46 protein-coding genes and 1 pseudogene are annotated in these 57671 nt (G+C 45.8%); 25 read left to right on the forward strand and 22 right to left on the reverse strand.

Annotation, left to right across the window (positions count from 1 at the left end):
* The first annotated feature begins 637 nt into the window (after positions 1 to 637).
* On the forward strand, positions 638 to 2041 hold the full coding sequence (locus GXP65_RS17810; RefSeq protein ID WP_162093384.1) for a HEPN domain-containing protein: 1404 nt from the start codon (positions 638 to 640) through the stop codon (positions 2039 to 2041).
* Between the two features lie 177 nt (positions 2042 to 2218).
* Here the strand turns inward: GXP65_RS17810 and ahpF are convergent, their stop codons facing one another.
* The 3 genes from ahpF to GXP65_RS17825 all read right to left on the reverse strand — a co-directional run bounded on the left by ahpF (position 2219) and on the right by GXP65_RS17825 (position 5280).
* A complete protein-coding gene (gene ahpF / locus GXP65_RS17815) occupies positions 2219 to 3787 on the reverse strand; it encodes an alkyl hydroperoxide reductase subunit F (protein WP_005374617.1) in 1569 nt (522 codons plus the stop codon).
* Positions 3788 to 3958: 171 nt separating this feature from the next.
* Positions 3959 to 4516: an alkyl hydroperoxide reductase subunit C gene (gene ahpC, locus GXP65_RS17820; RefSeq protein ID WP_005374632.1), complete on the reverse strand. Its 558-nt coding sequence runs from the start codon at positions 4514 to 4516 to the stop codon at positions 3959 to 3961.
* Between the two features lie 305 nt (positions 4517 to 4821).
* Positions 4822 to 5280 carry a MarR family transcriptional regulator gene (locus tag GXP65_RS17825; RefSeq protein ID WP_045484297.1) on the reverse strand — a complete coding sequence of 153 codons (459 nt, stop codon included), beginning with the start codon at positions 5278 to 5280 and terminating at the stop codon, positions 4822 to 4824.
* Positions 5281 to 5417: 137 nt separating this feature from the next.
* Here GXP65_RS17825 and GXP65_RS17830 point away from each other — a divergent pair, with 137 nt between their 5' ends.
* The 3 genes from GXP65_RS17830 to GXP65_RS17840 all read left to right on the forward strand — a co-directional run bounded on the left by GXP65_RS17830 (position 5418) and on the right by GXP65_RS17840 (position 6696).
* Positions 5418 to 5840, forward strand: coding sequence for an organic hydroperoxide resistance protein (locus GXP65_RS17830; protein ID WP_005374640.1), 423 nt, complete (start codon positions 5418 to 5420; stop codon positions 5838 to 5840).
* 264 nt (positions 5841 to 6104) lie between these two features.
* A complete protein-coding gene (locus GXP65_RS17835) occupies positions 6105 to 6347 on the forward strand; it encodes a type II toxin-antitoxin system Phd/YefM family antitoxin (protein ID WP_162093385.1) in 243 nt (80 codons plus the stop codon).
* A 13-nt stretch (positions 6348 to 6360) separates the two neighbouring features.
* A complete protein-coding gene (locus tag GXP65_RS17840) occupies positions 6361 to 6696 on the forward strand; it encodes a type II toxin-antitoxin system RelE/ParE family toxin (RefSeq protein ID WP_020195558.1) in 336 nt (111 codons plus the stop codon).
* A 53-nt stretch (positions 6697 to 6749) separates the two neighbouring features.
* Here GXP65_RS17840 and GXP65_RS17845 read toward each other — a convergent pair whose 3' ends face one another.
* Both GXP65_RS17845 and GXP65_RS17850 read right to left on the reverse strand, forming a co-directional pair.
* A complete protein-coding gene (locus GXP65_RS17845; protein ID WP_162093386.1) occupies positions 6750 to 7847 on the reverse strand; it encodes a YdcF family protein in 1098 nt (365 codons plus the stop codon).
* Between the two features lie 342 nt (positions 7848 to 8189).
* Positions 8190 to 8456, reverse strand: coding sequence for a DUF2999 family protein (locus GXP65_RS17850; RefSeq protein WP_004746427.1), 267 nt, complete (start codon positions 8454 to 8456; stop codon positions 8190 to 8192).
* A 301-nt stretch (positions 8457 to 8757) separates the two neighbouring features.
* On the opposite strand from GXP65_RS17850, the gene GXP65_RS17855 reads away from it, so the two are divergent.
* Entirely contained in the window at positions 8758 to 10113 is a 1356-nt protein-coding gene (locus GXP65_RS17855; RefSeq protein ID WP_205455574.1) for a sphingomyelin phosphodiesterase, read from the forward strand.
* A gap of 62 nt (positions 10114 to 10175) precedes the next feature.
* On the opposite strand, the gene GXP65_RS17860 is transcribed toward GXP65_RS17855, so the two are convergent.
* The 5 genes from GXP65_RS17860 to GXP65_RS17880 form a co-directional block, all read right to left on the reverse strand.
* The gene (locus GXP65_RS17860; RefSeq protein WP_162093387.1) at positions 10176 to 11513 is read right to left on the reverse strand and encodes an MATE family efflux transporter; all 1338 of its coding nucleotides are present in this window, start codon (positions 11511 to 11513) and stop codon (positions 10176 to 10178) included.
* A gap of 86 nt (positions 11514 to 11599) precedes the next feature.
* Entirely contained in the window at positions 11600 to 12451 is an 852-nt protein-coding gene (locus tag GXP65_RS17865) for a helix-turn-helix domain-containing protein (RefSeq protein ID WP_162093388.1), read from the reverse strand.
* 77 nt (positions 12452 to 12528) lie between these two features.
* On the reverse strand, positions 12529 to 13668 hold the full coding sequence (locus tag GXP65_RS17870; protein ID WP_162093389.1) for a lipocalin-like domain-containing protein: 1140 nt from the start codon (positions 13666 to 13668) through the stop codon (positions 12529 to 12531).
* Positions 13669 to 13676: 8 nt separating this feature from the next.
* Positions 13677 to 16178: an ABC transporter permease gene (locus tag GXP65_RS17875; protein ID WP_162093390.1), complete on the reverse strand. Its 2502-nt coding sequence runs from the start codon at positions 16176 to 16178 to the stop codon at positions 13677 to 13679.
* The gene (locus GXP65_RS17880; RefSeq protein WP_162093391.1) at positions 16165 to 16884 is read right to left on the reverse strand and encodes an ABC transporter ATP-binding protein; all 720 of its coding nucleotides are present in this window, start codon (positions 16882 to 16884) and stop codon (positions 16165 to 16167) included. The genes GXP65_RS17875 and GXP65_RS17880 overlap by 14 nt, the downstream gene beginning before the upstream one ends.
* Positions 16885 to 17192: 308 nt before the next feature.
* Here GXP65_RS17880 and GXP65_RS17885 point away from each other — a divergent pair, with 308 nt between their 5' ends.
* Positions 17193 to 17756, forward strand: a complete 564-nt coding sequence (locus GXP65_RS17885; RefSeq protein WP_051118300.1) for a cysteine hydrolase family protein — start codon at positions 17193 to 17195, stop codon at positions 17754 to 17756.
* Positions 17757 to 17865: 109 nt separating this feature from the next.
* On the opposite strand, the gene GXP65_RS17890 is transcribed toward GXP65_RS17885, so the two are convergent.
* Entirely contained in the window at positions 17866 to 18111 is a 246-nt protein-coding gene (locus tag GXP65_RS17890) for a DUF3297 family protein (protein ID WP_005374689.1), read from the reverse strand.
* Between the two features lie 350 nt (positions 18112 to 18461).
* Between GXP65_RS17890 and GXP65_RS17895 the strand changes: the two genes are divergently transcribed.
* The gene (locus GXP65_RS17895) at positions 18462 to 20228 is read left to right on the forward strand and encodes a hypothetical protein (RefSeq protein WP_162093392.1); all 1767 of its coding nucleotides are present in this window, start codon (positions 18462 to 18464) and stop codon (positions 20226 to 20228) included.
* Between the two features lie 30 nt (positions 20229 to 20258).
* A complete protein-coding gene (locus tag GXP65_RS17900; RefSeq protein WP_162093393.1) occupies positions 20259 to 21263 on the forward strand; it encodes a glycosyltransferase family 2 protein in 1005 nt (334 codons plus the stop codon).
* A 26-nt stretch (positions 21264 to 21289) separates the two neighbouring features.
* Here the strand turns inward: GXP65_RS17900 and GXP65_RS17905 are convergent, their stop codons facing one another.
* From GXP65_RS17905 to GXP65_RS17930, 7 genes are all read right to left on the reverse strand, one after another.
* Positions 21290 to 22159 carry a hypothetical protein gene (locus GXP65_RS17905; protein WP_162093394.1) on the reverse strand — a complete coding sequence of 290 codons (870 nt, stop codon included), beginning with the start codon at positions 22157 to 22159 and terminating at the stop codon, positions 21290 to 21292.
* Positions 22152 to 22793, reverse strand: a complete 642-nt coding sequence (locus GXP65_RS17910) for a methyltransferase domain-containing protein (RefSeq protein ID WP_162093395.1) — start codon at positions 22791 to 22793, stop codon at positions 22152 to 22154. Before GXP65_RS17910 ends, GXP65_RS17905 begins: the two co-directional genes overlap by 8 nt.
* A gap of 207 nt (positions 22794 to 23000) precedes the next feature.
* The gene (locus tag GXP65_RS17915; protein ID WP_162093396.1) at positions 23001 to 26120 is read right to left on the reverse strand and encodes a hydrogenase expression protein; all 3120 of its coding nucleotides are present in this window, start codon (positions 26118 to 26120) and stop codon (positions 23001 to 23003) included.
* Between the two features lie 512 nt (positions 26121 to 26632).
* A complete protein-coding gene (locus tag GXP65_RS17920) occupies positions 26633 to 27019 on the reverse strand; it encodes a hypothetical protein (RefSeq protein ID WP_162093397.1) in 387 nt (128 codons plus the stop codon).
* 42 nt (positions 27020 to 27061) lie between these two features.
* The gene (locus GXP65_RS17925) at positions 27062 to 29053 is read right to left on the reverse strand and encodes a peptidase U32 family protein (protein WP_162093398.1); all 1992 of its coding nucleotides are present in this window, start codon (positions 29051 to 29053) and stop codon (positions 27062 to 27064) included.
* A gap of 175 nt (positions 29054 to 29228) precedes the next feature.
* On the reverse strand, positions 29229 to 30167 hold the full coding sequence (locus GXP65_RS25495; RefSeq protein WP_038890415.1) for a hypothetical protein: 939 nt from the start codon (positions 30165 to 30167) through the stop codon (positions 29229 to 29231).
* 234 nt (positions 30168 to 30401) lie between these two features.
* Positions 30402 to 32288, reverse strand: a complete 1887-nt coding sequence (locus GXP65_RS17930; RefSeq protein WP_045371492.1) for a methyl-accepting chemotaxis protein — start codon at positions 32286 to 32288, stop codon at positions 30402 to 30404.
* Positions 32289 to 32606: 318 nt separating this feature from the next.
* Between GXP65_RS17930 and GXP65_RS17935 the strand changes: the two genes are divergently transcribed.
* Positions 32607 to 35357, forward strand: coding sequence for a M16 family metallopeptidase (locus tag GXP65_RS17935; protein WP_162093399.1), 2751 nt, complete (start codon positions 32607 to 32609; stop codon positions 35355 to 35357).
* Between the two features lie 16 nt (positions 35358 to 35373).
* Here the strand turns inward: GXP65_RS17935 and GXP65_RS17940 are convergent, their stop codons facing one another.
* Positions 35374 to 35682: a 2Fe-2S iron-sulfur cluster-binding protein gene (locus GXP65_RS17940; protein ID WP_162093400.1), complete on the reverse strand. Its 309-nt coding sequence runs from the start codon at positions 35680 to 35682 to the stop codon at positions 35374 to 35376.
* A 206-nt stretch (positions 35683 to 35888) separates the two neighbouring features.
* Here GXP65_RS17940 and GXP65_RS17945 point away from each other — a divergent pair, with 206 nt between their 5' ends.
* On the forward strand, positions 35889 to 36317 hold the full coding sequence (locus GXP65_RS17945) for a Spy/CpxP family protein refolding chaperone (protein WP_051118694.1): 429 nt from the start codon (positions 35889 to 35891) through the stop codon (positions 36315 to 36317).
* A 224-nt stretch (positions 36318 to 36541) separates the two neighbouring features.
* On the forward strand, positions 36542 to 37285 hold the full coding sequence (locus GXP65_RS17950) for an oligogalacturonate-specific porin KdgM family protein (RefSeq protein ID WP_005429124.1): 744 nt from the start codon (positions 36542 to 36544) through the stop codon (positions 37283 to 37285).
* Positions 37286 to 37353: 68 nt separating this feature from the next.
* Here GXP65_RS17950 and GXP65_RS17955 read toward each other — a convergent pair whose 3' ends face one another.
* Positions 37354 to 38001, reverse strand: coding sequence for a MurR/RpiR family transcriptional regulator (locus GXP65_RS17955; RefSeq protein ID WP_038890412.1), 648 nt, complete (start codon positions 37999 to 38001; stop codon positions 37354 to 37356).
* Between the two features lie 172 nt (positions 38002 to 38173).
* On the opposite strand from GXP65_RS17955, the gene GXP65_RS17960 reads away from it, so the two are divergent.
* The 12 genes from GXP65_RS17960 to GXP65_RS18015 all read left to right on the forward strand — a co-directional run bounded on the left by GXP65_RS17960 (position 38174) and on the right by GXP65_RS18015 (position 54553).
* Positions 38174 to 39580: a fructose-specific PTS transporter subunit EIIC gene (locus GXP65_RS17960; protein ID WP_045416206.1), complete on the forward strand. Its 1407-nt coding sequence runs from the start codon at positions 38174 to 38176 to the stop codon at positions 39578 to 39580.
* 68 nt (positions 39581 to 39648) lie between these two features.
* Positions 39649 to 42276 (forward strand): glycoside hydrolase family 38 C-terminal domain-containing protein, encoded by a 2628-nt coding sequence (locus GXP65_RS17965; RefSeq protein ID WP_162093401.1) that lies wholly within the window; start codon positions 39649 to 39651, stop codon positions 42274 to 42276.
* Between the two features lie 9 nt (positions 42277 to 42285).
* The gene (locus GXP65_RS17970) at positions 42286 to 43983 is read left to right on the forward strand and encodes an alpha-amylase family glycosyl hydrolase (protein WP_162093402.1); all 1698 of its coding nucleotides are present in this window, start codon (positions 42286 to 42288) and stop codon (positions 43981 to 43983) included.
* Between the two features lie 10 nt (positions 43984 to 43993).
* Positions 43994 to 44593 (forward strand): fructose PTS transporter subunit IIA, encoded by a 600-nt coding sequence (locus tag GXP65_RS17975; protein WP_162093403.1) that lies wholly within the window; start codon positions 43994 to 43996, stop codon positions 44591 to 44593.
* A 153-nt stretch (positions 44594 to 44746) separates the two neighbouring features.
* Positions 44747 to 45940, forward strand: a complete 1194-nt coding sequence (gene manA / locus GXP65_RS17980; RefSeq protein WP_162093404.1) for a mannose-6-phosphate isomerase, class I — start codon at positions 44747 to 44749, stop codon at positions 45938 to 45940.
* A 466-nt stretch (positions 45941 to 46406) separates the two neighbouring features.
* On the forward strand, positions 46407 to 47207 hold the full coding sequence (locus tag GXP65_RS17985; RefSeq protein WP_162093405.1) for a tyrosine-type recombinase/integrase: 801 nt from the start codon (positions 46407 to 46409) through the stop codon (positions 47205 to 47207).
* Between the two features lie 391 nt (positions 47208 to 47598).
* Entirely contained in the window at positions 47599 to 48333 is a 735-nt protein-coding gene (locus GXP65_RS17990) for a helix-turn-helix transcriptional regulator (RefSeq protein WP_045399826.1), read from the forward strand.
* Between the two features lie 332 nt (positions 48334 to 48665).
* The gene (locus GXP65_RS17995) at positions 48666 to 49199 is read left to right on the forward strand and encodes a fimbrial protein (protein ID WP_005429136.1); all 534 of its coding nucleotides are present in this window, start codon (positions 48666 to 48668) and stop codon (positions 49197 to 49199) included.
* 68 nt (positions 49200 to 49267) lie between these two features.
* On the forward strand, positions 49268 to 51733 hold the full coding sequence (locus GXP65_RS18000; protein ID WP_080765431.1) for a fimbria/pilus outer membrane usher protein: 2466 nt from the start codon (positions 49268 to 49270) through the stop codon (positions 51731 to 51733).
* A 17-nt stretch (positions 51734 to 51750) separates the two neighbouring features.
* The gene (locus GXP65_RS18005) at positions 51751 to 52506 is read left to right on the forward strand and encodes a molecular chaperone (RefSeq protein ID WP_005429140.1); all 756 of its coding nucleotides are present in this window, start codon (positions 51751 to 51753) and stop codon (positions 52504 to 52506) included.
* Positions 52506 to 53546: an adhesin gene (locus GXP65_RS18010; RefSeq protein ID WP_047476629.1), complete on the forward strand. Its 1041-nt coding sequence runs from the start codon at positions 52506 to 52508 to the stop codon at positions 53544 to 53546. Before GXP65_RS18005 ends, GXP65_RS18010 begins: the two co-directional genes overlap by 1 nt.
* 11 nt (positions 53547 to 53557) lie before the next feature.
* Positions 53558 to 54553, forward strand: a complete 996-nt coding sequence (locus tag GXP65_RS18015; RefSeq protein WP_045399836.1) for an OmpA family protein — start codon at positions 53558 to 53560, stop codon at positions 54551 to 54553.
* Positions 54554 to 54665: 112 nt separating this feature from the next.
* Here the strand turns inward: GXP65_RS18015 and GXP65_RS18020 are convergent, their stop codons facing one another.
* On the reverse strand, positions 54666 to 55052 hold the full coding sequence (locus tag GXP65_RS18020) for a DUF2541 family protein (RefSeq protein WP_005429145.1): 387 nt from the start codon (positions 55050 to 55052) through the stop codon (positions 54666 to 54668).
* A 125-nt stretch (positions 55053 to 55177) separates the two neighbouring features.
* Between GXP65_RS18020 and GXP65_RS25285 the strand changes: the two are divergent.
* Together GXP65_RS25285 and GXP65_RS18030 are read left to right on the forward strand one after the other, a co-directional pair.
* Positions 55178 to 55330: pseudogene (locus tag GXP65_RS25285) on the forward strand (VOC family protein); the annotation flags it as partial.
* Between the two features lie 163 nt (positions 55331 to 55493).
* A complete protein-coding gene (locus tag GXP65_RS18030; protein WP_005429149.1) occupies positions 55494 to 56210 on the forward strand; it encodes a GntR family transcriptional regulator in 717 nt (238 codons plus the stop codon).
* 52 nt (positions 56211 to 56262) lie between these two features.
* Here GXP65_RS18030 and GXP65_RS18035 read toward each other — a convergent pair whose 3' ends face one another.
* On the reverse strand, positions 56263 to 57462 hold the full coding sequence (locus GXP65_RS18035; RefSeq protein ID WP_005429150.1) for an enolase C-terminal domain-like protein: 1200 nt from the start codon (positions 57460 to 57462) through the stop codon (positions 56263 to 56265).
* Positions 57463 to 57671: the final 209 nt, after the last annotated feature.

Genomic DNA, 57671 nt, shown 5'->3' on the forward strand with positions numbered 1-57671 from the left:
TTCCCACCGTCATTCTGAAGGAGCCTAAGCGAGTATTCAGAATCTACTTTCAGCGCGTTGTGATGTTGCATTGTGAATTGAATTGTCCGCGATTGCAGGACCAGTCCCTCCCCTTTGAAATCGTTGTGTTGAGATCTTCGGAGTTTGATACAAGGGGAGGTTAGGTGGGGTTGGTAGTTTGAGGTTGAATACTGGGTTATGTGCTTGCAACCTTCTTCTACCTTTTGTTTGTTCGCGCTCTTACTAATCATTTTCGACAGAGTTTGTGGTAAGTAGATTCCCAGTCTCACCTAGGTTCGCGGGAATGACGGAAAGAGATAGCTAAACGAACAGCGTCATTCTGAAGGAGCCCAAGCGATTATTCAGAATCTGTTTTCAGTGCGTTGTTGTGCTGACAGTGTGAATTGAATTATCCGTCAGTGCAGAACCAGTCCCCCCCTTTGAGCTCTCTGGATTAAGCATCTTGTTCCCTCCGTATTACCTCAAACCGCAGTATCGCGTTGTTTTTTATGCGAATGACCAATATTTTATAACAATAAATTGACCTGATTTAATTAATTCGTATAACGTATTGGTTGATTTCTAACAGTGCGGTGCACACAAGAGTGCATGATATGTAAATAAAGGATAGGACTGAATGCAATTATCTGATAAGGGGCTGAAATTATTTACAGAACTATTAACTGAACTGGCGCATACACAAAAAATATGGGTAGATGATCCCAAAGAATATTTTAATAAGGTAAAAAAAGACAGTTTAATAAGTTCCAGTATAGATGCGCCTAGCGATTTAAGTCGTGAGATGAGAACAAAATGGCAAAATCAGGAGCCTTGCTTTTATCAGCTGCATCACACAGCGAGATCTCTATCTATCGTCAGAGAATTAGCTGTTCTTGTACAAAAGGTTAATAATATTAATTGCTTGCCATACGAGTTGAACAAAGTCATAGAAGCAATAGTATACGAGTACGTCAACTCTGATCTTTATGGATTTGCTCGGAGTGTTATGCAAAATGGCGAAGAAGTTAATGTTCAGTCTGAAACTTTAAAAACAATTACGATCACTAGACTATCTAATTTTAAAAAAAGCTTTTCTGCTTCAGTTTTTCAATTTCCGGTAACAATGTTCAATCTAAACGAAGAACTGGAAATAAGCCCAAGTATTAGACTTTTTCCGGTAGATCGCTTTGATTTAACAGAAAAACAGTTAATGCAATTTAAAGCAACTAGAGTATTTGACTATAATTATTACCTTGAAGTTCATGTGCAAACGCGATGCAGTAAGAAGTTGGCACAGCAGCTAGCTGAAAAGGCTAGGGATGCTACTTATAACATTTTAAAGCTTCTAGGTACTCGCTTATCAAGAAGGGCAATTCCTTTACTTGCTTCAAATGAGAGAAATAGTCACTTATTCGACTTTTATAGATATGGAATAGACGATAAAAGTATGGGCAATGACTCATCAATTAGATTTGCGTCTTTTCAATTTGACTCAGAAGTGTTTTGGAAAGAATTTTACAAAGGCTATCTTTCTGATGAAAGTACCATACACATCGCATTTGAAATACCAGAGTTGCTCTTGATTCCCAACTTTTCTAATCAAAGAGTCGTTGAGCGGCTAGAGCGCTCGTTACTGTGGTATGGAGATGCATCAACAGAGCCCAACTCGTACCAGCAACTACTGAAATTGGTTAGTTCACTAGAAGCATTGGTTAATTTTCGAGAGGAGAGCGTTACAAAAGTATTTATAAGAAGAATTTCTCACTTAAACATTAACCATAATGGTCTTAGTGATGTAGTTGAAAGTAAGGCTAAGCTCCTATACAAAGCACGATCCAGAATCGTGCATGGGGGATCAATAGATGAAAGATTAGATTTCTGCGCGATTGATTTTTGCTCAGATACTTTACTGAGAGCTATATATTGGTTTCACCGTTTTGGTTTTGAAAAAAGAGGATTTAATAATACATTGCCCGGATTTTTGGATGATTTGCCAAACAGTATTAAAAGCGATAAACCTGACCTATCTCCATCTACCTGAATGTAACTTATTCCCCAAAAACCAAAAAAGCCAGCAGTTAATATCTGCTGGCAAAGTCTTTGGGCTTCTAGGTTTTTTGATTTTATTTCTTGTTACTCATCGCTGTCACGGTGCCCCGATTGGTTTTCCGGGGAAGAAAACACAGCACCGTGCGCTTTGTGTTCAAGAAATTGGAGATTAACCTTGCTTACGGATTAGGTAGTCAAATGCGCCTAAGCTTGCTTTTGCACCTTCACCCATCGCAATGATGATCTGTTTGTAAGGAACGGTTGTTGCGTCACCAGCTGCGAACACACCTTCTAGGCTAGTATCGCCACGGCTACCGACTTCAATTTCGCCGCGCTCAGATAGCGCTACTTCTGAATCTTTTAGCCATTCTGTGTTTGGTACTAGACCGATTTGAACAAAGATACCTGACAGTTCGATCTCTTTGATTTCGTCTGTGTTGCGGTCTTTGTACTTCAAGCTTGTTACGCGAGTACCGTCGCCCACAACTTCAGTAGTTTGCGCCATCGTGATGATGTCTACGTTTGGTAGTGAGTTCGCTTTGTCGATAAGCACTTGGTCTGCACGAAGTACGTCTGCGAATTCAAGAACCGTTACGTGTTCTACGATACCAGCAAGGTCGATAGCGGCTTCGATGCCTGAGTTACCACCACCGATAACCGCAGTTTTCTTGCCTTTGAACAGTGGGCCGTCACAGTGTGGGCAGTACGCGACGCCTTTGTTGCGGTACTCTTGCTCACCCGGAACGTTCATTTCACGCCAGCGTGCACCCGGGCTAAGGATGACACTCTTACTCTTCAGCGTTGCGCCGCTTTCAAGTTGGATGTGAATCAAACCATCTTCTGTGTGTGCTGCGCCCATTAGCTTCTCAGCTTGTTGCTCAGTCACGACGTCTACATCGTATTCTTTTAGGTGTTCTGCTAGGTCAGTTGCTAGTTTTGGACCTTCAGTACGTTTTACCGAAATGAAGTTCTCGATTGCCATGGTGTCCATAACCTGACCACCAAAGCGTTTAGCAACAACGCCAGTACGAATACCTTTACGAGCGGCGTATAGAGCAGCAGCGCTACCACCAGGACCACCGCCGACAACAAGTACGTCGTATGGGTCTTTTTCGCTCAGTGCTTTTGCGGCTTTCTCGCTCGCGCCGTCATCCACTTTGTTTAGGATTTCAGTCAGAGACATACGGCCTTGACCGAATAGCTCACCGTTCACGAATACACTTGGTACGGCCATGATGTCGCGTTGTTTTACTTCATCTTGGAACAAACCACCGTCGATCATGGTTGCTTTTACTTTCGGGTTGATCGCCGCCATCATGTTGAACGCTTGAACCACGTCCGGACAGTTTTGGCACGACAGTGAAATGAAGATTTCTACGTCTAGATCTTTGTCTAGCGCTGCGATTTGCTCAATCACTTCTGGTTCTAGTTTGATTGGATGACCGCCAGAGTGAAGCAGTGCCAATACTAGAGAGGTAAATTCGTGGCCCATTGGCAAGCCTGCAAAGCGTAGTGCCGTGCCTTTAGCTGGGTTAGTTACCGCCATCACTGGTTTACGTGCGCTTGCGTTGTCGTCACGTTCAACGGTGATTAGGTCGCTCATCTCTGCGATTTGGTTCGCTAGAGACAAAATGTCATTCGATGCTTTGCTTTCATCTAGACTAACCACTAAACGAACTTCTTCTTTTACATTAGCCAGATATTGTTTGAGTTGTTGTTGGATCGCTTGGTCTAACATAGTTGTTACTACCTTAATTAAAACTAAAAAGTGGTTACTTTAGATAAAACCTGAGGGGGAGAGAGCAAATCAGGCAGAAGGTCGTCAAGGTATCTAACCTGAAGTGCTCTCTAATTCAGTTCTAATCAGAAAAAGGAAATCGGAACTGATTAGAACTTAAATTTCAGTGGCTTAGATTTTGCCAACTAGGTCTAGTGATGGAGCTAGTGTCTCTTCACCTTCTTTCCATTTAGCTGGGCAAACTTCGCCTGGGTGCGCTGCTACGTATTGAGCTGCTTTCACTTTGCGTAGTAGGTCTTCTGCGTCACGACCGATACCTTCAGCAGTGATTTCCATTGCTTGGATAGTACCTTCTGGGTCGATTAGGAACGTTGCACGGTCTGCAAGACCTTGACCTTCACGCATCACACCGAAGTTGTTTGTGATGTTGCCTGTTTGGTCGCCAAGCATGTAGTACTGAATCTTACCGATTGTGTCTGAGCTGTCGTGCCATGCTTTGTGAGTGAAGTGTGTGTCAGTTGATACTGAGTAAACTTCTACGCCACGTTTTTGTAGCTCTTCGTAGTGGTCTGCTAGGTCGCCCAGTTCTGTTGGACATACAAACGTAAAGTCTGCTGGGTAGAAGAAGAATACTGCCCATTTACCTAGAACGTCTTGTTCTGTTACTTCAACGAATTCGCCGTTTTTGTACGCTGTAGCTGCAAATGGTTTGATTTGAGTATTAATCATAATTTACTTTCCTTTGAATGTTTTAAGCTGAGCTGTTGTTGCTTTCGGAAAGTATATTCTCATCGGAGTGTGTTTAAGGAAAATCGCTTGTAACTATCCTATTGATAGCCATTTCCTATTTCACTTGATAGGGAAATCCGATGTAAGTGAGTTTGCTTTGATAGGTTTTATTGAAGATGAACGCAGATTAGCAATAGAGAATACCGATGATTACTTTGAGTAGTTCTTCTAGCCAAGATCGAAAGAGCCTGCATATCGGCAGGCTCTTTCTAATAGGAAGTGGGGAAGCGGATGCTTCTATCTTGTTAGCTCAGATTGTCGAGCACTTTGCCACACAACTTCTTCAGCATGATCATTTCATCTAGCTCTAATGTGATTTTGCACATCATGGCGTTTGGCACCGACTTAGCTTGCTCTTTAAGGGCACGACCTTGCTCGGTTAGGTTGAGTACGCGAACGCGCTCATCGGTTTCACTGCGACCACGCTCTACATAGCCTTTTGCTTCTAAGCGTTTAAGCAGCGGTGTGAGTGTGCCTGAGTCCAAATGCAGTTGTGACCCCAATTCTTTTACGCTGGCACCGTCTTTCTCCCACAGCACCATCATCACTAAGTATTGCGAATAAGTCAGATCAAGCTCGTCCAGCAGCGGGCGGTAAGCTCGGATCACCGCATTGGCTGCGCTGTAGAGCGGGAAGCAAACTTGGTTTTCGAGTAAGAGTTTATCGTCGTCGGTCATGGTGTTGTCGGTGTAACACTGGCTCATTGGCGTTGCCTACCTGCTCATAGAGAAAGAGAGTTATAAAATAAATTGTGCGCAATATAGTTGCAAACGATCTTTACTTCGATATAAGATTGCAAGCAATTAAATTGTGCGCAACTTAAATTAAAAAGGACACTCGCATGACTACTCTATACAAAACTCAAGCTACTGCTTTGGCTGGTCGTAATGGTCAAGTAAAAACAGATGACGGTCTTCTTGATCTAGAGCTGTCATACCCGAAGGAAATGGGCGGCACAGGCGCAGCAACTAACCCTGAACAGCTTTTTGCAGCGGGCTATTCGGCATGTTTTTCTAACGCGATTTTGCACGTAGCACGTGAAGGTAAAGTAAACCTGAAAAGCGCACCCGTAACAGCGGAAGTGGGCATTGGTCCGAACGATAACGGTGGCTTTGCACTAACAGTGAGCCTAGCGGTAGAGCTAGACATGCCACAAGAACAAGCGCTAGAGCTAACGCGCATTGCACACCAAGTTTGCCCATATTCAAACGCGGTTCGTGGCAACATTGATGTGGCAGTAACGGTAAACGGCGAAGCAATTTAAGCGGTTTCAACCACTGCACAAAGACAAGAAAGCCTGCAAGTACGCAGGCTTTTTCTATATTTGAAGTAGGAGTCTAAATTTAAACTTAATTTGGTTTGTTCGAAATGCACAGGTATAGTTGGCAAGATTAGGTCAAAATCTAAACGAAAAATAGAATGTGATTAGCACTTTCTATTGATTCAAATATTTCGGTCAAACCTGCAGTATAGCTCGGCTGGATTCGCTTGTTGTTACACCAGCGAGGTTGCCGATAGGAGTCATGTGATGAGCACTGAAACGGTAAGTTATCTAAAAAAGAATGCTGCGAAGCTTGAACTGGATGAACCAATGACTATTACGCAAAATGGTAAGCCTATTTATGTCGTTGAGTCTTATGAAGAACGTCAGGAGCGTGATGAAGCCATTGCTTTAATGAAGTTTGTTAGCTTTGCTCAAAATGATGTTGCGAATGAACGTGTAAAGTCATCAGAAGATATGAAGAGCACGTTAGCAGCACTCAAAGATTGAGTTTGATACGAGCATGGAAGCAAAAGTTCTCTATACACAAACCTTTGAAAATACGGCTATTCAGAGTATTAACTATTTATCGAACTGGAGCGCTCGCAACGATGTGATTGATAGATTAATTGCGGTTCAGCAGAGGTTTGAACACAACGTTTTGAATAACCCGTCTATCTATCCCCCTTGTTATGAACTGACAACAATCGGTGTTTACGACATCCGGCAATTTAGCTTTGATGGATTCAAGCTGCTTTACCGAATTGGTGACAAAAATACTATCTATGCTCTAGTGATTCTGAGTGACAAACAAAACCTACAAAACGCATTGATTGACCACTGCATCATGTTCAAATGATTCTATGAGAGACCGCATTAACGCGGTCTCTTTTGCTTTCTGGCTCTAGTGTATTAACGCGACTCTAGCGGGTAAGAGCGGTAGCTCCAAATGCCGTAAGTACGCAGTGCATCGCGGTAGATACCAAGCAGTTCGCCATCGCTGGCTTTGGCTAAGTCTTTCAGTGGCTTGTCTGGGTAGCTCACTGTGTCAAAAGTGATGTCTTGTGGTCCAGTTTGCCAGCTTGCGATTTCAAACAAGGTTTGACCACGGCGCACGTGGCTCGCTGAGCTTATGATGGTCGCGTGTTTGATGTTATGACGCGCCAATGCGTAGCTGCTGAATAGGGCGTTACCTACCGTGCTGGTGGCGTAGTTTTCTTCAATGATGCGATCTTTGCTGATGCCTTTTTCAATCAGCCAATCCGCCATTAACTTGCCTTCGGTTTTGTGGTTCTTCGGTACGCCTCCCGTCAATACGATCAACGCGTCTGGGTTTGCTTTCGCCATTGCTAGCGTGGTTTCCAAACGCTCAACCAAGATTTGATGCATTGAACCATCTGGGTTCAGCGCGTATCCCAACGTGACGATTGCGCCTTTGTCATCCAATTTGCCTTTGTCGGCTTTCTCTTTTAGTGGCGTTGTAAGTACGCGGTCGACGGTGTCGAAGATGCGCTGGATGTCTGCCGCTTTACCTGCATTGAGCTTAGTGAGTGTCGCCATGTGTTTCGCTGATTCCGCTTGGTTGCCCTCAAAGCGTTGCCATACCGCTAGGTAAGCGTGTAAATCCACATCGTCTGGTGCAACAGAAAGGGCTTGTTCAAACAGTTCAATCGCGCGGTCTGCATTCTTGTTGTAGATCTGCGCGTTGGCCGCAGAAATCAGTAGGTCAGTACGGTACGGCTCAAGTTTGTAGGCTTCTAGTAAGCGGTCGGTAACAATCTCCATGTTGCTCGGCATTTTGGCGGTAAAACCCGCATGAGAGATACGCGTAGGGGATTTGAATGCTTGTACTGCGTCGTTGAGAAGCTGGTCGACAACCTGACGTTTAGTGACGATCTGTGAGTAGTCTGCTGAAGATTGGACAGCAGCATCGTTAGCCGCGATAGAGTATGGGGCAGCAGTCAGCGCAATCACGCTACCAAGAGCAATGGCAAGTAAGTTCTTCTTCATGGGGTATCCTAGAGGTGCTGTATTACCTAGTGTTTCGTGTTTTTATAGTTCGAACAAAGTCGATGGATGGGGCCAGTCTAGGTCCGGTTCATGAATAATCTGTGAAATGAATCCCAACTCAGCCGAGCGAATGAACGCGCGTGGCCAAAACGCGAAGTAGGATCACGAAAATGATGAGGTATTAATTTGTGTTCTAAGTGTTTGGATTAAAAGATAAACAGCGTTAGTGGGATGTTTTAATGAGTAAGCGCGTGAGTGGGAGGCCATCCCAACAAAAAAGGCCGTTAACCCACATGCTCGGGTTAACGGCCTTTTCTATATTCAGCGCTAAATGGCAAAGGCTTAGTTGCCTTGATTTTGGCTTTGAAGCTTCTCTTTTGCTTCTTCAACCTTTGAGAAATCCAATCCCAATTCGTCTACCGCTTCTTTGATTAGCGCAGGGTTTTGCATCACTTGCGCCATCAGCATTTGTAGCTTGTCTTGTGGCAAGCCTAGTTGGCTGATTGTTGCCATTGCCGCTAGAGGGTTTTGCGTCAGAGTCTGAAAAATCTCGTTGATTTGTTCATCGCTGATGTTGTTCTCTTTTAGCAGCGCAATAATCGGGTTCATCGCATTTCCTTTTAATCACAGAATGAAATAGAACCTGAGTTTATCACTGTCGGGTTTATGGATGGTAGTGATTGAGAGAATTTGGCGGCACCCAATATTTCGTGCTTCTGATACTTACGAGAGCATCGCTTTAATTGGGTTATTAACTGGTCATAACTTGAAAGAAAATCACATAAATATAACAATTGATTCACAATTAAATTACATCGCACATTTCTAATTCTTTTGTTTTGCACTTAGTTGCATATTGGGTTTAGTTTGAACTCGTAAGTCTATGTGTAACAACTAATAAGGAATATTAATGATGAGAACATTGACTATTGCCACTTTGTTGTGGGCAATGACGTTCCAAGCACTGGCTACTTCTGTTTATTACATAAACCGCACTAGTGAAGCAATACGTGTGAATTTCGTCGTAGATACCACGGAGCCTGTCGAAAATGGTTACCAGTATCGTGCGCCCTCCGAGCAAGTCATTATCCTGCCATATGAACGCGTAAAGGTGGCGGACTTTAACCGTTACTACGGCATCGTAAATGGTGCGACCTATGACTACTACATGTATGTAGATCGCCAAAATGGGCAAGACGGTGGCTGGGTAGAAGAGAGAGAGACTCCTATCGCACAGCTTCGTTTGGTTGGGCATGGTGCAGGCACGACGCTATCTTACGGATATAAGAGGCTTGTACTGAAAGGTGACTATGACCCGTACGTAACGGAAGTGAATCGTGGCGATGGTCGTCATGCGGAGTTTGGAGCAAAGGCCGTTTATACCTCTGGTTTCGATGACGTTGAGTTTGTGATAGCCGAGCATGACATTGCAGACATGGAGTATCGAGAGCATGTCTTACAAGTCGCGACTTATAATCTGTGGATGATCCCTTCTGTTTCTTCAGACATCGCTGCCCGTGCAGCCATGATGGAGCACAATCTGTCTGGTTACGATGTGCTAGCGCTGCAAGAGGCATTTTCGAGCTACAGAGAGCCGATGTTTGACGCTTTGAGTGATGAGTATCCTTACCGAACTGACGTGGTTGGGGGCGAGAGCAATGCAATGTACGATGGCGGTGTGGTGACCTTGAGCCGATACCCAATTTTAGAATCGGATGCTCTGGTTTTTGATCATTGCTCAGGGACAGACTGTTATGCGGATAAGGGGATTGTATACACCAAAATCGATAAGAACGGCGAGATATACCATATCTTCAACACCCACCTTGCGTCCTTTGATACCCGAGAGGCAAAGCGGCTACGTCGCTTGCAACTCGGCTTATTGCGAACTTTTATGCTGACCAAGCAGATTCCTGCTGACGAGGCGGTTATTTATGCCGGCGATTTCAACATCGATAAAAACAGTGACTTTATGGAGTACCTGCTGATGCTGGCAACGCTTGAGGTCGATCCTCCGGCTTACTTGGGCTACACGCCAGCAACCTTTGAGCCGAAAATCAACGCTTACGCATCGGCTAATTATTCTGGTGGCGAAAAGTCTGAGTACCTTGATTATGTATTTGTAAGCTCGGAGCATCGCAGGGCTTTTGAAAACACCAACACCGTTAAGTTGAAACAGCGAGTCACTGAAGACTCGTGGGGAGAGTGGCACCTCTCGGATCACTTTAGTGTCGTGGGCAACTTTGTTTTCGATGAACGTAACTAAATAAGCGCTCTGCTCAATGCATTCGGGCCTACAGCAAGTCTGTAGGCCCGATTTATTTAATATCAAGAATAGGCGGGTAAAAGGGCTTTACGTTTGTAGTTTAGCAACATGCTCAAACTGATCACCGCGGTGAGCGTTTCTGCAAAGACAATACTTGCCCAAATGCCGTCTTGCGGGAAAAACTTAGGCAGTAGCAATACACCTAGCGCAACAAACACAAACCCTCGACATAAGGAAATAAGCGTCGCTTGTTTTGGCTTGGCAATGGCTTGGAACAGGTTGGCTATCACCATGTTCAACCCCATCAAAGGTACCCCGAAGAAGTAGAACGTCAGTGCGCTTGCGGCGATTGGGATTAAGTCATTCGCATTACCTAAGTATATCGAGGCAATCAGTGGCGCCGACAGCCAGATACCTAACAGAAAGACCGTACCGCTGCCCATGGCTGCTTTCACCCCCAGTTTTAGAATCTCGTCAATGCGTTCAGGTCGTCCTGCTCCGTGATTAAAGCTGAGGATTGGCTGACATGCTTGTGCGATGCCTACCATGACAAATAGGGCAAATATACCAACGTTTGTGGTCAAACCGTAGGCGATAATGTAGCCCTCACCGAACTGGTTTAGTAGGACATAATTGAACAAAATAATGGTCATTGCTGATGTGAGTTCAAGAAAGAAAGTCGGTGTGCCTATACTTAAAATTTCTTTCGCTTTACTTAATCCGATGCCTTTTAAATTAAGCCTCAACGTGCCTTTCTCTCTGGCGAGATGAGTGATTAAAATTAATGCAATTAGTGTTTGTGCGACTGCCGTTCCATAGGCTGCCCCTGCCATTCCCATGTCCATTTTTATGATGAAAAAATAATCGCATGCAAGGTTAGCTATCGCACCAAAAGACATGGCATAAGTGGCCAGTTTAGGGTTTGTATCGTTGCGTACAAAGCAGGATAAAACCCAAGCGAGTGAGTAGACGACGAAAAAAGGTAGCATTGCAGACATATAATCTTGAGCATGTTTCGCTATAGAGCCTGTGGCTCCAATTGATGCAATGATTTCATCTAGCCAGACTATGCCAACTCCAACCGTTATGCTCGAAAGCAGTGCTGTGAGCAAGATTGATTGACTAAACCAGATTTGGCTGGCTCTGGATTTTCCTTTGCCAATTTCTATCGACATTTTAGCGGCGCCACCAATTCCAACCATCATTGCAATGGCGGTAAAAATGGAGAATGGCGCAACAATTAATGCCATTGCCCCGACTCCCTCGGAGCCGATGCCCATCCCGACGATGAGTGTATCGCCCATTATGAACAAGGATTTTATTAACATGCCAGTCAGCGCTGGCCATAGATACTGATAAAAGGATTTTGAAATAGGATCAGTGTTTAGGTTGATAGCCATGGAATAGAAAAATACCCGAATGTGATGAATTTATTTTCGGGTATTATTGGTACATTTAAACGTGGATAAAAGGGATTATCCGCCCTTTATATTGTACTATCTGAACATCGATGGCGAAATTCTGCAGGCGTTTCGCCCTTTTGCTTTCGATAGAAACGGCTGAAATAAGCAGGGTCATCAAAGCCCAATTCAAAGGCTATGGTCTTGACGGTTTTGGTCGAAAACACCAGCTCTCGATTCGCTTCTAATATGATTCGGTCATGAATCAGTTGCGTGACCGTCTTGTCTCTGTCGGCTTTCACTAATTCGTTTAGACGTTTGCTTGTGAGCGCTAAGGCATCGGAGTAGAACTGGCATTTCTTTTGTTCGCGATAATGCAGTTCAATCAATTCGATCAATTGAACAATGCGAGCATCTTTCTGCTCCCCTTTTTGGAATGGCTGTTTAGAAAAGCGCAATGCATAGCGTAGAAAGCTGTTGAGGAGTGATTCTACAAGATCCCAGTCGCACGCCTCTCGTTCGCATTCTTCTTGGAGCAATGTGTAAATCGATTCTAGGTAGGGAAAACCCTCTTCGTTGCAATCAAGGTACGGTGGACGATCAATCGTAGAAAATACGGTATTCACCAGTTGCGTGCTGCGTGGATTAGTTTCAGCGAAGCCGGGGCTGAAGATCAACATGCGAACGCTTTTGCCCATAAACTCAGAATGGTGAACCTGCCCTGGTGAAATGGTAAATAAACGGCCGAGGCGGTTTTGGTATTCGATGAAATCGATACTCTGCGTTCCGCTATTATCCAAACACCACACGATTTCCCAGTACTCGTGACGATGCGGCTCGATAAACGGTGCTTCTTGGATGCCTGAAAACTCGAGCGCTCTGAACGGCTCTCCTAAAATGAGCTGTAATTTTGGAATAGGCAGAGTGATGTTGCTCATGAAGTTTCAACCGTTCGTGGAGATAATGGCTTTATTATTAATCGAATGACTTATATCGTGCACGGCTTTTATTTTGACTAATAGCCAGTGAGTTCCATGTAGCCAGTCCCAGAATGAGAGCCCTCAATACGTATTGGGCCTTCCCAATAAGGCACAGAAAGCGGCATTTTCGCGTTCGGGTTGAGAGCAGAAACGGTAAGCTCAATTTGCTGATTTGGAATCGACACTTGCCACTGGGTTGGAAACTTTCGCCCTTGGATTTCTGTTTGTTTGGTTGCTTTTAAGCGAATGTCTTTTTGAGAAATGGCGATGCCAGAGCCATCTTGCTGCATCCGCTTTGCGCTGGCGTAACTGGCTGCTCCGGTTTTGGAATCCCGCAATTGGAACACTACCAAGCTGGTTTCGTCACTCAACCTTAGAGCAAACCAGTCCCAGCCCTGTTGTGAATCGAGCAAGAACTGCGAGCTCCACTCTCGGTCTATCCAACCTTTGCCGGATACTTGATGGGTTTTGCCGTCGATCGTAACTTCACCGGAGACATCAATAAACGGTTGGCTGTAGTAATACGAAGCCACCTGACCATCGGCACTTTTGGTGCTGTACCCTTGTTCGCCTTGCTTTTGATAAGGCGCGTGGCTGGTAAGAGTGAGCGAGTAGCCAAACTGTTCTGAATTGGCATTTAGCGTGGCGGGGAAGAGATCGTTGGTTGAAGAAGTCCACTGCCAATCATCCAGATAAACCCGAAATGGAGAGTCATCGACGCCGGCTAGAGAGGCTTGGTCGCGTGACCATTTTTCATCTGCGTAGTGTTTGTCCGTTGTAGTGACCGCGCTGTGCGCCATGTAGATTTGCTGAGCTTGCCATTCGGTTTTCTTCGCGTCATCTTCGCCCCTTGGCGGTGGTGGTGACGGCGGCGCAGCAGCAAAGCGAAATTGTGTCCATTGAACGCCAAGTGGGTTGCCGTCTTCATCGATTAAGTTGGCGGTTAAGTACCACCATTCATGACGAAAGTTCGGGTGTGCTTGATGGTCTGCTGGGAAGGTCAGTTCGACACCTTTTTCCACGGGTGTGAATGGGTTGCTCTCGCTTTGCATATCTCCACTGCCCAGCAAAGTGCCCATATTTTGTGTGCTCATATTTTTTTGTGGGGCATCTTCACATCCAAATAGGATCAAGCTGCTTATGAGCAGAGTCAGTTTGCTTGCTAATCGAACCATCACAACACCTAGCTTTGCAAACTGGACACGACAGGCTTACTGACCAATCGCCATAGCGGAATCAAGGTTGCAATCACCGCCACCAAGATGGTGATCGCCGCAATACTGAGGGCATCACTCCAATTCCACAGATAATTTAGGCTCCAACCAAAAGCGCGCAAGGTGACGATATCTGTCAGCACATATCCCACCATGGCACCGAGGGGCAGGGCGATAACCAGAGTAAAACTGACCAGAGCGACGATCTGTCCGACCACCATGGTCATTAATTTACGACGGCTGACGCCAAGAGCGTACAGCCTTGCAATGGCGGCTTTGCGCGCGTCGAGTAACATAAAACAAGCACTGAACAAACCAATCACCGCGACCATCAAAGTTACGCCGTTGAGCGCGCGCGTAATGGCGAAGGTCTGTGAGAATATATCCAACGCGATGGATTTGATTTGCGCCTGATCGTAGAGCTGACTTGGATGCAGATTCAATTGCTCGCGTAGTTGGTCGTAGACGATTTGTGGGTCACCAGATACTTTAATGCCAAGGCTTGTCGGCAAGTCGGTAAATCCGCTCTCTTGCCATAATTTAGGTGCCAATAACACTTCACCGTTGGGTGAGCCGTAATCATGGAATACCGCACCCACAAGCAGGTTCTTATTTGGAGCGGCATCAAGCGTGAGCTCGCTACCCAGTGATAAACCCAGTTTGACCGCGGTTGGTTCACTGATGGCAACCAGCTCACCTTGGTAAAAGCGGGACCAGAAGTTCTCCAAATGCGATTTGAACACCATGGTTTGCTCTAAGGTGTCTTTGTCTTTGGTACCAAGCAAAATTGGTAAGCCTTGCAGATTATCGTCGACGTAGTATTGCTTGTAGACGGTCTCAACCTTGTCGAACTGCCCTAACGCGCGCTCCACATCTGCGATTTCTCCTTGCGCGGGGCTGACGTAAATATCGGCGTGTAGCCTTTGTTCTAACCACTGTTTTAGGGTGGATTCAAAGCTGCCCACTAAGGTGTTCATCCCAATATTGGCAGTAACGGCGAGTAGCAACGCCATCATGGCGAGAGAAAGCGGAGAAATCAGCTCGCGCAGCTCAGCAAACAGATATTGCATTAAACCGGAAGTGGTGCGTTTTTCACACCAATTGGCTAAGACGCTGAGTGTTTTGGGTAGATATAGAGGAATCGACACCACAAGCACACCGAGCCACGCCATGGTAAAGCGATGATGATCACTCAGCCACAAACCTGCAAGCGCGAGAGTCGTCAACGCAATACCTATGACGAACAATTGGTTTTCGTTAGAGGCTTCCGGCGCTTGATAAAATCCTCCATGAGAGGAGAGCGGCTGGCGCACTCGTTGTTTAAAGTGCTGCCAACATGCTAATAAGGTGGCGGCTAACGTGAGCAACAGCGCTTGCGCCCACCATTGCCACTGCCAAGTGCCGGGCAGCAGTGTCGCACCATAAAGTTGCTCTAAAGTCAGTGCTACGGTCGGATGTAGCCAATGGCTAAGTTGCATGCCTAATACAAAACCGAGGGAAGCGCCGATGGTAACGAGAATAGTGAGTTCAACTAACAGCGCAGAGAACACAATGCTCGGCGCAACGCCCGCCTGTTGAATCTGCACTAACAGTCGACTGCGTTTCAGCAAGCTGTACTTTACGCCGTTGTAAGCGATGAACAGCCCGACTAAAAAGGCGAGTAAGCTCATTGCGGTGAGATTGAGGTGAAAGCTGTCGGTCAGTGAGCCAAGGTCTGCACTTTGATTATTGGAAATCCATTGCCCTTGCTCGCCAATCAGGTTCTGCCATTTTGTTTGCGTGTCTTTATTCCCTTTATCGCCCGAAGGGAAAACCGCAATGTAACTGAGCTGTCCTTGTTTATTGAGCATTTGCTGGGCAAAGCCAATGTCCATCAACATTCGGCTGCCCAATTGCCAATCATCGGGTAGTACCACCACTTGGGTTGAGATGTCGTCTAAAGTTAGGGTTTCTACCTCTCCTAAGTTTTGGTGTTGAGATTGGCTCATCATCACGATTGGCTTGCCGGCTAAAAGCTCAGGTAGAGGCAAAGCACTGTCGAACAAAGACACGTTATCCTCACTATCTGATGAATAGCGTGAACGAGAAGAGATGGCAGCAATTAACTCGCTACCTTGCACTGACCAACGACGCCCTTGTTCGTCTCTCACTCGTCCTTCGATTACCGGTAGTGCTGCACTGAGTCCGTTCTGTCTAAGGGTGAAGTAGAGTGATTCGGGCAGATAGTTTTGCCCTGCTGGTGGAATAATTAAGTTCTGAGCTTGTGCGCTAAGCTGCTCGGTAGACTCAGCATAACTGCGCTTGGCATTGAGGTTGATGGCTTGCACCGCAACAAACAAGGTCACTGCCAGCACGATACCGATCAGAATTGCGGCGGCTTGCAGTGGCGCCTGCCGATAGTGCGCTACAAACAGATTCAGGGCGAGTCGGGTATGAGTGAATCTGGTGTTTGATAGCTTAGCTTGCTTCATGATGTTGCTCATTTACATCGTGCTGATTTTGCGCCAGTCCGTTTTGTAAACGCCCATCTTTTAAGCGTAACGGGGTTTGCATAAACTCGGCACACTCAGGACTATGTGTCACCAAGAGCACGGCGGTATTGCCTTGGGTGGTGATTTCACTGAGTAGTTTCATCACTTCTAACCCTGCTTTTTGGTCGAGGTTTCCTGTGGGTTCATCAGCAAGTAGCAGTTTAGGTTTGTGGGCAAGTGCACGGGCAATAGCGACGCGTTGTTGTTGACCGCCTGAAAGAGCAGAAACATGCCTGTCGAGAAGTTGGCTGATGCCCAGCGTTTCGACCAGGTAATCGCACCAGTTATCCCATTTCTGTTGATTCAAATGCAGAGGGAAGGCGATGTTTTGCTGCACGTTGAGCGGCGTTAATAGATTGAATTGCTGGAAGATAACACCGAGTTTTTGGTGTCGAAATCGGCTCCATTGCGGGTCTTTCCAAGCCGATGTGTTATCACCATCTAACCACAACTCACCATCGGAAAGTGGCTCAAAGCCAGCGATGACATTGAGTAAAGTACTTTTGCCGCTACCACTTGCGCCCGTTAGCGCAACACTCGCTCCTGTGTTCAACGTAAAGTCGACGCCTTCCAACACGCGATGTGTCTCTTTGCCATCAACAAAGCTTTTGCTGGCGTGTTTGAGTGTGACAAGTGGGCTTTCCATTTCCTCTCCCTGTATTAAAAGGTGTCGTTTCTTTTGGCAATGGCTATTGCAGTTAGTTCTCTAGAAACTTTAGACAACAATCAGATAAAAACAGCGATTTACATCGATTTCTTAATAACTTGTACTGCATAGCTGGCTAAGTGGATTGATAAGGACATAAGTTTTCCTTCTGACTATAAGCATAAGATCGGCTTAAATCTTACTTTGTCGTTTTTGGCTTGTTTTATGTCATTTTTGCCATGGGTGTGTACGGCGAATCATCGGCACAATACACCCATCAGCCACAGACAAAACAAAGAGAGAGAAGAATGTCTAAAACTGCATTGCTATTGATTGATTTTCAAAACGACTACTACCCAAGCTACTCAGGTGCAAAATGGCCACTGTCAGGCACAGAAGAGGCGGCAGAGAACGCAGCACAACTGCTTGATGCATTTCGCCAAAAAGAGTTACCCGTTGTGCACGTAAGACATGAGTTTCCAACAGAGGAAGCGCCGTTCTTCCTACCTAATTCTGAAGGTGCGCAAATTCACTCAAGTGTCGCACCTATCGAAGGTGAGGCTGTGGTGCTAAAGCATCAAATCAACAGCTTTCGAGATACGGATTTGCAAGCCATTCTTGATGATGAAAATGTCACGAGGTTGGTGATCGTTGGAGCGATGAGCCACATGTGTATTGATGCAGTCTCACGTGCTGCCGTGGATTTAGGGTATGAATGTCACGTCGCTCACGACGGTTGTGCGACGCTAGACTTAGAATTTGATGGCGTGAAAGTACCAGCCAAGCAAGTGCATGCAGCATTTATGGCAGCGCTAAGCTTTGGCTACTGCAACGTAGACAGCTCAGTAAAACTGCTCGAGTTAGCGAACTAACGGGTGTTCGTGGCGGCTTACATTGGGGCGCAACACACATCTCAGTAAAAGAACAAAAAAAAGCCCAACGCATTTAAAGCGTTGGGCTTTTTCTTGAATTGAGGTCGGCTTACACGTAGTACGCTTCAACTTCGCCTTTTAGCTTGATAAGCATTGGGTTACCGAAACGGTCTTTTGCTTTAGGAGAAGCAATTTTTACCCAACCTTCGCTGATGCAGTATTCTTCTACGTCAGTACGCTCTTGGCCGTTGATACGAATACCGATTTGGTGCTCGAAGCATTCTTTGATGAAGAATGGGCTACGTGGGTTACCCGCTAGGCGATCTGGTAGAGCTGGTTTAGCTGTATCTGTCATTTTGTGTGACCTTGAAGTCATTAGAAAAAGTGCGCCATTGTAGTCAGTGCAAGGCGAGTGTTCAAGAATTGTTGGTGCGAGTTTGAAGCACATAACAATCACAACCATTCAAAATGCTCGTTTGGGTGGGCTTTTACCTCGTTCAAGCTGAGAGAGAGTAAACACGTGATTTCTGATGAGGTTGTCGCTTAATCTTGTTGTAACCAAGAGAATCCTTCGTGGATGTTTAGGAGCAACTATACTGACAACGGGTTTGGTCAAAATTGTTCAAGTACTTATGCGCCTTCAAACGGAAAGAGTCTTGTAACAAGAGGATGAATGATAAGTAGGTCAACAAGGAATGTGTACCTATGGAAACAACCGAGCAAGTAGACGAGTGCAACCAATCAAAGAGCAAGGTTCTCCTTCGCTCCGCTCTGATATTAGGGACGTTGTTTTTCGCTGCCGTGGTTGCACGTTTTTATGTGGCATTCCGCTACGAAGTTAACTGGGATGAATTTTATTACCTTTCTTTTGTTCACCAATTGATTAACGGTGAAGCAATCAACAGTTTTCAAACCTTTCATATCCACTTCTTCACTTGGCTACAGCATGTGTCTAGCAATGAAGTCGATCAAATCATTGCCGCTAGATCAGTCATGCTCGTGTTTCAGTTGGGAACTGGGCTGTGCATTTATAAGCTTTGCCGACTTCAGTGCAGTGTCACGGGGGCTTTGTTTGCTGTACTTGCTTACTTTGCGTTCTCATTCAACGTCCGAATGGGGGCGAGCTTTAGAACGGATCCTATTGCGACCTTCCTCGTCATGATCTCTTTGTTCTATGTCTTTCGGGACCAGCTTACTTGGCGCCGTTCGGTTATCTGTGGAGTGCTTACCGCCGTCGCTTTACTCATCACACTTAAGACTTCTTTGTATATTCCCACTTTCTTAATGACTGTGTTGGTTTGTTTTTATTGGACACAAGATCGCGTGGGATACGCTAAACAAATTTTGATTTATGGCTGCTCGATATTGGTGTCATTTGCGATTCTCTACAGTTGGCACTATCTCACCATTAGTGGTTTGAGTAGTGGAGCAGATGCGGGCTCTATGTTGAGTGCAGCGGATAAGACCATGAATCAAAGAGAGTTCTTTCCACGGTGGTTTTATTTCCAGCATTCATTGGTGACGGACTTTGGATATTGGATAGCTTTACTGTTCGGTATCGCCTTTGCGGTGTTCTCTTGCTTTAATCAAGTTCAAATTGACCGTGCTACGTCTCTAAAGTTACTGAGTTTGGTGCTGTTGCTCGGCACCTTCTTTTTGTATCGAAATGCCTTTCCGTATTACTACGCCTTTATGTTAGCGCCGGTGTGTGTGTTGTTCGCCGTTGCATGGGATGGGGTTCATCATTATCTGAATGATAAGGCCAGCCACATTTTCTCCATTATGATCCCAGGTCTATTCGCGGTTTCTATTGCGGTCAATGGCTTCGTTTTTCCGACGAAAAGCACGCTGGATTATCAACGCGACTTTATCGAAGCAATTCATAAGATCTTTCCTCAACCTGTCGCCTACATTGATCGTTGCTCCATGATTTCCAGCTATTCAAAGCAGGGATTCTTTATGAGCACCTGGGGCTATGAGGATTATCAAGCCAGAGGTATCCCTGTGATTCAATCCGCGATAGAAAATGCGAATCCCGTGTTTGTTGTGGCTAATACGCACTATTTAGATGTGCTTGGTGTAAATGCGCTTAACGTTAATCAGTCTAAAGAAGATGAACATGGTGGCTCGGAGCCAAAAGACTGGTTACTCGCGCAAGATAGTGAGGCATTGAAATCGAATTATATTCATCACTGGCAACAACTCTTTGTCGCAGGAAAAGTGCTGCATTTTACTCAGGCAGATGAGCTACAAGTGATTCGAATTCATATTGAAGGTGAATACACCCTTGAGGGAGAGATCGATATTTTGCTCGACGGCCAAACATGGAACAGTGACCAAGTTCGTTATCTATCGAAAGGTTCATACCAAGTAAGTTCGGCCTCTGCTGGCGAGGCTGTGATGCGTTGGGGGGATCATTTACATCGGCCAGAGAGCGTCTCTCAATCACACGTATTGTTCACTGGGTTTTGAGCTTTGCTCTAGCATAAGGAAGGGGATTTGATGAAGCTGATAGTCCAGATACCGTGCTACAACGAAGCGGATAACATTGCCGCGGTCGTCCATACCATACCGCGAGAAATTGAAGGTATTGATAAGGTCGAAATTCTTATCATCGATGACGGTTCGACCGATGGTACGGCAGAGGTTGCGAAGTCATTAGGTGTCGATCACATTGTGATTAACCACAGTAACAAAGGGCTTGCGTACACCTTTCGTAAAGGGCTGGAAGAATGCTTACGCCAGCATGCGGATATCATCGTAAATACCGATGGCGACAACCAATACAACGGGGAAGATATTGCGTTGTTGGTCAAGCCCATCTTGGAGCAGCAAGCCGAGATTGTGGTTGGCGATCGCGGTGGATACAGCAATAAACACTTTTCTTTTTTTAAGCGTTGTTTGCAAGTGTTTGGCAGCTTCGTGATTGCTAAAGCTACAGCATTACCAGTCAGTGATGCGGTGAGTGGCTTTCGTGCCATTAGCCGAAGTGCAGCGCAGCAAATCAATATTGTCTCTGACTTCAGCTACACCATCGAGATGTTGATTCAAGCCAGCGCCAAGCGTTTACATGTGGTTTCTGTCCCGATTCGAACCAATGAGAAGACGCGAGAGTCCCGTTTATTCAAAAGTATTCCGCAGTTCTTAAAAATGTCGGTATCGACGTTAGTGCGAGTCTACACCATGTATCGACCGCTGCAGGTGTTCCTGTTTATTGGCCTAGTGGCCATGGTCTGTGGTGTGATTCCTATTATGCGCTTCTTGTACTTTTTCTTTCATGGAGCAGGCGATGGTCATGTGCAGTCTTTGGTGCTTGGCTCAACGTTATTGATTCTCGGCTTCATCACGCTATTAATGGGGTTAGTTGCTGATTTAATTGGTTTCAACCGGAAGCTGACGGAAAAGGTATTGCACCGAATTGAAGTCTTGGAAGAGAAGCTAGAAAAGCAAGAACACACCAAAGAGGAAAACGAATTCGAGCACCGGAGAAAGCGCTCAGGAGAATAGCTTCAGCAAGGTGTTAGGAGTTAATGTTAATTGGTCGATATCTTCTGTCGTGGCCGATAAAAAGAAGCGATGGCAAAGAAAAGCAGGTCACCCAAAACAGTGATAATGCGTGAAAGCAGTACGGCGAGTATTAGTGTTTCTTGATGTGCGGTTGTGCCCAATAGCACGATTAGTACGGCTTCTCTCACTCCCAACCCCGCAGGAGCGCCAGGCGTAAGAAAACCAACGAGCCAAGCGATAACAAAATAAGCAATAAGTAGGCTCCATTGTCCAACTCCATCGTGAGTAGATAGGCTCAAATACACCGCAGAAAATAAGCTACCGGACAACGTAAAAAAGAGCAGGTACAACCCAAATGCTTTCACACAGTTGATGTTCGATATGCGCAGCAAAATACCGGCTAGAACGGCATTTAAAGTGAAAAAAGACACAAGACTGAGCAATGTTAGGCCGGGGAAGTAATAAGTGATAAGAAAGGTGCTGAAGGTACTCGCCGTCACTATCATTAGCCCGACTTCCCAAGCTGAGGATTTCAACAAGGTATGGTTGTTGATGCCTTGTTCCACGCCAAGGATTTGCCGATTGGCGAAATGAAAAACATTGCCCGGTAAGTATTTGGCGAGTTGGGACAATCCAAACACCCAAATCATGGAGTTACGCTTTAGCTGAGAGCCTAAACCAGACAACAAGAGCCCCCACGCTCGGGCTAAAAGTAAGTTACCGAACGCATAAAGTAAGATGCATAAAGCCGTAATGAAGTAGGTTTGAGAAGAGAGGGACGTTACATTTATTTGCTGAGAATAATCAGTGATTTTCGCAAGTACGAACGCGATGGCAAAAACAGTAATCAACCTACCGAGCCATCTCAAGATGAGCTTCATTTTTTCCTTAGTCATGTTCGACTCGTTGGCAGAGTACCATTGTCCAAGGAATCGGGGATCGCACTTCAAGAATCTCGAAGTGCTGGGACAGCAGTGCTTTGAATGTCCGTTTTGACCAATGCTGAATATGTCCTGGCGTATTACCACCATCTTGTAGGTATTTTCCTCTCGCCATATTCAGTACTCGCCACAGTGGCTCTCGCGGGACACTGAAAATATAGTGGGAGGCGTTAAGTTGTTGGAGTGCGATGAGGGCTTGTTCTGGGTGCTCTAAATGTTCAAGTACTTCGCAGCAAACAATCATCTCAGCAGAGTCATGCGCTGCCTCAACGTCATAGACACTCTTCTGTTCAAATAGGTTTTCTTTTAGGTGACTAGACAGAGCATTTTCTTTCGCGAGTTGAATGACTTGATGAGAGAAGTCACTGCCCTTGGCATCAATACCTTGCTGCTGCCATTTGAGTACCCATACGCCCTCCCCACAACCTACTTCGTGTATTGATTGTGGTGCTACGTTGTTGACCAGTTCCGTTAAGTTACGGTCGAAGCCTTGCATCAACTTTCGAGCAATAGGGTTTTGAGTGTTGTACTTGTCGTAATAATTGCCAACGGGGATGCCTTGTTCTTCAATGCCTTTTGAAATCTTCATCCTTTGCCTTTCTAAGTGTTAAGCATGTTAAGAGTGCCTAGTAAAAGCATTAGCTAACAAGGCTTTACATGGCTTCTTATTAGTCTAGGACAGAATGGCAGATTTAGAGTGGTCACGTAGCTCTGGAGGACAAACAAAAAGATACCGCCTATCAAGACGGTATCGAATGTTATGAGTTTAGATGGTTAACGCTGATTAATCAGACTGTTACGAACAGCTGTCAATCAAGGTCCAGCCTGAATATGGGTCAGCAGGAGTGAGAGTCGAGTCTGTCCAACGGTCGGCTTGATACAAGTTGCCTTGGTAGGTCACTTGTTCGCCCGGTTGATATTGTCTTTGCTCGAACTCTGGAATATCGGCACAAATGCCATCACCGCCACCGCTGTTATCGCCAACCACCTTCAGTGATGTCGAATCTGAGGCATTTAGCTCGCCATCAGAAACTTGCAATGAAATCGTGAAGGTGAGGTCTGGGTCTGTGACCGGAGCCGTTACCACTAACGTGTCGCTATTGGTGTCGCCGACAACCGTTAGGTCAGAAGGAACCTCCCATTGATAGCTAATCACATCGCCATCTGGATCAGAAGCGTTAGCGGTGATGGTTACGCTTTCGCCACTGTTTACCTGATAGTTCGGAGACAGTGAAACGCTTGGTGGATTATTGTCGACTGGTGGCTTATCGCCGCCGTCACCGCCCCAAATTGAGCCGTCACAATCGTTGCCAACCAAACACGTTGGATTTTGCGCGTAAGCGTCTACTTTGTTATCTAGCCAGCCGTTGTCCGTGCCGTTTGAGCCAATGGTAACGACCGCCGTAGTTGAGCCACCACCCCATAACAAGGCAAACACGTTGCTTTTCGGTAGATCTTGCATAGCCACATGAGACCAGTCGTAGCCCGCATCTTTTTCTAGCAATTCGCGAACGTTACTCGCACCGTTGTAAGTGGTTGGATTGAGTTGCTTGTCGAGTAGGCCAGTACGTACGTTGTTGATGTCCGTACCGATGCGCGCATCGCCCATAAAGTAAGATCCGCCAGACGCCTCATGCTCAACGTTGATCAGTGTATTGCCTTCATCTTGAGTCGGCATGTGGCCACCTGGGATTTGCCAAATCATGGCCGGAGACTCAACGCCATCACTGATGGTTTTCACATATGATAGGTAACGTGTCCAGCTGGTGGCGTTGTACGCGTAGTTCGCGATCGCTTCTGAGCCGAAACCATCGCGCTCATATTTATCGAACACAATGTAATCTGGTTGGTAAGTGCCAGTGTAAACATCCAGCGAGTTGACGAAGTTCGCCACTTCTCGGCCTTTGTCAGCTGATTGGTCGTCTGTCTGGTGAATCCAGTTGGCAGAGCCCACCGCCCACAAGTTGATTTGCCAGCCGTACGTTACGTCTTCTGCCAAGCCATTCATGATGAAGTTGAGTGACGCAATGTAGCCTTTCAGTGTGTTCTCGAATTCAGGCACGGCCACTGGTGGTTGATAACCGTAAGTTGTCTTCATGTAATCCAACGCACGAGCTAGTTGGTCATTCACATTGACCGCACCTGCTTGGTTTAGATCGTCCACATGGCTTGGGTTTTTCTGTAGTTCACCGAGGAAGTCTGGGTTAAGCACAAACGACATTGGCGAGCTGCCATCACCAGCCGCGTACTCTTGCGCCGCGATAGCTTGAGTAATGAAGGTCGCGTAATGTTTGTAGAGCAATTCATCATCGACTAAGTCTGTCCAGCTTGCACCACCACTTGCGTTTGCGGTGTAAACCACCATCACTGGCAGAACGTGATGGCCTGAAAGATCTGAAGCGCTTTGTGCATTTGCGTAGGTTCTATGCAGCGGAAGCTCGTCTTTCGGCAGGATCACGCCTGGATCACCAGAGCCACTCAAGCCAGCATATTTGAAGATTGCGTTGACCTTGGTTGCGCCGATTTCATTGGTGGTCTGTTCGCTGTCGTTCGTTACCGTGCCGTTTGCTACGTAATCTGGGAAGCCTTTGACTGCAAGGCTCATCGCTTCGCGGAATGGCAGCGTTAGCAACAACGGAGCATCACTTTGCGTGACAGAGACAGAGTCATCACCGTCATAGGCGTAACGCGTGTCTCCAGCAAACACCGAATCGATTTGGATGTCGTACTCACCCGGCTTAACGTCGTCAGGTAAGGTGAATGGCGAGCTAGTAATCTCGTAGCTGTAGCGACTAGAGCCATCTTTCGCGACAAGGTTGAGCACAATTGGCATCGCTTCTTGAGGTAAGTCGACAATACTCGCTTGAACGGTAGTGAAGTCGTCACTCGCGATAGGCGTTTCAACGATGTTGGTGCTGATTTCCGTCGCCGTGTCTTTGTTGACCAAGACATCGAGGTTGTCGCTCGGTTGGTAAAGCACGTTGTTTACCGTAATAGATGAGTAGGAGAGATCGTATTTGTGGTTATCAAGCAGTTTGCTGATGTCGATCTCGCCGCCAAATGGCACCACTAGGCTGCGTTCAACGTCTTGCGTGCCTGCCTCTTTCACGATGGCATCTGTGGTTAGGCTTGCCGTAATGTCATCCAGTGCAGGCATGGTGAGCGAGATGCTTGCATAGTAGATAAACGCGTCGTACTGCACGGAAACACTAGGCTGCGTTGCATCGCTATCGACAGTCACGGTTGAGGTTGGTGAGGAGGCGTGGGCAATCCCCATTTCGCTCGTTACATCTTGAGCGGTGACTTGATATTCGCCATCTTGGAGGTGCTCCAGAACAAAGCTGCTTCCCCACGGGACAGACACGGTCTCACTGTAGTTTTCACCTTCGACCAAAATCGATGCCGCGGCTAGGCTGGCGTGTGGTGAATTTGGTGCTTGTAGGGTGATTTTGCCTTGAAGTGCAGGATCATTCTTGATAATTACCTTCTCGACGTGCACGTCGTTTCCATCGATGTAATCACCATTGCTGGCATTGAGACCAAAGAAGATTTGAGCCGTTTGACCATCGTTTAGAATTTGTGACGTGCTGTCATGAGTAAAGACAAACGTATTGGGAGCAGGGCTGCTGACATTAAAAGGTGCGCCCCATGAACTATTCACCGTCGCGTCTTTGTCTGACGTTACCCAAATCTCTGCGTCCGCCAAGTCTAATTGCTGGCCTGAGATATTTTTCAAATCGATCTGCGCTTGTGAGTACCACTGGTCAACCTGTGGCACGGTTATCGTGGCAGAGACCGACTCGCTTTGAGCGGCTGTTATAACGTTTTCTTGCGTTGCACCAAGAGCAGAGGTGGCCATGATTGGGGAACCCATGAGCACCGCTGTTACCATCAAGCTGATTGTTGTTTTCTTCATTGTTGAATCCTCATCACTCGCTTTAAAAAAGCTAAGTGACTGTCCTTGTTGATTTTCTATTCGTGAGGGATTTCCGGCGAGGACTTCAAACACTAAGCAAATGTCACAAAGAGAGGGAAGGCCCTTGATCTAACCACTGCCGAAATCATCTATATTTTTTGCTTACACCCAGTTACAAATGAAAAGAAACAACTCAAAATTTGAAGGTCGATTCAGAAAAAAATCATCATATGCACCCAGGTTTATAAATTAAGCTAATTTATTGATTGGGATGAATATTGATGTCAATTATTAGTGGCTAGAGTATTTACTTGATTAATGCTTTTGGTTGTGTGGGAGAGCATTGTTGGGGCGAATAAAATGAATTGCTAATACGATGAGAAAAGTAGATCTTGAGCCCAAAAATAGGTTGGTACAGAGTCAGAATAAGCGGGATAAATTGGATGGCGATTTTGGTGTTCAAAACGGCCATCCAAGAGGTGAAAATCAAGAGCAAAATCGCCTTGAAAGGGTTAAGCGCGATAAAACTTACTGTCGCTGAAGACGTCACGATCACGCGGATCGTTCGATAGGAACATCCACATCTCTTTCATGCTTTGTTCAAAGAACTCTTCTTCAAACACCACCATAGAGCAATGCTCACCAAGCCCAACCACGAAAGGTTCGAGTGCTTCAAAACCAATGCGTTCGATGTCTTCAATATCAATGAAGTACAGCTTCTTATCGGTTCTCTGTTCGCTTTCTGCGGGCAATTTGCCTTTACCAAGTACAGAGAAGTTAAGCTCAACAGTTAAACCCGTACGGCTTTGTTTGAGCTCATAAACCTCTTCCGTTTGCGCCATCACGCTGTAGTTCAAATCATCAAAGTAGCTCAGTGTTTCTTGCTTCATTGGGTGCATAAGTCTTCCATAAATTGTGCGGTTGAATCTGATGAGATTCCGTTACAAGCCTTTCAAGTATTGAGCGTTTGCCGTTGGGTGAATCACGGTATTAAGTGCTTCAGCATGCTGCTCATTATGTTCATTCAGCAGAGCGGTAAAGGCATCGATCAATTCAGGTTTGGTCATCGTGACTTTAGTTTCTGTCTGGATGTCGCGCAGGTCGATTAACACGTCAGTTAACAGTTGAGGCAAATCTTGCAGAACTTTTAGGTTCAACACGTTGTGCTCGCTGTAGATCGAGTTGTGACTGCCTTTTTGTTTTTGCACCACATACGGGTTGTCTTTTAGGTTGATGATCGGTGTGCGCTTGTCACAACGCTTCAAACAACCTTTGTTGACCTTAATCTTGCGGCAACCTTCGGTTTGTTGGAACAAACACTGGCGACTGGTGAGAAGAGTGTTCGGGTGGTAAATACTGTAGTAGCTGCGCATGCTGTGCGGTCGCTTAATGTGGCGCATCTGCTTCATGTTCAGCTCGTTAGAGATAAACGCACCGCTTGCGGCGAACTCTTCTTGCAAACATTTGAACGAGTAGGAGTTCACTGTGTTCATCTGCGGGCCTGCAACCCAACCTAATCCCAGCTCTTGAGCCAAAATGCCCACACCAGAGTTATTGGTGATCGACAATTCTGGCTTCACTGCTTCTAAGAATGCTCGTGCGGCTTGGTAATCGTCACCAATCAAAATAGCAGGGAACCAAGGTTTCAATCTTGGGTTTGCTTGGAACAACTCAAGCATCGCATTCAGTTCACCTGCCAATCCCATTGGTAGCTGGAAGTACACATCGACATTGCTGTCTTCGCATAGTGCGGTGTCTTCTGCTGATGAAATCAAGACAGATAGCTTCGGAGCGCCTTCACGCATTGCTGGTTGAGGCAGCGTCGGCAAAGTCGGTACATCAATCGCGCCCTTTAGGCTGCTGCCAGAGGCTTGCGTTGAAGTCACATCAAAATCTTGCGTCTTCTCTGCAACCTTCTCAATGATTGCGGTTTTGTCGTCGTAGAGCTTCTTCTTCACGCCTTGCACATCATCGGCGGATTCGCATTTGTAGATCTTTGAGAAGTGTTTTACAGCGTGATCGCGAGGGTTATCGATGTACATCGCTTTACCGAAATCCCCTTGCAAAAATGCGTTAGAGAAATCGCGGTTAAATACGGTGTACAACTCTGTGGTGTCGTTTGACAGTTCTACGCCATCACACAAGCGGTCGATCTGTTTACGCCAGTTATCAACTACGGTGTACACGTAGTGAGATTTCTTAATGCGGCCTTCTACTTTCAACGAATACACACCCGCATCGGCAAGCGCTTCCAAATCGCCAAATGCCGAGTTGTCCTTCATGTTGAGAGGGTAGCTGTTGCCAGTTTTGGTGGTTTCGTATTGTTCACGACAAGGCTGGCTACAACGACCACGGTTGCCCGAAGCGCCGTTGCGCGCAGAGCTGATGTAGCAAATGCCAGAGAAACCAATGCAGTAAGAGCCGTGCACAAACACTTCCATCATCACGTCATGCTCACGACCAAACTGAGCCAGATGCTTGATCTCATTGATGTTCAGTTCACGAGAGAGGTTTACGCGGCTTGCCGTCAACTGATTCAGGAACAAGATCTGTCCTTCGTTGTGCGTGTTGAGTTGGGTTGAAGCGTGTACGTCTAGATCTGGGAAATGATTCTTGAGAATGTAAGCCAAACCAAGATCTTGCACGATCACGCCATCAATCGCGGTGGTGTTTAATTGGCTGAGCAAACGCACGATGGCTGGAATTTCGCTTTCCAGAATCAACACGTTCAGAGTCAGGAAGATCTTACAGTTGTGCTGATGCGCAAGCTGTAATACGCCATTCAAGTTATCTAAGGTGAGGTTGGTGGCTCGGTTGCGGGCATTAAAACGGTCCAGTCCGCAGTAGATAGCATCGGCACCCGCAGCAATGGCTGCTTTGATGGAATCCAGATCGCCGCCCGGCGCTAATAACTCAAATTGATCGCGTGTCACTCGTTAGCTCTTACTCAGTAAAATAGGACGCGTATTTTATGTGCTTCACGGTTTTAATGTTGGACTGATTAACGCTTTATTAATCTGAATCAATTATTGGTTCGTGACGGGTCTGCTGCAACGAGTAAGGGCACTGTTGCAGCGGTGAAATCAAGTGAGTTGTTCTTACTGGTTGCTAGGCTGCTCGTGGTCGAGGTCTGGCCATATGCGAGCAGCATTCACTTAACCAACCGTTGCGATGAGCGGCGTTGTAAGCTCCGCGACAGCAGCGTAACCAATCTTTTTTGGTCGAGAAGTACGATGCACTGCCTTTGCAGATTTTCAGCGTCCATTTTGAACGTGCAGAACGCATGTGGGCGCAGCACCTTTTCATCCAACCATTGCGGTGAGCGGCGAAGTAGGCGCCACTGCATCCTTCTTGCCATGCTGTTCGGGTTTTGTATTCTGCCGCGCTTCGGATGCAAGCGTCGAGCGTCCATTTCTTTTGTGTTCTCGGGGCGCCCATATGAGCGCAGCACTGCTCCAGCCAACCTCGATTTCTGGCTGCTTGGTAAGCGCTTTTACAGGCACTGATCCACTCGGTGCGTGTTCCGAAAGCTCGCGCGCTTTTGACACAGGCGGCCAAATCCCATTTCAATTCGATGGGCTTCATATGCGTGCAGCAGTCATCCAACCATCCATTTCTATTGGCCGCGTTGTAAGCGCCGCTGCATCCTCGCTGCCAATCGGAGCGCGTCTCGTATCGTTTTGCGTTTTCTGAGCAGGTTTCGAAGGTCCACTTCTTACCGGTGCGAGAAGGGAGCATATGAGCGCAGCAATCTTCTATCCAACCGTTTTTCCTTGCTGCGTGGTAGGCGCTCTTGCAGCCGTGATTCCATTCTGAACGAGTGTGGTATTGTTTGGCGTTTCGCTTGCACTTGTCGTATGTCCATTTGACGCCGACACGTTGCATGTGAGCGCAACATTGGTCGAGCCATCCATTACGGTAGGCCGCGCTGTAGGCTGCTTTGCATCCTTCACACCACGCTGTACGTGTTTTGTAGTTCGCCGCACTTTGTTTGCACAGTTCTAGATTCCATTTGCCCCGTTTTTTGGGTAGGTCCATAAGATTCATAAGCGCACCCCTTCAAGTGTTCCTGAATAAGGTTAAAAAGCCGTTTCCCTGAAATATATTGCCCATCTCGCTCTCTAAGAAGCTTGCTGATGTCGATGGGTGATGATGTCGATGGTATTGCTCTTATGTACGGTTTTTTGGGGCTTTCGGGTCAATTTAAGCCCAATTTACACAAGGGAGAAACAACAAACCCCGCAACGTGGCGGGGTTTGGAATTGAGGTTTGAAGCGAGAATTACGCCAGTTTGAACGTTGCCACTTTCGAATTGAGATCTTCTGCTTGAGATTTCAGCTCAGACGACTGATTCATCGATTCCTCTGCCCCGATAACCAAGTGATCCGTGACGTCTTTGATGGAAGTAACGTTCTGGGTGATTTCATTGGTCACGTGGGTTTGTTCTTCTGCGGCGGTGGCGATTTGGGTAGCCATATCGCTGATCATTGCTACTGCCGAGTTGATTTCATCCAAGGCTTGAGAGGCGCGGTCGGCATCTTCTACCGAGCCCAGTGCCAGTTCAGAGCTACGTTCCATCAAAGTAACAGCACGCTGAGTCGTGCGTTGTAGCGTTTCGATGGTGGATTTGATCTCTTCTGTTGATGTATGAGTGCGTTGCGATAGAACACGAACTTCATCCGCAACCACAGCAAAACCGCGGCCTTGTTCGCCTGCACGTGCAGCTTCAATCGCAGCGTTCAATGCAAGTAGGTTGGTCTGCTCAGCAATGTCACGAATGGTCGATAGCACGGTATTGATGTCCTGAGCATGCTGGTTCAGTTCACTGATAACACCGCTGGCTTGGTTCACTTCCGAAGACAGGTTGTTGATCGAGTCTTTGGTGTTCACTACCAGTGAGTGGCCGTTTTGTGTGCTTACGGACGAGTCCTGCGCCACTTTCGCTGTTTGCTCGGCATGAGAAGCAATTTCTTGCGTCGCAGAGGCCATTTCGGTCACTGCCGTTGCCACAAGCGTGATTTCTTGTTGCTGGTGGTTAAGCTCTTCAACCGATTGGTTTGCACGTTTCGTGCTCAGCTCTGATTGATCGTTTAAGTTTTCCGCTTGATGACGAATATGGCCGATAAGTTGCTGAAGACTGGCAACGAACTGGTTGAAGTTTTCTGCCAATTCACCCACTTCGTCACGGTTCTCAACTTTGATGCGCTGAGTTAAATCACCGCTACCATTGGCGATTTGCGATAGGGCATTTGACACGTTATAAAGCGGACGGAAAAGGATGTTACACAGTAGGTTAAACAAGGCCACACAGATGATCACCACAATCGTAGTTGCGATGATTTGTCCCCAAACGGCATCGTAAAGTGGGGCGACCAAAGAGTCATTATCCAGAACCGTTACTGTGGTCAATTTGGTGCCATCGATGGCTTTCGCGTAAACCACGAAGTCTTTACCGTTGATGGAGATGGTGCGCTCTTGTCCAGAGTTGGCAGCCGCGACGATGTCGCTGTTATTTAAGCCCAGCTTGCTCACGGGCTGGTTAAGCAGCTTGCTGTTGTTGTGGGTAAAGATATTACCCTGATCGTTGGCGATGAACATATAACCTTCACCAGGCAGAATCACTTGGTTCAGGCTATTTAGTATGTCACCGATTTCCACGTCTGCACCTAGCACGCTGGTTTGACCGTGAAGCTGGAGTGCTTTACCCAAAGACACTACGTTTGCACCTGTTGCCGCAGCAACGGTTGGATTGTCCATAAAGACTTTCGAAGGGTTTGCGATTGCGTTGGTGTACCAACCCCATTGGCGAGGGTCATCGTTACCCGGTGGCAATACAACACCATTCGCGTTGTCTTGAGAACCGTCTGGATACGCAAGGAAGACGTTATCAAACGCGGCAGAATCGCGAACCTGCTTAAGGTGCGTCACAATCGCTGATTTTTCAGCGTCTTGAGAAAGCGATGTGAGTGCACGTTCTTTCGATAGTAGCCAGTCGCTTACGTATTGGTTGTAAGATGCGCTAGTACTTTCTAGGCGCTGAGCGACTTCAACATCAAGTCTTTGCAAAGCATCACGGAAAGACAGCCCCTCCACCAACACTCCCCCGAGGATGATGGCAGCACTGGCGGAGATCGCCAGTTTGTTCTTTAGAGATAGATTTTTAAGCATAAAGTTATAGTTGGCTCTTATATTTATAAAAATAGGTATTTAGCAGCGACATTATATTTTAGTGGTCAAAATAAATTCAGATCTATGTCGCGTATTTGAGTGGTACTGATGTTAATGCGCAAATATTCAACACAGTGCTTTGCCTTTTTGCGCTAACTTGTTTAAAAGAAAGGCGCTCTCTAGCGCTTTGTAAATAATTCGTATTTTTATAAAGTGTGATGGAGATCTTACTATTCGGGCGTATATTTCATATTAAATATCAAGCATATGACGTGACCGATATATTGCCTCAATTAATCTTTATTAGGGACGATAGTTATGCGTAGCACGTTGTTATTCCCCGCCTTATTGCTGTCAGGGTGTGCTCTGACTCCCCAATCTACACCTCTCCAAGCCGATCCAAATTGGACGGTCGACCAACTTGCCAACGGGATGAAATACCACATCTACCCAACTCAAGATGAGGAAGTTTCAGTACGTTTGATGATGAATGTTGGTTCGTTCCAAGAAGAAGCCAACCAAAAAGGCTATGCACACTTTATCGAACACATGGCATTTAACGGCAGTACGCACTTTTCTGGCAATGATGTGGTGAAGTTGTTTGAAGCATCTGGTGGCAGTTTTGGGGCTGACATTAATGCCACCACCACTTACCAGCAGACGACTTATAAGCTCGACCTTGCCAACCCAAGTAAATTAGATGAAGCGCTTACGTGGATGCGTGACATCAGTGATGGTATTGAGTTTGACCCAACGCAGGTAGAAAAAGAAAAAGGGGTGATTCTAGGGGAGTGGCGACGCTCTCGTCCTGATGATAAAGCGTTAGCATTCAATGCTTATCAAGCTTCTATTGAGGGGACGCCTTATGCGGATCATGATCCAATTGGCACGCGCAGCTCAATTGAAAATACCACCTCTCCGGCGTTAAAAACGTTTTATGACAAGTGGTATCAACCGCAGTATGCCGAGTTGATCATTACCGGTAATGTCGATGTTGAGTCGATCACCAAGATCATCGAGAAAAAGTTCTCTAACTGGGAAAGCACCTCTGATATCGAGCTCGAAAATCGTCGTGATATACGAGTGAACAACGCTAACCGTATTCTGCCAAGTAGCCAGATGGAGTCTCCAAGCTTACATCTGATCATCGACCGAGACTCTGTCACGCGACAAACGGTGCAGCAGCAACATGCAGCGTGGCAAGATGAACTGAGCGCTCAGCTTATTCAACAACGTTTGCTGACGGTGTTTAATAACGCCGCTGAATCTTTCCAATACGTATATGCACAGCCTTACTCGTCTAATTATCACCGCATGATGTCGGCAGGTGTCTCGTTTGCTCCGGAGCGTCGCGACAATATTCAGCAAATTTTCCTCAATACACTGACGTCTTTGCGTGATTATGGTGTCACGCAACAAGAGCTTGAGAACGTAATGTCGAGTTGGTACGGCGAGCTGAACAACCTCGACTCGGATTGGGCGAAACGTAAGCCAGCAGGTTACGCAGAGGCTCGCGTATTCCAACTGGAGCGCGATTCGGTGTTCCCATCAAAAGACGGTTACAAGCAAAGCCTGACTACTTTTGTAAAAGACAATGATCTTAGCCATGCCAACCAAGCACTTGAAGATTTGCTTGCTGAGCCAGCAAACTTTGTGATTGGTTTGGGTAAAACGGAAAGTAAGCAGCAATTCGCTGGTGAGTTTGCATTGCTCAGCGCCGCTTATGCACAAGCTGGTGAAAAGCCGTTGGAAATGTACGCTAAGACAGATGGCTTTATTCAGCCGAGCCAAGAAGGTGACATTATTAACGTGCGTGAAGAGAAGGGCGGGTTCCAAGTTTACACCCTCTCAAATGGCATTGAAGTTTGGTTCCAAAAAGATGAAAAAGCCGCTAACCGCGCATACGTATATTTAGTGAGCCAAGGTGGTAAAGCGGCACTTGATAAATCGCTCTATCCTGCTTTTGAAGTGGCGACAATGTCGGCTGCACGCAGTGGCTTAGGCGATTTCTCAGGCGCGGAGCTGGATAGCTACTTGCGCAAAAACGACATTTCACTGTTCCCGATTCTGGGGCCGACGAATCATGGTATCGAGGTTATAGCGCCCAAAGCGCACCTAGCCAGTGCAATGAACGGTTTGTACAACGTGGCAACGCAAATTAAAGTTGATGAGCGCCAACTCGACGCGGTGAAGCGTGAGTATGTGCAGCAACGTCGCTCGTTCTTTGAATCACCAATGGGTAAATGGGTTAAAGCGGCGAATGAAAATGCCTACTTACCTAACAGTCGCCACCGCTTGCTATTAACTCATGGCGCGGATGAGGTAACCAAAGAGCAAGTATTTGCCGTGCATGATGCGTTATTTAAGGTGAATCGTGGCTTTAAAATGGTGATTTTGGCGGACGTTGAGCCAGAACAAATTACACCATTGCTGCGCAAGTACGTGGCATCCATTGACCTCAGAACGGGGGAGGCGGTGGATTATCATGTCGCGTTTCAACCTAACGCTAAAAGCCGCTTAGTGATGGCGGAAGGGAATGAGCCGTCGTCGTTGTACTTGCTGCGTTTAACTAACAAGCACGAGTCACCAAGAACCGCGCGTGATACGGTGATCGAGGACATGTTGCAACGCATTGCGGCAGCACGAGTAACAGATCAATTGCGTGAAGAAGCAAGCTTGGATTACAGCCCGAGTATTTATCCGATTACGCAAGACAGAGAGCAGGTTTCAGATTGGTTCTTTGAATCGCAAATCGATCCTAGAGACGTCAGTAAGATGGATGCACAGTTAGACAAGATCTTCGATGCGTTAGCGAAAAACATCACGCAACAAGAAGTCGATATTGCCGCGAAACAGCTTTCTGTTTCTATGAAGGACATGGATGACAATCCGGGGCAACGCAGCTGGGCATATACTCGTTATTTAGTGCACGACTACGGATTAGATGTGTTGCTAGATGTTGATAAAGCTGCGCAAAGTGTGACGCTGAAAGAAGTGCAAGCCAAAGCACTTCAAGCGTTCGGCAGCAAAGCGAAACGCACCACCATTATCCTCAATCCAAAACAATAATCAGCAAAAGGGCGACTCAATGGTCGCCCGTTTTGATTTGCTGCTTGTAGGCTTTTATCGCCTCTTTTCGCGCCGTATCGAGATCAGGGCGACGCACCACCACCTTCATCCCCGATTTCGGTTTTACCTTACAGGCGTAATGTGGCTTCCCATCCACTTCGACTTTGCAAGCATGGCAGCATCCGTGTTTACGATGGTTTTTCAAGCAAGGCGCGGCGATATTCACTTTGGCCTTACGTGCGACTTCAACCAAATTTTGGTCGTCAGGTGACAGAGTGATTTTATGGGTATCAATCTCGATGATTGCTGGTGTAAAAGTAAACATAAGCGCTTAGATTCAAGTTAAACAATGACTAAGACGTCAATCGTTGGAAAAAGACGAAGTCATCACTCAATTGTTTTAAAGTTCCGTTCAATTTTTAACTTACTCAGTTTTGTGAACGAAAGTCTCATATTGATTCGATGTAGGAAACCATGTGGTATCGCCTCGGTCTCACCTAACTCCAAATTGAAGTAAAAAAGGTTCCCCCAATGAAACGCTACCTATTGTCGACAATTCTACTCCTAAGCAGCGCAAATGTATTCGCAGAATCTGCACCAGCGCAGCCTGTGGCACCAAAGCCATTTGGTCTAGAAAGCATCACGACTGAGCAACAAGCGAAAATCGAAGAGATTCAAATCAAACTGAGCAGCGAGCTGGCGGGTAATCAAGATCCTAAAGCGGTTCAAGAGAGCGCGAAGCAATTTGAGAAGTTAGTGAAAGCATCATCATTTGATGAAGTGAAAGCGACGAAGCTGATCAAACAAGCACATGCAAAACAGCTTGATACACAATTGGCACAATTGAAAGCACAGCACGATATCTACAACGTACTGACAGCAGAGCAGAAAGCGACATTAGAAAAGCGTCAGCAAGAGCAACTGAAGAAATTTGAAGCACTGCAAAAAGACGCTCAGTAAACACAGATTTTTATTTCCCCCTATTTAAACCAAGGCTCCCTAATGGGAGTCTTTTTTATGCGTTAAATTGCAGCGAAACAGAAGGAAAAAGCAGAATTTTAGTGTGATTCAAGTTCAAGTCGAATCGGCATACATCGATTGTACGATGATACTTTTTACAGTGTAAAACTCACGGGCATATAGTGGCGGCGAATCAGTTATTAACGACAATATAAAGGTCTAAAATGAAAACAAAAGCCCTACTGTGTTCTACTCTTGTTGCAGTGACAGCCCTACCTACCTTTGCTGGTGAGACCAAGCTGGATGTACGTTTTGGTCACAACACCGCGTCTGATATTCGCGATAGCCGTGTGAAATTTATGCATACTTTCGATACGGGTTTTTACTTTAGTGCCGAAGCCGCGCAAATCCACAATGATGGTTACTTTGCTGGTAATGACTCTAATGATCCAGATAAGAATGGCTTGAAGGCAGCGGCACAGGAATTTGAAGCAACTTACAAGTTTGATCTTGGTGAAGATTGGTATTGGGCGCCAGGTTTGGTGATGGTAACAGCCCCGAACTGGACGGAATACCGACCTTATCTAAAGCTTGGTACGACGTTTGACAATGGCGTGTCTCTAACGGGGCGTTACCGCTACAACTGGTCAAACGATGCGAATGGTAAAAACTACCTTGATGGTTCTGGTACCACTCGTGGTGCTTCTAACCAGTTTGATCTTTGGATCTCGAAAAACTTCGGCGATGTGGGTCTTATGTACAACCCTCGATACCGTTACCAAGATGGCGTAGATCAAGGCACTGGTCGAGATGATTACTGGGAGCACACGATCATGGTTAACTACAAGTTGAATGAAACTTGGACGCCATACATGGAGCTGGTTTCTGTCGATGAAACCTACGTGGATGAACAAGGTAACCGTGAGAACGATTACGCAGTGCGCTTAGGTTTTGTGATGAACCTGTAGTAACGAAAGAAATCAAAAAAAGCGGTCATTGACCGCTTTTTTTGATCGGAAATAAGAGCAGAGGCGAATTAAAAAGTGAGCAGCTCTTTGCCGATTTTATCAACGATATTAAGGATATGGATTTGCGACTCTCGACTATAGAGAGAAATGCCATCCACTTGCTCCTCCAAAGGAATATTCAGGTGGCTCGATTGCGCTAATGTAGAGCCTTTTCGACTGATTCCCATCACCTTAAGACCTTTTCTTTTGGCGTTGTGCGCCATCTCTACAACGGCTTGTGTCTCCCCAGATTTACTGATTAACAAGAGCGTTCCGAGCTCAGCCCGCGTTAGCTGGTGGATATCTGTGATCACCAAGTGAGGAATATTCGCCAGAGAAAGAAAGCGCGACAAATAGTTCACACTCACAATCGATGCCCCGCGAGAGTACAGATACACAACAGGGGAGCCACTCAGTGTCTTTGCCACTTGTGAAATGACACTTTGCTCGCACTCTTCACCCTCTAGGTTTTGTGCCTGTTCTTTCAACTCATTTGCCAATTTATAGCGCAACTCTGTGTAGCTGGCATACCCCATTTTTTTACAAACCCGATTGACCGAAGTTGTAGTGGTAAGTGCCTTGTTGGCTATGGTCTTTGCCGAGATCTCATGCAGCTGACTGGCGTGCCCAATCAGATACTCGTAGATAACGCGCTCTATGCCTCGAAAAGTGTTCATCGCTTTTGACTATTATTGAGAAAACTGTCGGTATTACGCTTGAAAATGGCCGCGTTGTCTTTGCGTCGGATCACAGATGTATCGTGATACGTGAGTTGTATGAGGAAACAATATCTGAGCCGAGTTGGGGTTCATATACTGTCCGCAGTAAAAAATAACAAGGTATAGACCCATGAGTAAAAAGAAGCTGGTTGCAGTCACCGCCTGCCCTACAGGCATTGCACATACCTTTATGGCAGCTAAAAAAATCAAAAGCTGGGCTGATAAGCATGGCTATGAAGTCAAAGTGGAAACCCAAGGCAGCGATGGTGTGAAAAACCGATTGACTGCTCACGATATCGCAACCGCTGATGGTGTCGTGCTAGCCGTTGACGTACCCATCATGGACATGGAGCGCTTTGATAATGCCAACCCATTAAAAGTGCGAACTCAAGAGTTGATCAAACATGTGGATGCTTTGTTGCCAACGGTTTTCCAACGAGGCAAAGAAAAGTCGGCAGCATTGAGTGAGCTTCCAATTGAAGAAAAGCGCTCGGCGTATCAAGTCGCGATCGGCCACATCATGACAGGTATCAGCTACATGCTACCTGTCGTGGTTTTAGGCGGTCTTCTAATGGCGGTTGCCAAGATAACCGGTGAGTTCATAGATATCTCCGGCACTCCGATTCAAACCTTGGATAAATTGGGCTTCATGACCATTAAGTTCATGTACCCAATCTTTGCTGCATACCTCGCCTATTCTATCGCTGGTAAACCCGCTCTGATCCCTGCCTTTATTGGCGGCGTGATGAGTGACGAAGTGTACAAACGCTTTTTCGACCTCGAGGGTTGGGCGCCTTCTGGCTTCTTTGGCGCCATCGCAATTGGTTTCCTAGTTGGTTATCTCGTACGTTTCTTGAACGACACGATCAAAGTGAAATCAGAGCTTACCACGTTGAAAACCATGCTTGTGGTCCCGGCGATTACGGGTGTGGTGATGGTGCTGACGATGGAATACGTCATCAATCCATTCTTTGGGGCTTTGAACATCGCCATGATTAACCTGTTTACCGAAGCGGGTGATGCAGGCCGTGGTATTTACTCGATGGTCATTGCGGCAGGTACTGCATTTGACTTGGGTGGACCAATCAACAAAGCCGCAGGCTCAGTGGCGTTAGGTCTTAATGGCATGGGCGAAGGTTTTGATTTGATTGCCCGTGAATTGGGCATCGTTATCCCGCCTATCGGTGTTGGCCTTGCAGCCTTACTCGATGGCAAATTCCGTCCGCGAGTGTTCTCTCCAGAAGAGCAAACCGTCGGTAAAACATCTTTGATGCTGGGCTTAATTGGCATTTCAGAAGGGGCGATTCCATTCATCCTAAAGAACCCGAAGATGATTCCAATCATGATCTTAGGTTCCATCATCGGTACGCAGTTAGCTGTAGTGCTCAACGTATTCCAAAGCTTGCCATTACCGGCAGTATGGGGATGGTTCCTATCATCTGACCCTGTGAGCTACACCATTTCTGTTATTGCCGGCTCTCTGTTTATTGCTGTGGCTCTGCTGCTTTGCACTAAACCTCAGCCTACTCAAGCTTAACCATTTTCAACGGAGGAAGATGCGTCTTCCTCCAATAAAATTCAGACCAAGATTTAGAGACAACGCCAATGGCTAAAGTACACGTAATTCCTCACACTCACTGGGATCGTGAGTGGTATTTCACCCAACAGGATAGTGATGTACTCGCGACTTACAATTTTACAAAAGTAATTGAAACGCTTGAAAACACCGAGGCTTATACCTGTTACCACTTAGACGGCCAGTCCTCTATTGTGGAAGATTATCTTAAAGTCCTACCTTACATGCAGGATCGCATGGCTAAATTGGTTTCAGGGAAGAAACTGTTTATTGGACCATGGTACACACAAACCGATACCTACAACGTCGCCGCAGAATCGATCATCCGTAACTTGAAATACGGTATGCATATCGCTGAGGAACTTGGCCACAGTATGAAGGTGGGCTACTTACCAGATACCTTCGGTCATAACGCGCAAATGCCTACCATTTTTAAAGGCATGGGTATCGATAACATTATCTTCTGGCGCGGTATTGATTATGACCAGCAGGTTGAAAAATCGCACTTCTTCTGGCGTTCGACTGGGGGCGATGAGATCTATGCTTACAACCTAGTTCATGGTTATGGAGCAGCGAAGAACATCAATGCAACGCCTGATCATCTGGATAAGAAAATCTTCCCGATGGTAGAAAAGATCAAATCACTCTCAGGTTTGGATGAAGTGTTGATTCCATCGGGTGGTGACCAAGTGAATATCGACCCTGAGTTACCAAAAACCTTACAAGCTGCGACTGAGCGCTCGGGTAAAGATGTTTACGTGATTTCATCGATGGAAGCGTTTGTTGATGTGCTACGTGATAATGACCAAGCGTTTGAGACATACCAAGGTGAGTTCAAGTTGCCACGCTACACGCGCATCCATAAAACCATTGGTTCAGTCCGTTATGACATCAAGAAACTCAACTTTGAAATTGAACAGTTCTTATTGAAGAAGCTTGAAGTGGTGATCGCCATCGCGAAAGCTCAAGGTATTACCGTACACACTGAGTTAGTCGATATCGCTTGGAAAAAAATCCTTGAATGTCATGCCCATGACAGCATGGGTGGATGTAATAGCGATGCCACCAACGCCGATATCATGCATCGTCTCAAGCAAGCGGAAGAGATTTGTCACGGCCTTTACAACCTCGTTATCAAAGAGATTGCCAGTGCATGTCATGATGATGAGTTGATGTTATTCAACGGTCAAATGACACCTTACAACGGGATGGTCAAAGCGGTTGTATTTAGTGCGAGCGAGAACATTTCGGTTCTGGATTCTGGCCAGCCTCTGCCGATTGAAGTGCTCAAGAAAGAAACATTGAGTGGCGGTAAGATCATTGAGGTAACGAAAGACGGCGAGAAGGAAGTCGACGTCCCACCATACTACCGATTCGAGCTTAATGTGTTTGTTTCTGAATTACCTGCCATGGGGTATCGCGTTTTTGAAGTTCAAGCTTGTGAGCAAGCCAATGCAGAGCAAGTGAACAGCGAGCAAACGGTGATCGAAAACCAAGCATTGCGAGTTTCTTTAGAGCAAGGCCAATTGCGTTTAGAAGACAAAATTAATGGCCGCGTTATCGAGCAATTATTGACGTTTGAAGAGCAAGCCGACGATGGCGACTCCTACGATTTCTCACCACTGGAAGGTGATACACCAAACTACAGCACTTCGCTTGAGTGGTTGTCATGTACGGTTGGTGAAACGCAACAAAGCTTATCTGTTCGAGCAACGTTAGTAGTGCCGCACGATCTGACGGCACGACAAAGTGGTGAGCAGAATAGACAAGCGGTCTTCGACATTACGATGAGTCTGGTTAGTGGTGAGTCCCAGCTTCTGTTTGATATCAACACAGTGAACAACACTTGCGATCACCGTATACGCGTTCTGATTAACTCAGATCTTCAGACTGATACTTCGATCAGCACTCAACCTTTCGCACTGATGGAGCGTCCTGTTGCTCCCGACCTAGCGCAATGGCGTGAAAAGTACCGAGAGTGTCCTGTCGATATTGAAACCACAGATGGTTCTGTAGCGATTGCTGAGTCGGAGCGAGCTTTGATTATAACGGGGCGTGGCCTTAAAGAGTTTCAGGTATTGAAAGGCTCAGAAAGCGATAAGATCGCACTGACTTTGTTTAAGTCGACCGGAAGACTTGGGAAGGATGACTTGTTATGGCGTCCGGGGCGTGCATCTGGCATCAACAACACAGTGGTATATACGCCTGATGCTCAACTTCAAAAAGCGATGAGCTTTAGCTTTGCTCTGGCTCTGTGTGATAACGCCCAGCACAAGGCCATTCGTCAGTTAGAACGCCGTTATTTGGACCAACCTTTTGGGTACCAAAAACAATCGCTGAACAGTTTTGAAAATCGTCTCGAACGCTTCCAAGTTCGCTTTGAACCGAGACAGCATTCACCTTCATTCAGTCTGTTCTCATTACCGCAGGCGCTGGAACTGTCCAGTTTAGGACCCTCTTTCTACCGTGATAATGCGATCATTCTACGCGTATTCAACCCAACTGAGAGCCCAATCGAGCTTGACCTTGATTCGCTGAAGCATTTTGCAGACGTTGAATTGGTGAACTATCGCGAGCAGCCACTCGAGGGCGCTTACATTGTGCGCCCGAATAACAGCTTAGATGTGCGTTTAACGCTTGGTAGCAAAGAGAAGTAGGAGAGAATCATGATTGCTAATTCGATTTACAACAAAGTTGCCAAGCTATATGGCGAGGCCAGCGCGACAGAAATTACCGATGATATTCTTGCTCTAATGAAAAAGTGGCAAGACAAAGCACCGCAATATCAAAATTGGGTGGACCAACGTACCTCTTACTTGATCACCTATGGCGACAGCTTTTCTACTCAAGCGGAACCCACGCTGGCGACGATGAAGACATTCGCTGACCGCCACTTGAAAGGGGCGTTGAGCAACATTCACATTTTGCCAATGTTCCCTTACACCTCGGATGATGGTTTTAGTGTGGTTGATTACCGTCAGGTGGACCCTAATCTCGGTGATTGGGAGCAATTGAATGCACTATCTGAGAACTTTGACCTGATGTACGACTGTGTCATCAACCATATCTCTAAGAGCAGCGATTGGTTCCAAGGTTACCTAGCGGGTGATGCGAAATACCAAGACTACTTTGTAGAGTCTGATCCGAGCCTTGACTATTCAAGTGTAACGCGCCCCCGTGCGTTGCCGCTCCACACTCCGTTTAGCAAGGCATCGGGTGAGACTGTACATGTGTGGACGACTTTCTCGGACGATCAAATCGACATTAACTTCCACAGCCCGAAAGTGCTTTTAGAAAGCATCGATATCTTGTTGATGTACGCGGCGAACGGTGGACGCTCGATTCGTCTTGATGCGATTGGTTTTATCTGGAAAAAGCTCGGAACCACATGTATTCACCTAGAAGAAGCGCATGAAATCATCAAGCTATGGCGAATCATTTTGGATGAAGTGATGCCAGGAACATTGTTGATCACTGAGACCAATGTGCCGCACAAAGAGAATGTATCCTACTTTGGGGCTGGCGATGAAGCGCACATGGTTTATCAATTCCCACTGCCGCCATTAACGCTGCACGCTTTGATGAGTGAAAATAGCGAGACATTGACGCAATGGGCGACTTCGCTGACAAATGAAGCGATGGCGCGACTCGCTCAAGGTGATAAAACTACGTACTTTAACTTCCTTGCTAGTCACGATGGGATTGGGGTTCGTCCAACGGAAGGCATACTGACGGATGAAGACCGCCAAATGATGTGCGCGCAAGTCGAGCGCAAAGGCGGTCGAGTGAACTACAAAAATAACGGTGATGGAACCCAATCACCTTATGAGCTGAATATTAACTACCTCAGCGCGATTACCGAGCCGACTGACAGCATTGACGACAAAGCGAAAAAATTCATCGCAGCTCAATCTATCTTACTGTCATTCATCGGTGTACCCGCGATTTATTACCACAGCTTGTTGGGTAGCGAAAATGATGTGCAAGGTATGCTCGATTCAGGGATTAACCGACGCATCAACCGTGAAAAGTTGGATTTATCTAAGCTAGAAAGTGAGTTGGCGAATGAAGACTCACTGCGCTCAAAAGTATTCAAGTCAATGACGCACTTATTGAACCTTCGTCAGCAATACGCCGCATTCTCACCACAGGCTTCGCAACAAGTCTTGAATTTGGGTGATGGTATCTTTGCATTGCAACGTGGCGATGGTGAAGAAGCCATTCGATTTGCGGTTAATCTGACATCACAAGCTCAAGCTGTTGTGTTAGCGGATTCTGGCTTTGACCTGATTAGTGAACAGTTGATGCCAACAGAATTTGAGTTGGCGCCGTACCAGTTTGTTTGGCTGACACAGCAAAAATAAGGAACACATCATGAAACTTGCCCAACTTACAACTCCTGAGCTGATCATGCTTGATGCTGTGTTTGAAGATCGCTTCAGCGCCATCAATGCACTGACGGACAAGCTTGAACAAACAGGCAAACTTACTAATAAAGCACAATTTCTTGAAGCGGTATTAAAGCGCGAAGAGGAGGGACCGACGGCCCTCGGAGAATACTTAGCCGTGCCTCATGGCAAGTCAGAGGCAGTGAGAGAGCCCGTCTTCGCATGTGCATTTGTCAAAGATGAGCTGATGTGGAAAGGTCTAGATGGTGATGAACCAGTCAACATGATTTTCTTGTTAGCGATTCCGCCAGCAGAGGCGGGATCGACACACATGGAGGTGCTCACTACGTTGACCTCATCGCTGGTTGATGATGATTTCCGTGACCAGTTACTCGCTGCGTGCACTACTCAAGAGATCATGGCGCTATTTGGAGAAGATGATGCTGATAGCGAGCCTCAAGTTGAACAATCAGAAGCTGAATCGGCGCAACAAGAGAATGTCGCAAAAGACATCAGCAGTATTGCTTATCCAGTAGTGCTAGGCATTGGTGTCATCATCTCGGCATTTTTGTTCTTACTGCTCTAATCGAATCGTTGGCTGGTGGATATTGTGAAGCCAGCCAAGTCATAGAGGGAAAAGTCGCAATGTAGATTTGCACCTTTTCCTCGTCATGTCCCCCTCGTTTTTTAAATCACGCTCATTTTGAGTGGGGTTTCGTACATCCAAAATTTCGCTGATATGAAGAAAAATCTATTTAAACTAGAGAATGTTATCCAAAATTACGCTTGGGGAAGCCAATTTGCGCTCACCGAGCTATTCGGTATTGAGAATCCAACATCTCAACCGCAAGCTGAGCTTTGGATGGGGGCTCACCCTAATGGCTGCTCGCGATTGGTCGGCTCTGAATTAACCTTGGCACAACTTATTGAGCAATCTCCGGCACATGCGCTTGGGGACTACACAGACCTGCGCTTCGGGCAGTTGCCATTCTTATTTAAAGTACTGGCTGCCGCTAAGCCGCTCTCGGTCCAAGTGCATCCTAAGTTGTCTAAAGCAAAAATCGGTTTCGAGAAAGAAAATCGCGTTGGTTTGGCACTTAATGACTCGGCTCGCAACTACAAAGATGGCAACCACAAACCAGAGTTGGTTTACGCACTTACCTTCTACAAGGCGATGAACGGATTTCGTTCGGTTGAAGACATCATCTCTTTGTTTGAGCAGGCGAGAATCACGGTTCTTAAACAAGCGTTGGTGCAGCTGAAAGCATCTACAAATGAACAGGGATTAAAGTGCTTCTTTGCTCAAGTTATGAGTTTAGAGGGGGAGGATAAATCATTAGCGTTAGAGCAATTAAACCAAGCCATATGCGCACCTTGCCGAACACTGAAAGCTCGGGAAACGTTTGAGCTAATTCGCGAGTTTGCTACCGAGTTTAGTGATGATGTTGGTCTGTTCTCTCCACTCATGTTGAATATTGTTGAGCTAGAGCCAGGTGAAGCGATGTTTCTTCATGCTGAAACGCCGCATGCTTACGTTCAGGGTGTTGGCTTAGAGCTGATGGCTAACTCTGATAATGTGCTTCGCGCGGGCCTCACACCAAAGCATATGGATTTACCTGAGCTAATGGACAACACTCGTTTTGAAGCCACCGAGTTGGAAAAGATTCGTCTCTCTCCTATTGTGAAAGAGCACAAGGTGGGTTTCCCTATCCCTGTCGAAGATTTTAACTTTGAATTGCTTTCGTTATCCCATAAAGCACTGACGGAGTTCGTCCGTGGGCCAGAGATTCTTTTTTGTTTGCAGGGAGAGGTCTGCGTCATTAGCCAAGGGGAACACGTGACCTTGCAGGCAGGGGAGTCTATGTTTGTTTGCTGCGCGGCACAGCAGTATCAAATATCTGGAAGCGGGCAGGTAGCGAGGGCTTTCAACTAATCGAAAAACATCGAGAACAACACTTAGAGGATCTGTTCTCTTGCAGCAGATCCTACATAAACCACGCCTTAAGCTGTGTGACCTTCCTTCCATAACTTCCCTCTTTGCGCTTGATCACAAAAATACACCAACTGCGTCACCGAAATGCCGTTCATATCACCAAATAAACCGTCATCTTTTTGATAAAAAAGTCAGTATGGTTAGCAAATTAGATCATTTATCAAACTAAATTATGGATTTAGCCATCAAACCACCATTGTGAGTAATTGAAAACGAGTTGATATAGTCGTTAGAGTGAATACGAATGGGATGGCATTCGGCGAGCCATTGTTAATTTGTGTTATTAAAGAAATATCCCCCATCGTTTTTATTGAGAACATGTTATTAGGTACGGTTCTTATTTGGGGTGCTTATGTTTGCTTGGTCTATATTTTAAATATAAATGATTATAACGGAAGGTATATGCATGAGTACTGTGCAAGCAATTAGCGATAAGCGCGTTGTAAAGAAAGCAGAAAAATACCTTAAGCGTCATCATGACGAAGTTTATTGGCTGATATGGCGAATAGGCATTGAAACGGGATTACGAATTACCGATATCACCAAGCTGAGCTACGACAATATTAATTTTGAATCTGGTGAAGTGACAGTAATTGAGAGTAAAGGGACGCTTGCTCGTCAAGCTAGGGCGCGTCATAAAGTACTGAAAAGCGTTAAAAATGAATTGCTCAACTATTACAAACGTGACCATGCGAAGCTGTTGTCTGTTTACGTTTGTGATTACCGGAACATCGTTAATCTGGTCCCTCGCAGCTGGAAGCACAGTATTGAAGTGAGATTGGAAGAAGCGACAAAGAACGCACCGGTCAAAAAGCGAGTGGCTTATCTCAGTTCACGAACCTTGACCGCGCTGAAAAAGCGTCGAAAGTTATGGCAGGGCAAGGATAGCGGCCTGATTTTTTCACGGGCGACATTAGCCAGTAACCGAGCTAAAAGGCAACGCGGCGTTATCTCAAGGCAAGCTTGTTGGCGCGTATTCTCGTGCTTATCTTGCTGCATTGAGGAATTACGTCAGCACAAAATTGGGTGCCATAGCTTGCGTAAAATCTTTGCTCGTCACCTTTATCATTCCAGTGATATGGACATCGGTTTGGTTGCTACCATCATTGGGCATCAATCGGTCTCAACCACACTGAGGTACATAGGCATATCCGATGAAGATACCAGGCGGGCACAATTGCGGCTGTTTGACTACTTCTTTGCTTAGCTAATCGCAAAACCATTTACCCACCTTATACATTGAGGAAGCCAGAGCGACCTCAGGATTTCTAGTGCCTTGCACCTTAAACTCTCACAATGAGGGGGGATTTTTCACGCCCATTTATTGGGTATTTCTATGGCAATCCATTCGTTTTCTATAGAAAACTGATTGCTCTTAGCAAAACGCTTCCGTAATACGGTATTCGTTCTTTACCATTGAATCAAAATGCTTTTTTGAGTCTTTCCTTTTATTTTTCAGGAAGATGACCTCAACTAACTTGGGGCATATTCTATCTTTCGTGAACTTCAAACGTACAGGGCATGTCCATATTGCCTAACTTTTGCATGCCTATTTAACTGCTTGATTCATAAGTCAATTAAGGCATTTGGAGGTAAAGGTGGAGACGAACTTTTCTCAACACCTTCGAATCACACGAAAACGCAGAGGGTGGTCACAGAGAGAGTTAGTTGAACGGTTACGTCATTTCCCTTTCTCCTTGTTTGTCGGTTTGGATGTTAACGCATTATCTCGCTGGGAGAGCGAGAAGGTACAACCAACGGCAGAGCGTATGGTTCAAATTCTAAGAGTGCTTGAAAACAGTGTAGATGAACTCAAATCATGCTGCTTTCCTAACAAACCTCAATTGATAAAAAGGTTTGAACGTTTTCGCTATGGAAACTACGGCTTGGTTCATCTTCCTGAGGGAAATGGAAAGTGGCGGCGTTTGAATGAAAAGGGCAGTGGGCGTCAGTTTTTAAAGCAACTTTGCGCTATCACCGAATATGAGCGGTTTTTAAGTGGCAGAGAGCTCACAGAGCAATGGTCAGTGGCTGGGTGTGCCTTGGCGTCCATCACCTATCGAGTGGAAGGGGATGCATTCATTCTCATGCATTCAGAGAGCCTTACCTACTCGGCGTTACTCTCTTCAATAGAGCGCTTAATTGAGCTTTTGTACGCGAGTCGAGCCCGGCTTTTTTTGATGGTGGCACCAGAGAAGAAGGCGCTCAAAAAAGCCAGGGTTCTTCAGTTGGAAGAGGTGAGTGTAAAAACAGGAGTGTTTTCTGCGGGGGCAGATTACGTCTTAGGCGAGCTATTAACACTCCGCTCTTGGAACCACTCAAACAACGCTTAATTTTCACGGAGTAGATACTGAGTAATAACTATCTTCGAGTAAACGTTTAATTGGATGAATGTGAAAGGGAACAGATAAATAAATTATAGGCTCATGACAAGAATACCTTAATTTCTTGATGAAAAGGAGCGATCAGCCTAGGGAGAAATTAATGGTTTAGATTTAAGTATATTTCACGCTAACCAAAAATCATCAAGTTTGTATCTTTATACAAATACATCGAGTTGGAAATAATATTATTCCATCCGCATATTAATTAAAAACCAAATTGCACATATAGGAAATAATGATTTCTTATCTGCATTTATTCGCTAAAAACACGGGATTTAAAAATGAAAGCTAAATTCATTCGCTCATCAATCGCAGCAACTTTTCTTTTTGGACTAATGTCTGCAACACCTGCTTTGGCAGAAAACACGACTAACGTTTACTTTAAAGGTGAAATCGTAGAATCAGCATGTGGTCTATCTCCAGACAGCATCGACCAGACGATCCAACTTGGTCAGCAGCCTACACACATCTTTAAGGCGAAAGGCGATCGCTCTACGCCAGTGCCTTTCCAAGTGAAGTTGACGGATTGTGATACGAGTGTGGCAACAACAGCACAATTCACATTCGATTCTAACCCAGATACAACCGGTAATCTGTTCAGCGTAGAAGGCGGCGCGACGGGCATTGGTGTGCGTATCCTTCACGATGGTAACCCAATCAACAACGGTGACGTAGCGGCAAGCAACGTACTGATCGACGGCACAAACATCGCGTCGTTCTCTGCGGCATATGAAGCGAACGTAGACGTGACAGCAACGCCTGTAACTGCTGGTGTTGCAGAATCATGGGCGCTATTACGCGTGACTTACCTATAAGCGGTTGCTGAGAGAGCTTTGGCGTTTTGCCAAAGCTCTCGTTCTAATAAAAAACACTGGTTGATAAAATGCGTCGTCATTTACTCGGTTTAATAATTGTACTTTCCTTTCCTTCTTTTTCTTACGCGACCAGCTTCAATAATTATTTTATAAGAAGTGAAAACAGTGTCGATTTAAGCAAGTTTTCGAATGCGAACTTTGTGGAAGACGGTAAATATGAGCTAGAGGTTTATATTAATGGAGAGTTCTTAACCAAAGAAAATATTGTCTTTAATAACAATAAACCCTGCATCTCAGATGCATTAATGAACAGTCTTCCTCTAAGCGAACGAGGATATAAAGTCTATAAAGAAAACGCGATATCCGTCGGTGACGCAGTATGCTACCAACTTGAAGAAGTTGGCTATACCAAGGTGGCATCGGATCTTGGTAAAGCTCGCTTAGAGATCACCACGCCTCAAGAATACATCGCCAATGAGTACAAATACGGCTTTGTCCCAGATCGTTTGTGGGATGATGGTATTGCCGCGCTCTATCTGGATTACAACGTTAACTACTTTTCTAGCCAACAAGACGATGAAAACGGTTGGAATGATGATCTATCCACCTATGGCATTGTGGGGCTAAATGCTGGAGCGTTTCGCTTCCGAGCAAACTATCAAGCTTCCAACAACTATTCGGGTGAATTCACCTCACTGTATGGCTATGCGCCGATCCGCAGCATTAAGTCGAAGTTGACGTTTGGTAATACTCAGTTTGGTTCGGACGTCTACGACTCGTTCCAAATGACTGGCGTACGCCTGCAAAGCGATGATCAAATGTTGCCATCGAACTTGCGTGGCTACTCTCCGGTGGTTTCTGGCACGGTCAACACCAATGCGGTGATCACTATTCGTCAGCAAGGCAATGTGCTTAAAGTGGTGAACGTAAATGCAGGCCCGTATCTGATAGATGACCTCTCACAAGCCTCTCAAGGTACGTTGGATGTCGAAGTCAAACAGGCTGATGGTACGATTCAACGCTACCAAGTGAACGGTGCGGACGTCACGTATCTGACGCGACCAAATCACCTACGCTACAGCCTTTCTGCGGGTGTGCCGGACAGTGACTCTTACGAGATCACGCCAGAGTTCTTTTCTGCAGAAGCGTCCTATGGTGTGAACAACTACCTGTCGCTGTTCTCTGCGACATTGCTGTCTGAAGATTATCAATCTTACACTATCGGTAGTGGTATCAACCTAAATTACTTGGGCGCAGCTTCCTTCGATATCTCTACTGCGCAAGCCAAGTTGGGTGATGACAGTGATGCATCTGGCTTGTCTTATGGCTTTACCTACAACAACACCTTGACCGATTTCGGCTTGGGTTTGCGTGTGGCTGGTTACCGTTTTTCTGAAGAGCAGTACTACGAATTTGATGAATATTTAAGGTCCTATGATGACCACACTTCGTCCATCATCTATGCCGCGAACAACAACCGTAAAGATGAAAAGTACATCGCGCTGACTCAAAGTTTTGGCTCAACCAGTGCGTACGTTTCTTACTCCTCAAATAATTACTGGGACGACCGTCGTGACAGTTCTCGATACGACATCAATATATCGCATCCGTTGAAGATCAACGGGATCGACTTGTACTTGACGATGAATCTCTACCAGTCGAACGACTCTTACCTTAGCTACGACTACGAGTCGGGTATTAATGAGTACTCGCCGAGTATCGATGAAAAAGGTTGGTCGCTGGGAATCTCTATCCCTATTGGTGGCAGTAACTCTGTCTCAGTACAAACCAACTCTCGAGGTGGAGACTACTCTCAAAGCCTTGCGTACTCGGGCTACAACAACGATGACGGTTCGAACTATCGCGTGGCTTACGACGTTTATGAAGGTGAATCCAACGGCGTAAGTGGTAACTACAATCGCGACTTCTCGTTCATGTCCACTTCTGTTGGTGGCAGCTACAAAACCAATTCATACAGCCAAGTGAATGCCAACGCGATGGGCACGGTGTTGCTTTCAAAACATGGTTTGGCGTATAGCGCACTTAACTCAGGCACGTCGCGCATTCTCATCGATTCGAATGTACCAAACGTCACCATTAACGGCAGCAACAACGAAGAAACCAATGCGTTTGGCTTGGCGTTGATTAACGGTGTGACACCTTATCAAAAGAGCTACAACACCATCGATTACAAATCACTACCTGATGATGTTGAGGTGCTTGGAAGCGTGAAAAGCATGGTGCTGACCGAAGGCGCGATTGGCTATCAAAAAATTAAAGCACGTCAGGGCAGTAACTTTATGGCGCGCTTGCTAAGCGAACAAGAGATTCCATTTGGTGCCTTGGTTTTTGATGACGAACTTGATCAAGAGATTGGCATTGTTGGGCAAGACTCAACGGCTTATCTGGTCGGCGTCAATCTCGATTCACAGATCAGTGTGAGTTGGGGGGATAACCAAAGCTGTCACTTAGTCATTGATGACTCGATTCTGAATAGTCAAGAAGTCATCCGTTCCGTTCATTGTGATAACTAATTAGTAGTTGAGAAATTATGAAAAATTCAATTTTGGCCATCCTGTGTTGTTTGATGGTCTCAGCATCGGCGAATGCTGCATTAGCTCTAGACCGAACTCGTGTTGTTTATGAAGGCGACTCGAAGGTGGAAACGGTAAGAATTAAAAACCCCGCCGACATTCCATTCTTGGCGCAATCTTGGTTGACGGACATGGATGGTAAGGATGTAGAGGACAAATTCATCGTTGTCCCACCGGTGTTAAGGATTGAGAGTAAAGATTACGCCATGTTGCGCATCAAGTCGTTACCTACTGCCTCTCAATTACCTCAAGACAGAGAGACGGCTTACTTCTTACATGTTCGTGAGGTGCCACCTTCTGAGGATGAGAAAAGTGCTGATGAAAAAGCCGACACGGCCACTGGTTCTATCCAAATTGCGATTGAATCGGTGATCAAGTTCTTCTACCGACCAGCGAGCCTGAACAAGATTAAGCGTGTTGATAAAGCGGTAGCTAGTGCGACCAAAATTAAGCGAAAAGGCAGTAATAAAATCGTCTTAGAAAACGGCTCGCCATTTTATGTGACCTACTCGGAGTTACTGGTGGGCAAATCGAGCAAAGCCGCGGGATTTAAACCCGTGATGCTAGCACCGTTTACCAGCAGAACGTTGAAAGTAGAAAAAAGCGACCGATACGAACTAAGCCATATCAATGATTATGGCGCTACAGTAACGAACACGTTCTACTGCAACTCGCAAGATATCTGTACAGCCAAAGACGAAAGTGAGGGGTAATGATGAGAGCGTTATTTCTAACACTTTGTTTGCTTGTTACGGGGCTCTCCGTTGCTCCCAATGCGTGGGCGTTAGCCTGCTATAGCACAGAAGCCGGTGGTAGTTTTGGTGGTAGTGGTCCTGGTGGTGTAAGCAGTTTCTACATTGACCCTTCTGCATCGGTACCCATTGATGCCCCTGATGGGCAAGTGGTATGGCGTGGCCCGTCTCAAACGGTGAATGTTACTTGCTATAAAGATGCGACGAATTTCCCTCACCTGAAGGATTTCCCCGAACAAGTGTTCTTTTGGCCTGGTAAAACGGGTGATACCGTCGTCCCGAATATTCCCGGTATTAAGGTGGGGTTTCGATATGAAGGCCGAGATATTTATGGCGTAAAAACGGCGGTCGATGGCTTTAGGGTTCCTGAGTGTGGTGCTAGCGAAGATAACAACGCCTGTGAATCGCGCACTAAAACTTCCAAAACCATTACATACCAGCCCATCATTGTTACGGGGCCGGGGGACTTCTCTGGATATAGCGCGCCGGTCAACATTTTCCAGTTAGATGGGGAGTTGGGCTACAACGGTGCGTATGCGAACTACCGCAGCGTGATTCAGAACATGGACATTCTTAAGCCTTCTAAATGTTTGGTTGAGCTGGAGATCAAGAACAACAACATCGACTACGGGCGCATTGGTGTAGACGATATTGTACAAACCGAGCCTCGTCCTCTCACTATTATCGTTCGCAACTTAAAGTACGGAGCCGATTGCCCATCCGTTAAGCTGCGTGGCTACTTTGATAACGTTCGTGATCTGACCAACCGATCTTATGTCCCTGTCTTTGATGAAAGCGGCAAAGAAATCAAATCCTATGGCATCAAGCTGTACACTCCAAGTGGTGAAGAGGTGCAACTTAATGAGCCTGTCGGTGATGGCTATGAAGTAGAGCAAGTCGGCTATGACCGTTATCTTGCCAAACTGGTGCCTTTTGACCCTGACAATATCAAGAAAGGGAAATTTGAAGGAATGGTGGTGTATACCGTTTCTTACTTATAGGGGGAAGGCTTGTGAATTACAAAAATACAATTTTGTTCGCGCTGTCTGTATTCGCGCTTACTCCGGCTTTTGCCCAAGAGGCTCAGCAAGCCGAGGAACCTGAGAAAGGCGTAATCGATACCTTGGTATCAAATGGTTTGTACTTTCAAATAGGAGGAGGGCTTGCCCAGTTTCAGGACGAACAGTACAAACACGATAACGACATCACCAGTTTGAAATACAGTTTGGGTATCACGACAGAACCTTTAGATTATGAGATAGGTTATCGCAGCTTATCGGACGGCAATGGCTTTGACATGAAAGGCTTGGATATTCTCGCCAAACACAAATGGTCATTATGGCGCGATGGCGGGTTATTTGCTGGTGTGGGTGGCTACGTCTACAACGCAGACATGGATAAACCTCAGTTGGATTCACCGACAGAAACCAGTGGTGTGGCACCGTATCTATCGGTGGGCGGTTACTATGCTCTGAGTGAGTTTATTGATGTTTCTGTCCAATTCGACAATTTATTCAATGTGAGTGTGCTCGATCAGAACTATGACAAGAAAGACACCAAGCAGTTGCGTCAGGTGAATTTGTCTCTGGTGTTGCATCCATGGTCAAGCAGCAGCTACGACCCTCAACCAATCGAGCACATAGAAGACGCACCTGAAGAGCAGACCGTGATTCTCGCTGAGAACAGTCCGGTTTACAGCTACGATGACGCGTCATTGAATCTGCAAATGGAAACGCAACTGATGCAAATGGCAAGTCGCATTGCTGAACTGGAAAGTTATGAAGTGGTGGTAACTGGAGGAGCCGATAGTAAGCCTGCGTATTTGGAGCACAATACTCGTTTAGCAGAAGAGCGAGCGAAAGTGGTCGCTGACTTCTTGATTTTACATGGCGTGAAAGCGGAGAACATTCGTCTTGAGACGTCTGTCATCGAACAAGAGCGCAGTGAACAAGACGCGCGGAAAGTGGAAGTGATGGTGAACGGAACCGAATTGGTTTCACCGCAATAACGACAGTAAGAGCACTCTAACCACAAATAAAAATCCCTCACCAATCGGCGAGGGATTTTTTGTATTCGGTAAGGATGAGGTTGGTTTTCATCCCTTTTGAATCTCGTAACGATTAATCGTTCTTTTCTTTACCGTAAACGCGAACGCCCGCTTTAGAGCCTTCAGAGTTACCGTAAACTTCGATGTTTTTCACACAGCGGCGGTAACCAAAGTAACGCCAATCTGTCATCTTGTCTTTCTTCAAATCACGGTGGAAGCGAATGGTTTTCTCATCACCGTTTTGGAAGCGTACAACGACCTTTCTTAATTCTAGGTCTTTCTCTGCTTTTACTTTGATCGCGTTAGTGTTGCGGCAAATCACCATCGGGATTTTTGCAGCTAGGTTACCGTGCTCAAGCAAGATAGTACGACCTAAAGTAAATTTATCGTCTGCATGTGCAGGAGCGATAAGTGTTGTTGCAGCCAATGCTGCCGTGATAATAGCGGTATAAATTTTCATTCAAATAATCACAAAAACACAGGAGCGCGAATCATAGTCGAGAGAAATGAAAAACAGCTAGTAATATTTTTCCTTGTGAATGAAATTTCACACTCCGCTGACTTTGATTGCATAAATGTGAGAATTTTTCTTGTGAAGATTGTGCGGTAGAAGAATCACGAGTGTTAGCCGCAGGTGGTAGCATTCAATCGCCAAAGATATCGATAGGGGACTATGGCTTTATCACATTGGCGTTTGATACAGAGGGCAACCTATTTGGCCTTCACTCCAATAAGTGATGATTGGGTAGTTAGGGGCATGATGCTGTCCTTTTAAATCGTCATAAATACATAAAATAATCTGCGCACATTCTCTATTTTGTCTCTAAGTTTCGGTATTTGGATTATATTGATAAGTAAAAGATGGTATAAATCACCCATTGTCGATAATAATTGAATGTTTATGAAGAAATACGAAGAATTGGTTCAAGATATCATCAGTAAAATTTGCCAAAACGTCATCGATGTGAAGTTGCCATCTGAGCGTGAATTGGCGGAAAAGTATGATATTTCTCGTTTTTCGGTACGAAAGGCGCTGTCCAAACTTGAAGCGATTGGCATTGTGAAATCCAAAGTGGGTTCAGGTTATTTCGTTAATACCTCAATTATTGGCTCGCCACTCATCTATAACTCTGTCACTGAAAATAAATTTGGTGAGATCTCATACAAGAAGATAAAACTGAATAAACGTTTACCCACTACGCATGAAATGCAGATGTTTTCTATCGAGGAAGATGAATACCTGTGGAATATTAAACGCCTGCGATTAATTCAGGGTAAAGTGACACAGATTGAGGAAACAAAATTACCCGTAAGTATGTTTCCTAAAATAACCGACGAGATTATTGAGAGTTCATTGCAAAAACACGTGTTGTCTCTAGGTTTAGAAATCGACAGTTATTTAACGAGTTATCAAGCAATTAACGTGTCAAAAGAAGATGCAGATTTACTCGATTGTAAACGCAATAGTTCAGCAATGAATATTACTAATCGAGGATTTTTAAAAACAGGTGAAGTCTTCGTGGTGAGCGATATTATTGATATTAATTACCAGTGTACTTATCACACCAAGTTTAACCCCGAGAGTCTTAATTATCGAGATCAAAACGACCGCGAATAGCGGTCGTTTTTTTAGGTCTGCATTTAAAGCCGTCGCTAGGACAAACGAAGCTTTAAGGCGTGTGAATACTGCCGTCTGGCAAGCGGCTTTGCGTCCACTCGTGTGGGCGGTATTCAACAGGAAAGTCTTGCGCCGCTTCGCAGTCCATCTCCACACCGATACCTGCAATTTCAGATGCGTATAGATAGCCGTTGATTGGCTCCGCCGCATTTGGGAATACGCGTTGTGTATTGGCTTTGTATTCCACATGCTCTTGAATCGCAGCGTTGTGTAGATGCACATTTAAGTGAGTATTCACTGCGGCGCCAATCGGTGTCATATCTGGTGGGCAATGCCAAGCAATGCGAACGCCAAAGCTCTCGCAGAAGTGACCGAGTTTCAGGGCTGGCGTGATGCCACCGATTTGCGACACGTGGCAACGGATGAAGTCGACACGGCGATTGATGATCAATGCTTTCCACTCTTCAGGGTTGTTAAACAGCTCGCCCAGCGCCAGAGACACGCTCGATTGATTGCGAATATTATCCAACCATTCCGTTTGGCTTGGCGGCAAAATATCTTCAATAAAGAACGGGTTATACTGCTCGACTTGTTTTGCGAATTGAATCGCTTGGTTCGGGAACAAACGCTCGTGCACATCGTGAAGAATATGGAATTGCTTGCCATATTTCTCACGTAGGTTTTTGAACATTTCTACCGTGTTTTCAATATATTGGTCTTGGTCGTAGTAAGAGCCTTGGGTTGGGTTTTGTGCCGTCTGAATATTTTCTGGCACACCACCGTAAAAGCCTAATTGACAACGAATATGTTGATAACCTTGCTCTAAGTATTTATCAACTTGCTCATACAAACCTTCCATTGTGTCGCTGGTAGCATGAGTATATACTTGAATAGCATCACGAGACTTACCACCAAATAATTGATGAAGCGGCATATTAGCTAATTTCGCTTTAATATCCCAAAGTGCCATATCAACACCAGAAATAGCATTGTTGATCACAGGGCCATTGCGCCAATATGCATTGACCATCATCATTTGCCACAGATCTTCAATATTATTTGCATCTTTGCCGATTAATAATGGCTTAAGGTATTCATCAACCATGGTTTTTACGGCCAATGGTCGTTGTTGGAATGTCGCACAACCATAGCCCGTTACACCAGATTCTGTTTCTACAATAACAGTAATCAGGTTATGTCTGTCCGGTTTAGTAATCACGCACTCAATATTTGATATGGTATTTTTGTTCACTTCAAACTATCTCTGGTTAACAGGATTTATTTTATATAAGCGTGAAAAAATACAAATTACAAGCGGTAAATTATACTTAAATTTAACTGGTTCGTTCCTGTTTTGAATTCGGCAAGAAAAACGAACCAATTGGCTAAAAATGCCGAAAATTTAATTTTTAGTCGTTTTAGTGTGAGTTTTATCACTAATTTGTCGATTGGATAAATATG

Origin of the sequence: Vibrio sp. LB10LO1 (genome assembly GCF_010092875.1) — a bacterium.
In the GTDB taxonomy this organism is placed as follows: domain Bacteria; phylum Pseudomonadota; class Gammaproteobacteria; order Enterobacterales; family Vibrionaceae; genus Vibrio; species Vibrio campbellii.

What these genes read in the sequence shown, in the direction of transcription:
- GXP65_RS17840 (WP_020195558.1), top strand. Translation starts at nt 6,361, where the DNA reads ATGGAAGCAAAAGTTCTCTATACACAAACCTTTGAAAATACGGCTATT.
- GXP65_RS17950 (WP_005429124.1), top strand. Translation starts at nt 36,542, where the DNA reads ATGAAAACAAAAGCCCTACTGTGTTCTACTCTTGTTGCAGTGACAGCC.
- GXP65_RS17960 (WP_045416206.1), top strand. Translation starts at nt 38,174, where the DNA reads ATGAGTAAAAAGAAGCTGGTTGCAGTCACCGCCTGCCCTACAGGCATT.
- GXP65_RS17810 (WP_162093384.1), top strand. Translation starts at nt 638, where the DNA reads ATGCAATTATCTGATAAGGGGCTGAAATTATTTACAGAACTATTAACT.
- GXP65_RS17920 (WP_162093397.1), bottom strand. Translation starts at nt 27,019, where the DNA reads ATGCACCCAATGAAGCAAGAAACACTGAGCTACTTTGATGATTTGAAC.
- GXP65_RS17975 (WP_162093403.1), top strand. Translation starts at nt 43,994, where the DNA reads ATGAAACTTGCCCAACTTACAACTCCTGAGCTGATCATGCTTGATGCT.
- GXP65_RS17935 (WP_162093399.1), top strand. Translation starts at nt 32,607, where the DNA reads ATGCGTAGCACGTTGTTATTCCCCGCCTTATTGCTGTCAGGGTGTGCT.
- GXP65_RS18010 (WP_047476629.1), top strand. Translation starts at nt 52,506, where the DNA reads ATGATGAGAGCGTTATTTCTAACACTTTGTTTGCTTGTTACGGGGCTC.
- GXP65_RS17860 (WP_162093387.1), bottom strand. Translation starts at nt 11,513, where the DNA reads ATGGCTATCAACCTAAACACTGATCCTATTTCAAAATCCTTTTATCAG.
- GXP65_RS17915 (WP_162093396.1), bottom strand. Translation starts at nt 26,120, where the DNA reads ATGAAGAAAACAACAATCAGCTTGATGGTAACAGCGGTGCTCATGGGT.
- GXP65_RS18000 (WP_080765431.1), top strand. Translation starts at nt 49,268, where the DNA reads ATGCGTCGTCATTTACTCGGTTTAATAATTGTACTTTCCTTTCCTTCT.
- GXP65_RS17910 (WP_162093395.1), bottom strand. Translation starts at nt 22,793, where the DNA reads ATGAAGATTTCAAAAGGCATTGAAGAACAAGGCATCCCCGTTGGCAAT.
- GXP65_RS17825 (WP_045484297.1), bottom strand. Translation starts at nt 5,280, where the DNA reads ATGAGCCAGTGTTACACCGACAACACCATGACCGACGACGATAAACTC.
- GXP65_RS17955 (WP_038890412.1), bottom strand. Translation starts at nt 38,001, where the DNA reads ATGAACACTTTTCGAGGCATAGAGCGCGTTATCTACGAGTATCTGATT.
- GXP65_RS17890 (WP_005374689.1), bottom strand. Translation starts at nt 18,111, where the DNA reads ATGACAGATACAGCTAAACCAGCTCTACCAGATCGCCTAGCGGGTAAC.
- GXP65_RS17930 (WP_045371492.1), bottom strand. Translation starts at nt 32,288, where the DNA reads ATGCTTAAAAATCTATCTCTAAAGAACAAACTGGCGATCTCCGCCAGT.
- GXP65_RS18005 (WP_005429140.1), top strand. Translation starts at nt 51,751, where the DNA reads ATGAAAAATTCAATTTTGGCCATCCTGTGTTGTTTGATGGTCTCAGCA.
- GXP65_RS17865 (WP_162093388.1), bottom strand. Translation starts at nt 12,451, where the DNA reads ATGAGCAACATCACTCTGCCTATTCCAAAATTACAGCTCATTTTAGGA.
- GXP65_RS17995 (WP_005429136.1), top strand. Translation starts at nt 48,666, where the DNA reads ATGAAAGCTAAATTCATTCGCTCATCAATCGCAGCAACTTTTCTTTTT.
- GXP65_RS17965 (WP_162093401.1), top strand. Translation starts at nt 39,649, where the DNA reads ATGGCTAAAGTACACGTAATTCCTCACACTCACTGGGATCGTGAGTGG.
- ahpC (WP_005374632.1), bottom strand. Translation starts at nt 4,516, where the DNA reads ATGATTAATACTCAAATCAAACCATTTGCAGCTACAGCGTACAAAAAC.
- GXP65_RS17835 (WP_162093385.1), top strand. Translation starts at nt 6,105, where the DNA reads ATGAGCACTGAAACGGTAAGTTATCTAAAAAAGAATGCTGCGAAGCTT.
- GXP65_RS17875 (WP_162093390.1), bottom strand. Translation starts at nt 16,178, where the DNA reads ATGAAGCAAGCTAAGCTATCAAACACCAGATTCACTCATACCCGACTC.
- GXP65_RS17850 (WP_004746427.1), bottom strand. Translation starts at nt 8,456, where the DNA reads ATGAACCCGATTATTGCGCTGCTAAAAGAGAACAACATCAGCGATGAA.
- GXP65_RS17880 (WP_162093391.1), bottom strand. Translation starts at nt 16,884, where the DNA reads ATGGAAAGCCCACTTGTCACACTCAAACACGCCAGCAAAAGCTTTGTT.
- GXP65_RS17940 (WP_162093400.1), bottom strand. Translation starts at nt 35,682, where the DNA reads ATGTTTACTTTTACACCAGCAATCATCGAGATTGATACCCATAAAATC.
- GXP65_RS17830 (WP_005374640.1), top strand. Translation starts at nt 5,418, where the DNA reads ATGACTACTCTATACAAAACTCAAGCTACTGCTTTGGCTGGTCGTAAT.
- GXP65_RS17895 (WP_162093392.1), top strand. Translation starts at nt 18,462, where the DNA reads ATGGAAACAACCGAGCAAGTAGACGAGTGCAACCAATCAAAGAGCAAG.
- GXP65_RS17985 (WP_162093405.1), top strand. Translation starts at nt 46,407, where the DNA reads ATGAGTACTGTGCAAGCAATTAGCGATAAGCGCGTTGTAAAGAAAGCA.
- GXP65_RS17900 (WP_162093393.1), top strand. Translation starts at nt 20,259, where the DNA reads ATGAAGCTGATAGTCCAGATACCGTGCTACAACGAAGCGGATAACATT.
- GXP65_RS17905 (WP_162093394.1), bottom strand. Translation starts at nt 22,159, where the DNA reads ATGACTAAGGAAAAAATGAAGCTCATCTTGAGATGGCTCGGTAGGTTG.
- GXP65_RS18030 (WP_005429149.1), top strand. Translation starts at nt 55,494, where the DNA reads ATGAAGAAATACGAAGAATTGGTTCAAGATATCATCAGTAAAATTTGC.
- GXP65_RS17885 (WP_051118300.1), top strand. Translation starts at nt 17,193, where the DNA reads ATGTCTAAAACTGCATTGCTATTGATTGATTTTCAAAACGACTACTAC.
- GXP65_RS17870 (WP_162093389.1), bottom strand. Translation starts at nt 13,668, where the DNA reads ATGGTTCGATTAGCAAGCAAACTGACTCTGCTCATAAGCAGCTTGATC.
- GXP65_RS18020 (WP_005429145.1), bottom strand. Translation starts at nt 55,052, where the DNA reads ATGAAAATTTATACCGCTATTATCACGGCAGCATTGGCTGCAACAACA.
- GXP65_RS17845 (WP_162093386.1), bottom strand. Translation starts at nt 7,847, where the DNA reads ATGAAGAAGAACTTACTTGCCATTGCTCTTGGTAGCGTGATTGCGCTG.
- GXP65_RS25495 (WP_038890415.1), bottom strand. Translation starts at nt 30,167, where the DNA reads ATGAATCTTATGGACCTACCCAAAAAACGGGGCAAATGGAATCTAGAA.
- GXP65_RS17970 (WP_162093402.1), top strand. Translation starts at nt 42,286, where the DNA reads ATGATTGCTAATTCGATTTACAACAAAGTTGCCAAGCTATATGGCGAG.
- GXP65_RS17855 (WP_205455574.1), top strand. Translation starts at nt 8,758, where the DNA reads ATGATGAGAACATTGACTATTGCCACTTTGTTGTGGGCAATGACGTTC.
- GXP65_RS17945 (WP_051118694.1), top strand. Translation starts at nt 35,889, where the DNA reads ATGAAACGCTACCTATTGTCGACAATTCTACTCCTAAGCAGCGCAAAT.
- manA (WP_162093404.1), top strand. Translation starts at nt 44,747, where the DNA reads ATGAAGAAAAATCTATTTAAACTAGAGAATGTTATCCAAAATTACGCT.
- ahpF (WP_005374617.1), bottom strand. Translation starts at nt 3,787, where the DNA reads ATGTTAGACCAAGCGATCCAACAACAACTCAAACAATATCTGGCTAAT.